Raw genomic sequence first — 54,437 nt, 5'->3', positions numbered from 1 at the left:
GGCCAGCCGGCCCCGCACCTATAATCGCCACCGTCGTTGTGTCCACATCAGACTCTATCCATATGGACGAGGCGCCGATCAATTGGACGAAAAGGCATATACATTGATCATGGCAATTGCGTTACTCGGGGATACTCGGCGCGCGAATCAGTCCGTACCGGCCATCATCGTGGCAAAGGCGGTTGCCGCCGTGGGTGACGTGAACAGACGGTCCAGCCGAGCCCGGGCCAGCTTTCGCCGGAACGGGCCCGTCACGCTGTCGTCGCCGGCGTCGTGCAGCATCTCCTGCATCCAGCGGGAGAACTCCTGGTAGTCCCAGGTGCGCCGCAGGCACGTCGCGGAGTACGCCCGCAGTTCTTCGCCGTCGTCGTCCTTCAACGCCGCCACCAGCGCTCTCGCCAGCACCTCGGCGTCGGCCAGGGCCAGGTTCATGCCCTTGCCGCCCATCGGCGTGATGATGTGGGCGGCGTCGCCCACGAGATACAGCCGGCCGTACGACATCGGGTCGACGACGAAGCTGCGCATGTCGACCAGGGCCTTCTCGGTGACGGGTCCGGCGGGCAGGTCGGGGTCACCGAGCCGCGCCCGCAGCTGCTCCCACACCCGGTCGTCCGGCCAGTTCGTCAATGGGTCGCCCGGCGGGCGCTGGAGGTAGTACCGGCTGGCGCGCGGTCCGCGCGGGAACTGTGCCGCGAACCCGTGCCCGCTCACCGCGAACAGCGGGTACCGGGGTGCGGGCGCGTCCGCCAGCACGGTGATCCAGCCGATGCCGTGGTCGTACGTGTACGTGGTGAGCGCCTCCTCCGGCACGCTGCGTCGCGTCACCCCGTGGTGCCCGTCGCAGCCGGCCACGTAGTCGCACTCGATCCGCTGCTCCTCGCCGGCCGCGTCCCGGTACGTGACCTGCGGGCGGTCGCCGTCGATGCCGTGCAGTGCCACGTCGCTCGCGTCGGTGCGCATGTCGCCGCCGCCATCCACGTACGCCTCGAGCAGCCGCTGGACGACGAACTGCTGCGGCAGCAGCCGGCTGTGACGCCCGCCCGCGAGGCTCGGCACGTCCAGGTGGCGCGGGGCCCCGTCGACCCGGATCTCGATACGGGTGTCGGGTGGCGCGCCGGAGAGGACCTGCTCCGCGAGGCCCCACTCCTCGAAGATCCGCGCCGAGCGGTAGTCCAGGATGCCAGCCCGCTGGCGGCGCTCCACATAGGATCGGCTCTGCTTCTCCAGAACCACGCAATTCACACCTGATCGCCGCAAAAGGTTTGCCAGCGTCAAACCGGCCGGGCCGGCACCGACGATGACCACCGACGTATCCAGGCCCACACCGGACTTTAACCCGTCTCTCTCGGTAACGGCATCGATGCGTGTTGGCGGACAGGGCCCGCTCGACGTAACGTGCCGGCATGGCACTTCGGACCTGGGGCAGGGTGCTGGTCACCGCGCTCGCCGTCGGGCTGCTGGCCAGCACGAGTCAACTCGGCGTCGCGTTCGGTCTCGGGATCGTGCGGCTCGACCGCACATTCACCGCCGCTGAGGAAAACCAGTGGATGGCGCAGCTCGCCTGGGTCACGTGGTTCCCCATCGTGGCCGCCGTCGTGGGCGCCGTCGCCGGCAACAGGCGCGCCGTCCGGCACGGGTACCACGGCGGGACGGGTTCGCGGATCCTGTACTCGATCGCCGCGAGCGTCGGCGCGGCGGCCGCCGTGCCGCTGGCGATGCTGCCGGCGCGCGGGGCCGACGTGCCCACCGGCGACCCCGTACTGATCATCGGCCTCTCCGCCGGCCTCGGCACGATCGCCGGCCTGTTCGCGGCCATCGCGGTGCTCAGCCAGGACGCCCTCTTCTGGAACGTCGTCGTGGTGACCTCCGGCGCCTGGCTCCTCGGGCTGATCTCCATGGGGCAGTCGCTGGGCGACCCCCAGCCGGCGGTGCGGCTCGGCGTCTACGACCCGACCACTCTATCGACCGGCACGGCCCAGCGCCTCGGGGTCATCACCATGCCGCTGCTGGCGCTGGCCGCTGGCGCAATCACGGCCGGCCTCGGCCGCTGGCTCGGCCGGCCGTCCCGGACGCTCGCCGCCGCCGGCGTGGTGGGCCCGGCGATGCTGTCGCTCGCGTACCTGGTCGCGGGGCCGGGCACCGACACCGACAAATACCAGGCCGCGCCGTACTGGGGCGCCCTGGTCGCTGTCGCCGCCGGCGCGCTCGGCTCGATGCTCGCGACCACCATCCGCCGGCCGGTCCCAGCCGACCCCGCTCCGACTCCCGACGCCGGTCCAGACCACGCCACCCCCGACTCCGCCCCGGACCGCCCGTCGACGGACCGCTCCGGCGGCGACCCCGCCGGATCCGACCGCGGCGCACAGGACCGCGCGCGGCCGGACCAGAGCACCCACGATCGCCCAGCGTCCGGCGCCCCGGATCCAGCGGCCCGTGGTGGCGCGCCCGACACCCGGGCTCGCGACTTCGGAGCGCTCGACCAAGGCGGCGACGAGCGCGGTGTCGCCACGCCGGACTCGCCCGACCAGCCCACGGACAAGGCCCCACTACGGAAGCGGGGCCGGCGCGGTTCCCGCGCCGAGGCATTCGCGGCCCCCGGCCCGCCCGCCGCCAACCCGCCCTACACGGGCCAGGAGTCCGGCGCCGCCCAGGGCGCCGACCGGCAACCTTCCGGGCCGCCGCTTGCGCCCGAGTGGGCGGCAGGTGTGGCAGCCCCGCTCGCGGGCTGGCAGCAGGGCGGCCCGGCCCGCAACCCCACCGCGTCCGAGGCGGCGGCTGCCTTTTCCGCCGGCCGCCAGGCCGCGGGCGGCAAGATGCCGGGGCCGGAGTTCACGCCAGCCCCGGCAGAGCCTGACCAAGCCACCCAGAAGCGCCCGCGACGCGGCCTGTTCGGCCGCCGCAAGTCCGCGCCGCCGGTGGAGGTGCCCGCCCAGCCGGCGGACGAGCCACGCACCGACACGCCCGCACCGGCCAGCGACGCCGCGCCGGCGCCCATCCCACGCCGCGACGAGGAGTACGTCGACTGGGTCAGTGGCCTTGCCGACCGCGACCCCACCTAGCCTTACGCCAGCGGGAGATATACGCGGGAGCCGGACTCCACGAATTCGTCAGACTTGGTTTGCATGCCCCTCTCGGCGTACTCCTTGAGCTCCTGGGTGATCTTCATGGAGCAGAACTTCGGGCCGCACATCGAGCAGAAGTGCGCGGTCTTCGCGGGCTCCGCCGGCAGCGTCGCGTCGTGGTACGCCCGCGCGGTCTCCGGGTCGAGCGCCAGGTTGAACTGATCCTGCCACCGGAACTCGAACCGCGCCTTCGACAGCGCGTCGTCCCACGCCTGCGCGCCCGGGTGCCCCTTCGCCAGGTCCGCGGCGTGTGCGGCGATCTTGTACGCGATAACGCCGGCCTTGACGTCGTCACGGTCCGGCAGGCCCAGGTGCTCCTTCGGCGTGACGTAGCAGAGCATCGCCGTCCCGAACATGCCGATGATCGCCGCGCCGATAGCGGACGTGATGTGGTCGTACGCGGGCGCGATGTCCGTGGTCAGTGGGCCGAGCGTGTAGAACGGCGCCTCGTGACACCACTCCTGCTGGAGGTCCACGTTCTCCTTGATCTTGTGCATCGGCACGTGACCGGGGCCCTCGATCATCACCTGGACGTCGTGCTCCCACGCCACCTTCGTCAGCTCACCAAGGGTGCGCAGCTCCGCCAGTTGAGCCTCGTCGTTGGCGTCCGCGATCGACCCCGGCCGCAGCCCATCACCCAGCGAGAACGTCACGTCGTACTTCGCGAGCAGTGCGCAAAGCTCAGCGAAGTTCGTGTAGAGGAAGTTCTCCTCGTGGTGGGCCAGGCACCACGCCGCCATGATGGACCCGCCGCGCGAAACGATGCCGGTGACCCGGTCGACGGCCAGCGGCACGTACCGCAACAGCACCCCGGCGTGCACCGTCATGTAGTCGACGCCTTGCTCACACTGTTCGATGATGGTGTCCCGGTACACGTCCCAGGACAGCTTCACCGGGTCGCCGCCCACCTTCTCCAGCGCCTGGTAGATCGGCACGGTGCCGATGGGCACGGCGGAGTTCCGGATGATCGCCTCGCGGGTCTCGTGGATGCGCTTGCCGGTGGACAGGTCCATCACGGTGTCGGCGCCCCACTTGGTGGCCCAGGTCAGCTTCTCGACCTCCTCCGCGATCGACGAGCTGACCGCGGACGTGCCGATGTTGGCGTTGACCTTCACCAGGAAGCGCTTGCCGATGATCATCGGCTCGCTCTCGGGGTGGTTGACGTTGACGGGCAGCACGGCACGGCCGGCGGCGATCTCATCGCGCACGAGTGAGGGTGACACGCCTTCCCGGATCGCCACGAACTCCATCTCCGGCGTGATCACACCGGCCCGCGCATAGGCCAACTGCGTCGGGCGGGTACCCGCCAATGGCGTACCCGCACCCCGCGCCGGCGCCACATCACCCCGGGAAGCGATCCAGGGTCCGCGGAGCGCCGGCAGCCCCACCGAAGGGTCGGAGCCGGGTCCCGAGGTGTCGTACAGCCGGACCGGCGGGTTGTCACCCGTCAGATCCACCTCCGCGAACGGCACCTGGATGTCCGGCCGGCTACCGGATACGTACACCTTGCGACGACTTGCCATCATGCCTCCAAGCCACAGCGATCATTTTCAAAACCAAAGTGGTCGAGCGGACCCGTACCGCTGCCCAACTTCCACTCCCGGGCGTCTGCGAGCGCCCGGGCGACGTACTGCTTCGCGAACGTCACGGCCTGCGGCACCGCGTCGCCGAGCGCGAGCCGCGCGGCGATCGCGGCGGAGAACGTGCAGCCGGTGCCGTGAGTGTTGCGGGTCGCGATGCGGGGGTACCGCAGGAAGCGCACGCCCGCGTCCGTCCACATCGCGTCGACCGCCTCGTCGCCGCTGGCCAGGTCACCGCCGGTCACCACCACGAACTTCGGCCCGCCCGAGGCGAGCTGCCCGGCCGCGCCGGCCATGTCGGCGGGCGTGGCGACCGGCCAGCCGACCAGCGCGGACGCCTCTTCGCAGTTGGGGGTCGCCACCAGCGCGTACGGCAGCAGCCGCTCGATGGCGCTCACCACGCCCAGCCGGCGCCCGCTCGACGACTCCAGCACCGGGTCGACGACCAGGTTGGGCAGGAGCCCGGCGCGCGCCTTCGCCGTTACCGCGGCTGCCACCTCCCCGCTCGCGAGCATCCCGGTCTTGGTCGCCAGCGGCGGCAGGTCATCGAGGACAGCGGTGAGCTGGGCACCCACCACGTTCCCGGGTAGCGGGTACACGTCGTGCACCCCGCGGGTGTTCTGCGCGGTCACCGCCGTGACCACGCACGTGCCATACACCCGCAGCGCGGCGAAGACCTTCAGGTCGGCCTGGATGCCCGCCCCGGCGCCCGAGTCGGAACCGGCGACCGTGAGGGCGATCGGTGGTGTCATGACCTCACCCCACCCCGGGCGGCGAAAGGTCCGACGGACTTCGTCGCACTCACCAGGCCCCGGACCACGTGTGCGGGGTCGTCCGCCCGCATGACCGTGCCCATGACCGCCACACCCGCCGCACCTGCGGCGATGCAGTCCCGCGCGGTCTGCGGCGTCACCCCGCCGAGCGCGAGCACCGGCACCGGGCTGCGCGCGACCAGACGCGCAAGGCCGCCGATGCCCAGCGGCGGGCCGTACCCGGGCTTCGATGCCGTCGGGAAGACCGGCGACACCATCGCGTAGTGCTCGGTGGTCAGCCGCTCCAACTCCGCCGCGTCGTGGCAGGAGCGGCCCACCAGCGCCAGCTCGGGCGGCGGGTACGGGCCGCCGGACGTCAGGTGCACGGCATCGCCGCCGAGCGGGTCCGGGCCCGCGACGACGAGCCGGCCTCCGATCGGCGCGAGCACAGACCGCAGCGCCGCCGCCAGCGCCGCACGCTCCTCACGCGGCAGATCTTTTTCCCTGAGTACGACGTACCGCGCACCGCCTTCCACTGCCGACTCGACAAGGGGCACCAGCGGCCGCGTCGCCTGCCGCCGATCTGTCAGGACGACAACGCCCCTCACAGGTCCGGCCGCCCTTCGTCGGGCGTGGACGCCAATGCGTGGAAGCGTCTCGGGATGCGGCCGGCGCCCGCCGCCAGCCAGCCCGCCTCGACCGCGTGCCGCATCGCCGCCGCCATGCGCCCCGGGTCGGCCGCGCGGGTGACCGCGCTGGCGAGCAGTACGCCGTCGCAGCCCAGCTCCATCGCCAGCGCGGCGTCGGAAGCCGTGCCGATCCCGGCGTCGAGGATCACCGGCACCTCGACGCTCTGCCTGATCAGCGTGATGTGGTGCGGGTTGGTGATGCCGAGCCCGGATCCGATCGGCGCGCCCGCCGGCATGACCGCGGCGCAGCCGACATCGGCCAGCCGGCGCGCCAGGATCGGGTCGTCCGTGGTGTACGGCAGCACGGTGAACCCATCCGAGACCAGCTCTTCGGCGGCGCGGATCAGCTCGACACCGTCTGGCAGGAGCGTCCGCTCGTCACCGATCACCTCGAGCTTGACCCAGGACGTCTCGAACGCGTCGCGCGCCAGGTGCGCCACCTTGACCGCCTCGGTGGCGGTGTAACAGCCGGCGGTGTTCGGCAGCAGCCGTACCCCGCAGCGGCCGAGCAGGTCGAGGAGGCCGCCGCCCATCGTGGCCGCCGTGTCGATCCGGCGCAGGGCCACCGTCACCAGTTCTGTCCCGCTCGCTGTGATCGCCTCTTCCAGCGCGGCGAGCGATGACGCCCCGCCGGTGCCGAGGATCAGGCGCGATCCGAACGACTCACCCGCGATCGTCAACGACATGGTCAACCTCCCTGGGCGGCGGTCAGGACCTCGATCTGGTCGCCGTCGCGCAGCACCGCGCCGGGCCAGCCGGTACGCGGTACCACCTCGCCGTTGACGGCGACGGCGACACCCCTCGTACGGTCGGTGGCGACGGCGACCGCCTCGGCCACGGTCGCCCCGTCGGGCAGGACGTGTGCGGTGCCGTTGAGCACAACGTTCATGTGAACCTCGCTGGGGTGAACGGCGCCAACATCGGGTCGGGCACGCCCTTTTCGACCAGGTCGGCGATCAGGTCAGCGGTGATCGGGGTCAGGACGATCCCGTGGCGGTGGTGACCGGTGGCCACCACGACGCCGGGCCGGCCGTCGAGCGGTCCGAGGATCGGCGCGTTGTCCGGGGTACCCGGCCGGTGCCCGGCGAGCGCCTCCACCAGGTGGTACTCGGCGATGTCCGGCACCAGGTCGGCCGCGGCGCGCAGCAGGTCGAGCACCGCACCAGCGGTCACCGCCGAGTCCGTGCGCTCCTCGACGGTCGCACCGACCACGACCTCCCCTTCGGCACGCGGCACGAGATAGACGTGGCGGCTGTCCGCGTACCCCCTGATCACGTGCCGGAAGCCCGGCGGACCGTGATCGGGCGCGCGGAGCCGGAGGATCTGGCCCTTGACCGCCCGGACCGGCACCCCAGCGAGCGCCGCGGACCCGCACCCTGCGGCGATGACCGTGACCCGAGCGAGCCCACGCTCGGCGGCGATGGTCACGCCCGCCGCGATAGCGGCGCGGCGTAGGGCGGGCACCAGCTTGCGCGGGTCGACCTGGTGATCGCCGGCGGCGAAGGCGCCGCCGCGGACCCGCGGCGAGAGGCGTGGCTCGCGATCCCGCAGCTCGCTGGGGCGCAGCCGGTCGATGGGCAGGCCGAGCCCCGCCTGGTATGCGCGCAGGCGCTCCGCCTCGGCCAGGTCGTCGCCGGTCAGCGCGACTACCAGGGTGCCGTCGTCGCGATACCCCACGTCGCCCAGCTCGGCGGCGAACGCGGGCCACCGTTTCGCCGACTCCACGAGCAGCCCGGTGAGCGCCTCTTCACCGAAGTACGCCTCGGCGACCGGCGAAAGCATCCCGGCGGCGGCGTGCGCGGCACCCGGCTGGCCGTCGTCGACGACCCGCACGGTCAGGCCGCGCTGCGTACACCGCCACGCGATGGCGAGGCCGATCGGGCCTGCGCCCACGACCTCCACATCGGGTGTCACGAGAGGGCTTTCAGCAGCTCGATCGTTGCGGCGGTGGGGTCGGGTGCGCGGCCGATCGCGCCGATCACCGCGACGCCGTACGCGCCGCTTTCGCGGAGTTCGGGTACCCGGGCGGCGGTGACTCCGGCGATCGCTATGACGGGTACGTCGACGGCGGCGGCCACGGCGGCGACTCCTGCCGGACCGATCGGCGGCGGCAGCCCGTCCTTTGTGGACGTCGCATACGCGGGCCCGACGCCCAGATACGTGGCCCCAGCGGCGACCGCCTGCCTCGCCGCGTCAGGATCGCGGGCCGTCGCGCCGAGCACGGCGCCCGGCCCGAGCACCCGGCGGGCCGCGTCGACCGGCAGGTCGAGCGCGCCCACGTGCCCGCCACCGGCCCCGACCGCGAGCCCGACATGCAACCGGTCATTGACCAGGCATAACGCTCCGGCACCGGCACACAGCTCGACGGCCTTTGCGGCCAGCTCGTACGCGGCCCGGTCGTCGACGTCGTCTTCGACCCGCACCTGTACGGCCAGCTCGGGCCCCGCGGCGTCGATGGCCGCCCGCGCGACCGCGAGCGAATCGGTGATGAGGTGGAGCCGAGGGAACGGCATGCGGCACTCCTCCCTGCGCCGGCATTACCCGGATCAGGTTCGACGGTCGGGGGCTGCATGCCCCCCTCTCAGCCCGGTGCACCGGGCTCCCGTGGGTCACTCCTGCCCTCACAGTAAGGGCCGCGTCACGCCCCCGTAAAGGGGATCTGCGCCACTCGATTCAGCGGACGATCGCGGGCACCGGGCCGAAGTGCTCCCGCCAGGACCGCGACAGGTCAGGGGACGGGGACTGTGGTCTTTACCGTGGCCTGGTCGATGTCGGATACGCGGATGGTCAAGGTGAGCTGCCATTCGCCGGGGAACGGAAACGTCACCGCACCGATCCCCTGGTTACCGCGGATCGTCGCGATCGGGTTGTCGAACGGTTCGACGCCCTTCTCGGGCAGGGCCGTGCTGACCTTCCACTCCGCCACGTCGACCGGCTTTCCCTCGGGCGTGTAGACGAACGCGTGCAGTGTGTTGTTCTCGCCGACCTGCACCGGAAAGATCTCGAACTGCACGGAGAAGACCTGGCTGCTCAGCGTCGTCGAGAAGCCGCGCGCCTCAGCCACCGCCGCCGCCTCCACGTTCGCCGAGCGGCCGGGCGTGGTCTGCACCAGGAGTGAGCTGGCCGCCAGCACGATCGCGGTCATGCCGAGCTCGGCGCCGACCAGCCGGCGCAGCCGTCCCGGCGCACCGCGCCGCAGCACGAGCCGGCGGGAGAAGTAGGCGACGCCGAGGATCACGCCGAGGAGGCCGACCTTGAGCAGTACGAGCCGGCCATAGTCGGTGTCGGTGAGCGCACCGAGCCCACCCAGCTCGATCAGGGCCTGTACGGCGCCGCCGCCGACGAGCCAGAGGATCGCGACCGCGGCCCACCGCGACCACACGGGCAGGATGACGTGCAGCTCGCGCGGGTCGGCGCGGCGCAGTAGGAAGCCGACGAGCACCACCAGGCCGCCGAGCCAGACAGACATCGCGGCGAGGTGCAGGACGTCGGCGAGCGCGGAGACGGGCGGGATTGGCGAGGCGGCCGGGTGGCCGGCGAGCGGCCAGGTCAGCAGGGCGCCGGCGCCGAGCGCGCCGAGAAGAAGACCACGACGTCGCCCGGGACGGGCACGGACCAGCAGCCACACCGCCGCGATCACCGCCAAGCGGACCACCAGAGCCAGCCCGACCGTGCTTGCCAGCACCTGGCGCAGCTCGACTCCGGACACCTCGAACGGGCCGGCGCCGGACAGGTACGGCACCTGGAGCCACAGCGACGCCAGCGTCGTCACCGCCAGCGTCGCCAGTCCGATCCGGACCAGCCGGAGCGGGCCTCGCGTGGACAGCCGGCGTGGCCACAGCACGGCCAGCATGAGGATCGGGCCGACCACCAACGTCAGGCCTACGTACCCGAGGTATTTCGCGACGCCGAGCAGCACCGTCACGGCCTTGTCGTCGCCGGGCGCTTCGGGCGCCGACTGCGAGGGCGCCCCCACGGAGAACATGAAGCCGCCGGCCAGCGGGTGCCCGTCCGCCGAGATCACCCGATAGCTCACCAGATACGTGCCGAGCGGCCGGTCCGCCTTGCGGATGGCGATCGTGAGGGTGCCGTTGGACGCCACCGGGTCGCCCTCGTTGATCCGCTTGCCGTTGGGGGCGATCACCTGGGTCTTGCCGGGGATGATGCCGACCGGTTCGTTGAAGGTGAGCCGCACCTCGGTGGGCGAGGAGCCGATCACCGCGCCCTGGGTGGGAGTGGTCGTGACCAGCGCGGCGTGGGCGTTGGCCGGGGTCGCGGGCATGACGAGGGCGAGAAACACCCCTACGAGCAGGGCCCGCACCCAGCGACGCATACCTGTAGTTCGGATGCGCGTCCGGAAAGGTTCAATCCCAGGCGGGCTCGGCGCTCTCCTTGACCTCGCCGTCGTTCTGAAACACCACGTACCGGTCGAAGGAGCGACAGAACCACCGGTCGTGCGTGACCGCGATGACGGTGCCCTCGAACGCCTTCAGCCCCTCCTCCAGCGCCTCGGCGGACGCCAGGTCGAGGTTGTCGGTCGGCTCGTCGAGCAGCAGCAGCGTCGCGCCGGAGAGCTCCAGCAGGAGCACCAGGAAGCGCGCCTGCTGCCCGCCCGACAGCGTGCCGAACTTCTGGTCGCCCTGTCCCGCCAGGTCATACCGGTTGAGCGACTTCATCGCGCCGTGCCGATCCATGCCGGCGCGGTGGTCGTCGCCGCGCCACAGCACCTCCACGAGCGTCTTGTCGAGCAGCTCAGGATGATCGTGCGTTTGCGAGAAGTGGCCGGGACGGACTCTCGCACCGAGCCGGGCCACCCCGGAGTGGACCACAGAGGACGGTGCTTCGATGAGCCGGAGGAAGTGCGACTTTCCGGTGCCGTTCGCGCCGAGGACCGCCACCCGGTCGCCGTACCAGATCTCCAGGTCGAAGGGGTAGGTGAGGCCGTCGAGCTCGAGCTGCTCGCACATCACGGCCCGCTTACCGGTACGCCCACCGCGCAGTTTCATGCGGATGTCCTGCTCGCGGGGCGGCAACGGCGGCGGCCCGGCCTCCTCGAACTTGCGGAGCCGGGTCTGCGCCGCCTGGTACCGCGACGCCATGCCGTCGTTGTAGGCGGCCTTCTGCTTGTACATCAGCATGAGTTCGCGCAGCTTCTGGTGCTCCTCGTCCCAGCGGCGGCGCGACTGCTCCAGCCGCTCGTGCCGGGCGACCCGGGCCTCATGCCACGACGCGAACCCTCCCGGGTGCACCCACGCGCTGCCGCCCTCGACGGTGACCACCCGGTCGGCGGTCTGGGCGAGCAGCTCGCGGTCGTGCGAGACGTACAGCACGGATTTCGCCGACTCGCGCAGCCGCTCCTCCAGCCAGCGCTTGCCGGGCACGTCGAGGAAGTTGTCGGGCTCGTCGAGCAGCAGTACCTCGTCGGGGCCGCGGAGCAGCAGTTCGAGCGCGAACCGCTTCTGCTGGCCGCCGGACAGCGTGCGTACCGGCCGGTCACGGGTGGCGTCCCACGGTTTCGCGAGCACGAGGGTGGACACGGTGTCGAAGAGGATCTCCGCGTCGTATCCGCCGGCTTCACCCCAGGCGGCCAGCGCGTTGGCATATCCGATCTGGACGCGCTCGGAATCGGGGCTCTGGTGCAGCGCCGCCTCGGCGGCGGTGAGCCGCCCGCCCACCTCTCGCAGCCGCGGCGGCGCAAGCGACATGGCCAGCTGCTGGAGCGTGGTCTGGTCGCCGATCATGCCGATGAACTGCCGCATCACGCCCAGCCCGCCGGCCCGCGCGATGCCGCCGACGGGCACGGGCAGGTCGCCAGCCACCATCCGCAGCAGCGTCGTCTTACCGGCGCCATTGGGTCCGATCAGGGCCACCTTCGCGCCCTCGCCGACGCGGAACGACACGTCGGCGAACAGCTGCCTGCCGTCCGGCAGCGCATGCCCGACATTCGCGACGTCCACGTACCCCACGGGGGCATCCTGCCCGACGCGGCGCCCGCGGTCATCCGACTTTCAGTACGCGGTAGCCCTTCTGGCTGGCCTGCCGGGCGACCGGCCAGCCACGTTCGGTGATCCACTTCTGGAGGGAGTCGCCGCCGAGGTGCCGGGCCACCACCAGCCAGGCGATGCCGCCGGGCGCGAGCCGGGGCAGCCACCGGTCGAGCATGGCGTGCAGCTCGGTCTTGCCGACCCGGATGGGTGGGTTGCTCCAGATCTGCGCGAACCGCACCTCGTCCGGTACCTCGTCGGGCGCCGCGACCCGGATGCGGCCGGCGGCGCCGGTGCGCGCGGCGTTCTCCGCGGCGAGTTCGCGGGCGCGAGCGTTGACGTCGACCGCGTACACCGTGGCGCGGGGGGCGACCGTCGCGAGAACCGACGCGATCGGGCCGTAGCCACATCCCAGGTCGAGGAAGGGACCGGCGGCGTCGGCCCCGGGCAGGTCGGCCTTGCGCAGCAGTACCGCGGTACCCGGGTCGAGCCGGTCGGCGGAGAACACGCCCCCGGTGGTCACCAGCGAGAACTCGCGTCCGGCGATCGTGAACGCGATGTCGCGGCGCTGTGTGCTGGCCTCCGGCTCGGCGCTGAAGTAGTGGCTCACGGTTGCTCACATTCTCTCTTCGGCGTACAGCGGATTCTGCTGGGAGCCGTGGCCACCTCCGACGGCGCCCGACCTGAATTCCGGTTTCGCATTCTCACACGTGAGCCGCCTTCAGTATTTGTCCGTCTTTTAGGGTTCTGTTGTAAAAGAAGTTATCTAGGGTATTTAGTCCAGTTACCCTGAGTTCCATGGTGTTCGGGTCCAGCGCTGGTCCCGGCGGGTGGCCACCCCCGCCGCGGCACGCCCGCACCCTGTCCCGAACGCGCGCGCGGGGCCGGCACGGCAGCGCCATCGTTGCTCGCGGCCGGCGTCCACGACAGTGCTCGACGCCCACGCCGCCCCCCGACTGGAAACCGCGCCGGCGCGCCCGCCGACCGCCCCGCCAGGTGTGGCAGGCCGTCATCAGCTGCCTCGGCGTGGTCGCCCTGCTGTCGGTGTGCGGCCTGAGCTCGTTCTTCATCGTGGCCGACGAGCGTCAAGGCCACGACGCGATCGCCTCCGACGCGGCACCACCCACGGCGGTGCCGCGCGACATCGGCTCGCGGGACGCCGACCCGGAGCCGCTCTCCGCCGCCGAGGTCTTTCCCAGCGAGGAACTGGCCATCGACCCCACCCAGCCGCCGTACCGGGTACTGCGCACCAGCGCCAGCAAGGACTGCCGCGGCGCCGCGGCAGGGCGCGTCGCCCGATTGCTGCACGAACTCGGCTGTACCCAGGTGGTACGCGGCACGCTGCGCTCGTCGGACGACCGGTACCTGGTCACGGCGGGCGTCTTCAACCTCTCCGATGTCGAAGGCGCGGAGTGGGCGCGGGAGACGATCAAGCCGATGGTCGAAGCCGGGCAGGGACGCTTCAACGGCCTGCTCGCCGGTCGCGGCACCGAGGCCATCGCGCTCTCCTCGGCACAGGTCGGCTGGCACGTACGCGGGCACTACCTGGTGTACTGCGTGATCGCTCGCGCCGACCGCAAGCCGATCGCGGACGGCGACCAGCGCGTCGGGCCGATCCTCACGGACATGCTGGAGACCCACCTACGCGGCACCGTGATCGAGAGGCGCGCCACCGCACCCCTGTCAGGCTCGTAGCCGCCGTGTCAGGTCGGCGCGCTCGGCGTACTCCGTCGCCGTGTCCGGGTATCCGACCTCGACCAGGGTCAGGCCGTGTGCGGGTACGACCATGACCTCGTTGGCGCGCTCCCGGCGGTCGAGCAGCCCGGCAGGCCAGTCCACCGGCCGGCGCCCGTCGCCCACAGCCAGCAGCCCGCCCATCAGGCTGCGCACCATCGCCTGGCAGAACGCGTCGGCCTGCACGGTCGCGACCAGTACGCCGTCCGGCTCACGCCGCCAGTCGAGCCGGCTGATCGCCCGGATCGTCGTGGCGTGTTCCTTGCGTTTGCAGTACGCCGCGAAGTCATGCTCACCCAGCAGGCCGGCGGCCGCCCTGTCGAGCGCGTCCAGGTCGAGCGGGCGCGGCCAGGCGAGCGTGTCGTGCCGGCGCAGCGGGTCGGCGCCGTACGGGGCGTCGGTGACCCGGTACTCGTACCGGCGAAACGTCGCCGAGAACCGGGCGTCGAACTCCGGCGGCACCTCGGTCACGGCCCGCGCTCGGACGTCGGGGGGCAGCAGCGCGGCCAGCCGGCGTACCAGACCCAGCTCCAGCGCGTGCGATGGCAGGTCGACGTGGCACACCTGGCCGGTGGCGTGCACGCCCGCGTCAGTGCGCCCGGCGACGGTCAGGCCGATCACCTGCTCCGGGCCGACGAGCACGCCCAGCGCCTCGGCGAGCACACCGGCGACAGTGCGGCGCCCCGGCTGCGCCGCCCAGCCGGAAAAGTCCGTGCCGTCGTACGCGACGTCCAGCCGTACCCGAGTCACTCGCCCTCCCTCACAAGCAAGGCGCCCCTCGTCACGAGGACGAGGGGCGCCTTGATGTCGGACCGTCTTACGCGCCCTCGGCCTTGGTGCCAGGGCCGTCGGCGTCCTTGTCACCGGACGCCGACACCGGCGGCTCGGCGTCCTGGTCGTCGGCGTCGGCCTCGACGGACGTCGGCTTCGGCTCATCCTCGTCGGGAGCGAGCGCCTCGACCTTGTCCTGCTGCGCGGCCTTCTTGGCGGCCTTCTTCGCGGCAGTCTTCTTGGCCGGCGGCGCGGCGACGACCAGCTCCTCGACCAGCTCGATGATCGCCATCGGCGCGGCGTCACCCTTGCGCGGACCGGTCTTCACGATCCGGGTGTAGCCGCCGTTGCGGTTGGCGTACCGCGGCGCGATCTGGTCGAACAGCTCGTAGACCACGTCCTTGTCCTTGACCACGGTCAGGACCCGGCGCCGGGCGTGCAGGTCACCGCGCTTGGCCTTGGTGATGAGCTGCTCGGCGAGCGGGCGGAGCCGCTTGGCCTTGGTCTCGGTGGTAGTGATCTTGCCGTGCCGGAACAGCGAGGTGGCCAGGTTGGCCAGCATCAGCCGCTCGTGCGCGGGGCTGCCGCCGAGGCGGGGGCCCTTGGTGGGCGTGGGCATCGTTGGTGCTCCTCGTTATTTCAGGGACCCGCTAGAGCTGCTCGGTCTCGCGGTAGTCGTCGGAGTCGTAGTCCACCTCGCCGAAGGAGTCCACGACGTGCGCCGGGTCGAAGTTGGGAGCCGAGTCCTTCAGACCCAGACCCATCCCGGCGAGCTTCATCTTGACCTCGTCGATGGACTTCTGACCGAAGTTCCTTATATCGAGGAGGTCGGCCTCGGTGCGCCCGATGAGCTCACCGACAGTGTTGATGCCCTCGCGCTTGAGGCAGTTGTATGACCGGACGGTGAGGTCCAGCTCCTCGATCGGCAGCGCCAGGTCGGCAGCGAGCTGCGCGTCCTGCGGCGACGGGCCGATGTCGATGCCCTCGGCGGTCTCGTCGAGCTCGCGGGCCAGGCCGAAGAGCTCGACCAGGGTAGAGCCGGCCGAGGCCAGGGCGGTACGCGGGCCGATCGACGCCTTGGTCTCGACATCGATGATCAGCCGGTCGAAGTCGGTGCGCTGCTCCACACGGGTCGCCTCGACGCGGTAGGTCACCTTGAGCACCGGCGAGTAGATCGAGTCGACCGGGATGCGGCCGATCTCGGCGCCGGCCTGCTTGTTCTGGGCGGCGGTGACGTAGCCGCGGCCCCGCTCGACGGTCAGCTCCATGTCGAGCCGGCCCTTGCCGTTGAGGGTCGCGAGCTTGAGGTCGGCGTTTTGCACGGACACGCCGGCCGGGGGCTGGATGTCACCGGCGGTCACGTCGCCCGGGCCCTGCTTGCGCAGGTACATGCTGACCGGCTCGTCGTGCTCGGAGCTGACGCACAGCTCCTTGACGTTCATGACCAGCTCGACGACGTCTTCCTTGACCCCGGGGATCGTGGTGAACTCGTGCAGCACACCATCGATCTTGATGCTGGTGACAGCCGCGCCGGGGATTGAGCTGAGCAGGGTACGCCGGAGCGAGTTGCCAAGCGTGTAACCGAAACCCGGCTCGAGCGGCTCGATGGTGAACCGCGAACGGGTCTCGCTGATCGACTCCTCGGAGAGGCTCGGCCGTTGGGTGATGAGCACTGTGTTTTCTCTTTCTGCCGGGGCCGCCCACTATTTGACGGCCACCTTCTCAGTTTTGGCGCCCTGTAGTGGCTCCTGGCTAGGCGCACGGCGCCGCCGGGGCCACTACAGGGCGATCAAAACCTACTTGGAGTAGAGCTCGACGATTAGCTGCTCCTGGACCTGCGTGTCGATGACCTGCCGGGCCGGGAGGGTGTGCACGAGGATCTTCATCTGGCTGGGGATCGCCTCCAGCCACGCCGGCACCGTCTTCGAGCCGGCCTCGGCCTGCGCCACGATGAACGGGGTCATCTCCTTCGACTTCGGGCGCACGTCGACGATGTCGTGCTCGGTGACCCGGAACGAGGGGATGTCGACCTTCTTGCCGTTAACCAGGAAGTGGCCGTGCTTGACGAGCTGGCGAGCCATGTCGCGAGACTTGGCGAAGCCGGCGCGGTAGACCACGTTGTCGAGCCGCGACTCGAGGATCTGCAGCAGCACCTCACCGGTCTTGCCCGGCTTGGAAACGGCCTCCTCGTAGTACCCGCGGAACTGCTTCTCCAGCACGCCGTACACGCGGCGGGCCTTCTGCTTCTCACGGAGCTGGAGCAGGTACTCCGACTCCTTCGTGCGGCCGCGGCCGTGCTGCCCGGGCGGGAACGGCCGGGACTCGAACGGGCACTTCGGACCGTCGCACTTGCTGCCCTTGAGGAACAGCTTCATCTTCTCCCGCCGGCAACGGCGGCAGTCAGCACCTGTGTAGCGAGCCATCTCTCGTTCTCCCTCAGACCCGGCGCCGCTTCGGCGGACGGCACCCGTTGTGCGGCTGCGGCGTGACGTCGGCGATCTGCCCGACCTCCAGGCCGACGGCCTGCAACGAACGGATCGCGGTCTCCCGGCCGGAGCCGGGGCCCTTGACGAACACGTCGACCTTGCGCATGCCGTGCTCCATGGCGCGGCGGGCAGCTGCCTCGGCGGCCAGCTGCGCGGCGAACGGCGTCGACTTGCGGGAGCCCTTGAAGCCCACCTGACCGGCGGACGCCCAGGAGATCACCGCACCGGTCGGGTCCGTGATCGAGACGATGGTGTTGTTGAAGGTGCTCTTGATGTGCGCCTGACCGTGCGCGACATTCTTGCGTTCCTTGCGCCGGACCTTCTTGGCGGCCCCGGCACGAGCCTTCGGTGGCATAAGTTAACTGCGCTCCTATGTAACTCTCCGGACCGGTTAGGAGCCGTGGATGACCACGACGGCACCCGACCCGAATTCCGGTTTGTCTTACTTCTTGCCGGGCTTCTTCTTGCCGGCGACGGTCCGCTTCGGGCCCTTGCGGGTGCGGGCGTTGGTGCGCGTCCGCTGGCCGCGCACGGGCAGGCCCCGGCGGTGCCGAATGCCCTCGTAGCAGCCGATTTCGACCTTGCGGCGGATGTCCGCGGCGACCTCGCGGCGCAGGTCGCCTTCGACCTTGTAGTTGGCGTCGATGTAGTCACGGAGCTGAACGATCTCGTCGTCCGTGAGGTCCTTGGCGCGCTTGTCGGGGCTGATGCCGGTGGCGGCCAGCGTCTCGCTGGCGCGGGTGCGACCGACCCCGAAGATGTAGGTGAGCGCGATCTCCATCCGCTTTTCGCGGGGGAGGTCGACGCCGACTAGACGTGCCATGTGCGGGCGTACTCCTCAGGTATCTCACGGAGGTCTGGACCCGCCCCACCCTCACCTGCCCTGGTGAGGCCCCGGCCTCCGACCGGGGGTGGACCGCTGAAGCGGCTGGGGCGAGCATTTGCAGTTAGGTGCGTCAGCCCTGGCGCTGCTTGTGGCGCGGGTCAACGCAAATGACCATGACCCGGCCGTGCCGGCGGATAACCCGGCACTTGTTGCAGATCTTCTTGACGCTCGGCTTGACCTTCACGGTTTGCCTTTACTTCGTCCACGCCCGTGACCGCGACGCGTCGCGGCGCCGGACTGAAGTGGTTGAACCCGACTACTTGTAGCGGTAGACGATCCGCCCACGAGTCAGGTCGTACGGCGAGAGCTCGACGACGACCCTGTCCTCGGGCAGGATGCGGATGTAGTGCTGCCGCATCTTGCCGCTGATGTGAGCCAGTACCTTGTGGCCGTTGGCGAGCTCCACCCGGAACATGGCGTTCGGGAGTGGCTCGATCACTCGGCCCTCGATCTCGATGGCCCCGTCTTTTTTGGGCATGTCCTCCGCTGTCCTGACGTCGGGTTCTTCGGACAGGCTCGCAACGTCTTTTCACGGGTTTGAGAGACCCGCGCCAGCCGCGGCTCCGGCTACCCACAAGAGCGCAGGTGGGCACGCCGGAGTGGACGCTGCGCGCCGATCAGCCAGTGTACGCCCGTTCACGTATTGACAGCAAACCGAGACCTCAGTCGGCGTCCTCGGTCGCCTCACGCCGGCGTTCGCCCTGCTTACGGGCCCTCTTCTCGATCTTCGCCGTCTTCTTGCGGGCCTGCTTGGCGGCCCACTTGCGGGGCTCCCCGTTGGCCAGCCCGGCCACCGTGGTGACGAGGAGCACGGCCCCCCACGGCCCGGCCACCCAACCGGGCCAGAAATACACCACGTCGCCGGCCATGGCGCTGATGACCGCCCAGATCACAACGCACACCGCCACGACGCCGAAGTACCCATCCCAGGTCTCGGCGAGCCACCGCCGGGTGGCCCCCGCGTACACCTCGGGCGGCTGCACCGGCACCACCTGGGCCCGCTCCCCCGGCACCGGCCCGGGCAGGTCAGCGAGCAGGCGATCCAGCTCGCCGTACGTCTTGGCCGCGTACGCCTGCTGGAGGCGCTCGTCGTACTCGTGCAGATCGAGCCGGCCCTCGTCGAGCGCGCCGCGCAGCTTGTCCGCCACCGCCTGCCGATCGGCGTCCCCCGCGCGCATCCCGTCCGGCACTCCCATACATACGAGAATGCCTCACTCGTCAACCGACGGCAGCCAGCGAGCTGACCAGGTTGCCGAGACGGTTGCGGCCACCGTCTTCGGCGGTCAACACCCACACGCCGTCTTCGAGGATCGCCATCGAGTGCTCGACATGCACGGCCACGGAGCCGTCGCGGGTAACCACGGTCCAGCCGTCGTCCAGCTCGACCGTGCGCGGCGAGCCGATCGTGATCATCGGCTCGATCGCCAGCGCCAGCCCGGGCACCAGGCGCGGCCCCCGCCCCGGGCGGCCGTGGTTGAGCACGTGCGGATCCTGGTGCATCTCGGTGCCGATACCGTGGCCGCCGTACCCGTCGACGATCCCGTACCGGCCACCGCGCCGCACCGCGGACTCCACGGCGTACGAGATGTCGGTCAGGCGGCCGCGCCCGGAGGCCGCACCTCGTGCCGCGGCGGCGATGCCCGCCCACATCGCATCCTCCGCCACCTGCGCCATGCGCAGCAGCTCGGGCCGCACTTCACCGACCGGAACCGTGACCGCGGCGTCGCCGTGCCAGCCGTCCAGTACGGCCCCGCAGTCGATCGAGATGATGTCTCCGTCGCGCAGGACCTGCTTCGTCGACGGGATCGCGTGCACGATCTGCTCGTTGACGGACGAGCAGATCGAGGCGGGAAAGCCGTGGTACCCCTTGAACGAGGGCACCGCCCCCGCCTCCCGGATCACCGACTCGGCGATCGCGTCAAGCTCCGCCGTCGACACGCCGGGCGCCACCGCGTCGCGCATCCTGGCCAGCGCGGCCGCGACGACGAGGCCGGCGGCGCGCATCTTTTCGATCTGAGCCGGCGTCTTGAGCTGAATGGCGAGTTGGTGGCGACGCATAGCAGTGAGGCTAGCCGCCGTAGGAGCGCAGGGCGTCGATCGCTCGCACCGTGACGTCTTCGACCGGACCGGTCGCGTCGATGCCGACCAGCTTGCCCTGCGCGCCGTAGTAGTCGACCAGCGGCGAGGTCTTCTGCGTGTACTCGACGAGCCGGTTCGCGATCGTCTCCGGCTTGTCGTCGTCGCGCTGGAAGAGCTGCCCGCCGCACCTGTCGCAGACGTCTTCGTGCGTGGTGGCGTCGAACTCGACGTGCCAGATCTTGCCGCAGCCACGACAGGTGCGCCGGCCCGACAGCCGCCGGATCACCTCGTCGTCGTCGACGACCAACTCCATTACCAGGTCGAGCGCGGTGCCGAGGTCAGCCAGCAGCTTGTCGAGCGCTACCGCCTGCGGTGTGGTGCGCGGAAAGCCGTCGAGCAGGAAGCCGTCGGCGGCGTCCGGCTCGGCCAGGCGGTCGCGCACCATGTTGATCGTCACCTCGTCCGGGACGAGCTGACCGGCGTCCATGTATCGCCGTGCCTCCACACCCAGCGGCGTGCCCTGTGAGACGTTCGATCGGAAGATGTCTCCCGTCGAAATCTTGGGCACGGCCAGGTGTGCGGCGATGAACTCGGCCTGGGTTCCCTTGCCCGCCCCGGGAGGACCGACCAATACCAACCTCATCTACCGCAAGAACCCTTCGTAGTTCCGCTGCATGAGCTGGCTCTCGATCTGCTTCACGGTCTCCAGGCCGACGCCCACCATGATCAGCACGGCGGTGCCACCGAACGGGAAGTTCACGTAGGCGCTGCTGTCGAGCCAGATGAAGAAGAAGTTCGGCAGGACGGAGATCAGGCCCAGATACAGGGAGCCAGGAAGGGTGATGCGGCTCAGGATGAAGTCGAGGTACTCGGCGGTCGGCTTACCAGGGCGGATGCCCGGCACGAAGCCGCCGTACTTCTTCATGTTCTCCGCGACCTCGGTCGGGTTGAACGTGATCGAGACGTAGAAGTACGTGAAGAAGATGATCAGGAAGAAGTAGACGACGATGTAGACCCAGTCGGCCGGGTTGGCCAGGTGGTTCTGCACCCACGCCTCGAAGTTGTTGAGGTCGTTCGGGTCGCCGAACTGGAGCGCGAGCTGCGGCAGGTACAGCAGTGACGACGCGAAGATGACCGGGATGACACCCGCCTGGTTGACCTTGAGCGGGATGTACGTCGAGGTGCCGCCGTACATGCGCCGGCCGATCATGCGCTTCGCATACTGCACGGGGATGCGCCGCTGCGCCTGCTCGATGAAGACGACCGCGGTGATGACCACGAGCACGAGCGCGATGACCAGGAAGAAGGCGCCCCAACCCTGGCTCTCCTTGATCGACCAACCCTCGGAAGGAAGCCGGGCGGCGATCGAGGTGAAGATGAGGACGGACATGCCGTTGCCGACGCCGCGGTCGGTGATCAGCTCGCCCAGCCACATCACGACACCGGTGCCGGCGGTCATCGTGATGACCAGCGTCACGAGCGTGATCCACATGGGCAGCCCGGTGCCCTCGGGGATGAGCGGCCACTCCTGGCACCGGTTGTTGAAGAGCTGACCGGAGCGCGCCAGCGCCACGAAGGCGGACGACTGGAGGATCGCAAGACCCAGCGTCAGGTACCGGGTGTACTGGGTGATCTTCGCCTGGCCGGACTGGCCCTCCTTGCGGAGCTGCTCCAGTCGCGGAATCACGACGGTGAGCAGCTGAAGGATGATCGACGCGGTGATGTAGGGCATGATGCCCAGCGCGAAGACCGACAGCGACAGCAGCGCGCCGCCGGAGAAGAGGTTGAGGAGGGTGAAGACGCCGGGAGTGCCGGTCTCCATGGCCTCGATGCACTTCTGCGCGTTGCCGTACGAGACACCCGGACTCGGCAATGTCGCGCCAAGCCGATAGATGGCCACGATGCCTATCGTGAACAGCAGCTTCTTGCGCAGGTCAGGCGTGCGGAACGCACTGAGAAACGCGGAGAGCAACTTCTTCCTCCTGCGCGAGGCGGCCGCCTCAGGTGGCGGGGCGGGTTTGGAACCGGGCGGACGCCCGACATCCATACTGGGAACGGACTCTAACAGTACGGTGTGAGTTCGGGCAGATGCGCCCGGGGACATACACCGATCACTATATTAACGGGACGAAACACCAGATAGTAGGGCGCGGCGCCCGTCAGTCGCCAGGCAACTGATCGGGCGCCACGTCCGCACTCTCTCGCTACAGCTCGGTGACCGCGCCACCTGCGGCAGTGATCTTCTCCTTGGCCGACGCGCTGAACGCGTGCGCCGACACCTGGAGCGTGACGCCACCCAGGTCGCCCGTGCCGAGTACCTTGACCGGCTGGCCCTTGCGGACCGCGCCCGCCTGCACCAGCTCGATCGGTCCGACCTCGCCGCCCTGCGGGAACAGCTCGGCCAGCCGGTCCAGGTTCACTACCTGGAACACGACCTTGTTCTTGTTCTTGAAGCCCTTCAGCTTCGGCAGGCGCATGTGGATCGGCATCTGCCCACCCTCGAACGCCGCCGAGATGTTCTTCCGGGCCTTCGAGCCCTTCGTACCGCGACCGGCCGTCTTGCCCTTGGAGCCCTCACCGCGACCCACACGGGTCTTGTCGGTCTTGGAGCCCGGGGCGGGCCGGAGGTGGTGGACCTTGATGATCGTCATTACTCGACCTCCTCGACCTTCACGAGGTGGTTCACCGCGAAGATCATGCCCCGGATTTCGGGACGGTCCTCCTTGACCACCACGTCGTTGATCCGCTTCAGCCCGAGCGACCGCAGCGAGTCCCGCTGGTTGCGCTTGGAGCCGATGTTGGACCGGACCTGGGTGACCTTAAGGCGTGCCATTACGCCCCCACCCCCGCACGCGCCGCCAGCATCGCTGCGGGCGCGACGTCTTCGACCGGCAGGCCACGACGGGCGGCGACCGCCTCGGGCGCCTCCAGGCTCTTCAGGGCCCGGACCGTGGCGTGCACGATGTTGATCGGGTTGGACGAGCCGAGGCTCTTGGAGAGCACGTCGTGGATGCCCGCGCACTCCAGCACGGCACGCACCGGCCCACCGGCGATGACACCGGTACCGGCGGAGGCCGGCTTGAGCAGGACCACACCGGCGGCGTCTTCGCCCTGCACGGGGTGCGGAATCGTGGCGGCGATGCGGGGCACCTTGAAGAAGTGCTTCTTGGCCTCCTCGACGCCCTTGGCGATCGCGGCCGGCACCTCCTTGGCCTTGCCGTAGCCGACGCCGACCGTGCCGTCGCCGTCGCCCACCACGACAAGCGCGGTGAAGCTGAACCGGCGGCCACCCTTGACGACCTTGGCAACCCGGTTGATGGTGACTACACGCTCGAGGTGCGGGGTCTTCTCGACGGGAGAGTTACCCCCGTCACGACCCCGACCGCGACCTTCGCGACGGCCGCCACCTTCGGTGTTACCGGACCCGCCGCCGCGGCGCTGTTGACCTGGCATTGGTTTTCCTTCCTAAAACTCGAGTCCGGCTTCGCGGGCGGCGTCCGCGAGAGCGGCGATGCGCCCCGCGTACTTGTTGCCACCGCGGTCGAAGACGACCTGGGAGATGCCCGCGGCCTTGGCCCGCTCGGCGAGCAACGCACCCACCTTGCCGGCGAGCGCGCTCTTGTCGCCATCGGCGCTACGGATGGACGCGTCCAGAGTCGAGGCGGACGCCAGGGTGTGCCCCTTGGTGTCGTCGACGACCTGAGCAGTGATGTGCCGCAACGAACGCGTGACCACGAGACGCGGCCGCTCGGGCGAGCCGAGCACGTTCTTGCGGACGCGGAAGTGCCGACGCGCCCGCCCGATGGCGCGCTGCGCGGCGACACCGCGGCGGCGCTTGAGCAGAGTCGCGCTCACTTCTTACCTGCCTTTCCGGCCTTGCGGCGGATGACCTCGCCCTGGTACTTGACGCCCTTGCCCTTGTAGGGCTCCGGCGGGCGGATCTTCCGGATGTTGGCGGCGACCTCGCCGACCTGCTGCTTGTCGATGCCGGCCACGTGGAAGAGGGTCGGCCGCTCCACCGTAAAGGTGATGCCGTCCGGCGCCTCGACCAGCACCGGGTGCGAGAAGCCGAGGGCGAACTCGAGGTCCTTGCCCTTGGCGGTCACCCGGTAACCGGTGCCAGCGATCTCCAGGCTCTTCCGGTATCCCTCGGTCACGCCAAGGATCATGTTGGCGACCAGGGTGCGGGAGAGGCCGTGCAGTTCCTTGGCCTTGCGCTCGTCGTTCGGCCGGATGACGTTCAGCTGGCCGTCGTCGCCGCGCTCGACCGAGATCGGCTCGGCGACGGTGTGCGAGAGCTCGCCCTTGGGGCCCTTGACCTTGACGGTCTGGCCGTCAATGGTGACGTCGACGCCCGCAGGGACCGGGATCGACTTACGTCCGATTCGCGACATGGTAGATCTTCCTCACCAGACGTAGGCGAGGACTTCCCCGCCCACCCCTCGCTTGCGGGCCTGCCGGTCGGTGAGCAGTCCCTGAGACGTCGAGATGATCGCCACGCCCAGGCCGCCGAGAACACGCGGCAGCTCCGGCGACTTCGCGTACACGCGCAGGCCGGGCTTGGACACGCGGCGGATGCCGGCGAGGCTGCGCTCGCGGCTCTGGCCGTACTTCAACTCGACGTTCAGTCGCTTGCCGACGACACCCTCCTCGGGCTCCTCGACGGACCAGGCGGCGATGTAACCCTCGGCCTTGAGGACCTCGGCGATGTTCGCCTTGATCTTCGAGTAGGGCATCGTCACCCGGTCGTGGTACGCCTGGTTGGCGTTGCGCAGACGCGTGAGCATGTCTGCGATCGGGTCAGTCATCGTCATGGGTGTGAATCAGCCTTTCTCGCCGCGGTTCCCAGCCCCGCCGGGCCTACGGCGAAGAGAAGTTCTACCAAGATGCCTTGGAAACGCCTGGCAGCTCACCGCGGTGAGCCATCTCCCGGATGCAGACCCGGCAGAGACCGAACTTGCGGTAAACCGCCTTCGGACGCCCGCAACGCTGGCACCGGGTGTATGCGCGCACCGAGAACTTCGGCTTCGCGGCCGCTTTCAGGATCAGCGCCTTCTTCGCCATTAACTCAGTTCTCCTTGAACGGGAAGCCCAGGAGCTTGAGCAGCGCCCGGCCCTCGTCATCAGTCGTGGCCGTGGTGACCACCGTGATGTCCATGCCCCGGACACGATCGATCCGGTCCTGGTCGATCTCGTGGAACACCGACTGCTCGGTCAGACCGAACGTGTAGTTGCCGTTGCCGTCGAGCTTGCGGGCGTCGAGGCCGCGGAAGTCGCGGATACGCGGGAGCGCGATCGACAGCAGCCGGTCCAGGAACTCCCACATCCGGTCGCCGCGCAGGGTCACCTTGGCACCGATCGGCATGCCCTCGCGCAGCTTGAACTGCGCGATCGACTTCTTGGCCCGACGCACCAGCGGCTTCTGGCCGGTGATCGTGGCGAGGTCGCGGACCGCGCCGTCGATCAGCTTGGCGTCACGAGCGGCCTCGCCGACACCCATGTTGACGACGATCTTGACCAGGCCGGGAACCTGCATCGGGTTGGCGTAGTTGTACTGCTCCTTCAACTGCGCCACGATCTCGCTGCGGTACCGCTCCTTGAGCCGCGGGATGGCTTTCGTTGCCGAAGTTGTGGAATCGGTCGCGGAGGTCATCACAGGTCCTTACCGGTACGACGCGAGATGCGGACCTTCTGGCCGTTCTCGTCAACCCGGAAGCCGATGCGGGTCGGCTTGCCGTCGGAGTCCACGACCGCCACGTTCGAGACGTGGATGGCGGCCTCCTGGGTGACGATGCCACCGGTCTTCGCACCGCGCTGGGTGGTGCGGATGCGGGTGTGCTTCTTGACGCGGTTCACGCCCTCGACGATGACCTTGTCCTGCCGCGGGTAGGCCGCGATGACCTTGCCCCGGGCACCCTTGTCCTTGCCGGCGATGACCTCGACCGTGTCGCCCTTCTTAACCTTCACGGTTAGAGCACCTCCGGTGCCAACGAGATGATCTTCATGAACCGCTTGTCCCGCAGCTCGCGCCCGACCGGGCCGAAGATACGGGTACCGCGGGGGTCGCCGCCGTCCTTGATGATCACGGCAGCGTTCTCGTCGAAGCGGATGTACGACCCGTCGGGCCGCCGCTTCTCCTTGGCGGTGCGCACGACGACGGCTTTGACAACGTCGCCCTTCTTGACACCCGCGCCGGGGATCGCGTCCTTGACCGTGGCCACGATGACGTCACCGATGCCGGCGTAGCGCCGACCCGAGCCACCGAGAACCCGGATGCACAGGATTTCCCGAGCACCCGTGTTGTCGGCGACGCGCAGTCGCGACTCCTGTTGAATCACGTCAAACTCCTATGTCTGCCAGTTCTCCCAGGGAGCTTGGCGGAACGTGAGGTCCGGCTCTCCGCCGGACGACCGGTGGCCTTCGCTACTTTGCCTTCTCGAGGATCTCCACGACCCGCCACCGCTTCGTAGCGGACAGCGGACGGGTCTCCATCAGCAGCACGCGGTCGCCGATGCCGCACGCGTTCTGCTCATCGTGCACCTTCAGCTTGCTGGTACGACGGATGACCTTGCCGTACAGCGGGTGCTTGACCCGGTCTTCGACCTCGACGACCACGGTCTTGTCCATCTTGTCGCTCACGACGAGGCCCTCACGGACCTTGCGCTGGTTGCGCTGCACAGTGTTTTCGCTCATGACGCAGTCACCTCAGTCGGCGCGACCGAGAGCCCCAGCTCACGCTCACGCATGATCGTGTAAATCCGGGCGATCTCCCGACGGATGACCTGCAGCCGGCGGTTGTTGTCGAGCTGACCGGTCGCGTTCTGCACCCGGAGGTTGAACAGCTCCGCCTTGGCCTCCCGCAGCTGTGCCACGAGCTCCTCGTCTGGGAGCTCGCGCAGCTCGGCGGCCTTGGTGCCCGCTGCCATCAGACTTCACCCACTTCGCGCGTCACGATGCGGCACTTCATCGGAAGCTTGTGGATCGCGCGGCGCATCGCCTCTCGCGCGATCGCCTCGTTCGGGAAGGACATCTCGAAGAGCACCCGCCCCGGCTTGACGTTGGCGACCCACCACTCGGGCGAACCCTTACCGGAACCCATCCGGGTTTCGGCCGGCTTCTTGGTCAGGGCCTGGTCCGGGAAGACCGTGATCCAGACCTTGCCACCACGCTTGATGTGACGGGTCATCGCGATACGCGCCGACTCGATCTGCCGGTTCGTCACGTAGGCGGGCTCCAGAGCCTGGATACCAAACTCGCCGAAGACCACCCGGTTGCCGCCCTTGCTCGCACCCGAACGCGACGGGTGGTGCGGCTTGCGGAAGCCCTTCGGGGGCTTACGCGGCATCAGCATGTGTCAGCCCTCCTGCTGCTCACTCGGCGCCGCGCTCGGCGCGGCCTCCGCGGCGGGCGCGGTCTGCTCGGCGGCTGCCGCGGTGGCGGCAGCCGCGGCACGACCCGCCTCGGTGCCACCAGCGGTCGTACCCGACGAACCGGAACGGCCACGGCGCGGACGCTCGGGACGGTCGCCACGGTCACGGCGCGGACGCGGCGGACCCGCCTCGGCGGGAGCCTCGCGGCCCGGCACGGCGTCGCCCTTGTAGATCCAGACCTTCACGCCGATCCGGCCGAAGGTGGTGCGTGCCTCGAAGAAGCCGTACTCGATGTTGGCCCGCAGGGTGTGCAGCGGGACCCGACCCTCGCGGTAGAACTCCGTGCGGCTCATCTCCGCGCCGCCGAGGCGGCCGGAGACCTGCACGCGGATGCCCTTGCAGATCGGGTTCTTCATCGCCGACTGCATCGCCTTGCGCATCGCCCGGCGGAAGCTGACCCGGCTGGACAACTGCTCCGCCACGCCCTGCGCGACGAGCTGCGCGTCCGACTCTGGGCTCTTCACCTCGAGGATGTTGAGCTGCACCTGCTTGCCGGTGAGCTTCTCCAGCTCGCCGCGGATCCGGTCGGCCTCCGCACCCTTACGGCCGATGACGATGCCCGGCCGGGCGGTGTGAATGTCGACGCGGACCCGATCACGGGTGCGCTCGATGTCTACCTTGGAGATGCCGGCGCGCTCCAGGCCCTTGGACATCATCCGGCGGATCTTGACATCCTCGCCGATGTAGTCCTTGTAGAGCTTGTCCGCGAACCAGCGGGACTTCCAGTCGGTCGAGATGCCGAGCCGGAACCCGTGCGGGTGAACCTTCTGACCCATTACTCGGTCCCTTCCTCGGCGCTCTCGGCCTTCGTCGTCTCGGCCGGCTTCGTCTCCTCGACCGCCGTGTCGCTCTCCGCCGGCTTCGCCGCCTTTTTGGTTGCCTTGCGCGCCGGCGCCGCCACCGCGACCGCTTCGACCGCGATCGTGATGTGGCAGGTGCGCTTGCGGATCCGGTACGCGCGACCCTGCGCCCGCGGCTGGAACCGCTTGAGCGTCGGACCCTCGTCCACGTACGCCTCGCTGACGAGCAGCGCGTCGGGGTCCAGCCGCTCGTTGTTCTCGGCGTTCGCGATCGCGCTGGCAAGCACCTTGTAGACCTGCTCGCTCGCGGCCTGCGGCGCGAACTTCAGCACGGTGAGCGCCTCCTGCGCGGGCAGACCGCGGACGAGGTTGACCACACGGCGCGCCTTGGTCGGCGAAATACGCACGTGGCGTGCTACCGCCCGCGCGCCCGGGAGCACCGGAGCGTCGCCCTTAACTGGCATCGCTGTAAACCCCTTGATCCTTAATCCGTTTGCCCGCTCAGCGCCTGCGGCTCTTGCGGTCGTCCTTCTCGTGACCCTTGAACGTGCGGGTCAGCGCGAACTCGCCGAGCTTGTGCCCGACCATCGACTCGGTGACGAACACCGGGACGTGCTTGCGGCCGTCGTGGACGGCGATCGTGTGCCCGAGCATCTCGGGGATGATCGTCGAACGCCGAGACCAGGTCTTGATGACGTTCTTGGAGCCCTTCTCGTTCTGGACTTCCACCTTCTTGAGCAGGTGGTCGTCGATGAACGGGCCCTTCTTGAGACTGCGCGGCATGGGTTAACCCCGCTTCCGGTTGGCGTAACGACGGCGGACGATCAGCCGGTCGCTCGGCTGGCCCTTGCGGCGGGTGCGGCCCTCGGGCTTGCCCTGCGGGTTCACCGGATGGCGACCACCGGAGGTCTTGCCCTCACCGCCACCGTGCGGGTGGTCGACCGGGTTCATGGCGACACCGCGGACGGTCGGGCGCTTGCCCTTCCACCGCATCCGGCCGGCCTTGCCCCAGTTGATGTTTGACTGGTCGGCGTTGCCGATCTCGCCGACGGTCGCGCGGCAGCGCACGTCGACACGGCGGATCTCGCCCGAGGGCATCCGCAGCGTGGCGTACGCGCCCTCGCGGCCGAGCAACTGGATGCCGACGCCAGCCGAGCGGGCCATCTTGGCGCCGCCACCGGGACGCAGCTCCACGCAGTGGATCTGGGTACCTACCGGGATGTTGCGCAGCGGCAGGTTGTTACCCGGCTTGATGTCGGCGCCCGGGCCGGACTCGATCCGGTCGCCCTGCTTGATGTCCTTCGGCGCGATGATGTAGCGCTTCTCGCCGTCGGCGTAGTGCAGCAGTGCGATGCGGGCGGTGCGGTTGGGGTCGTACTCGATGTGCGCGACCTTCGCCGGCACGCCGTCCTTGTCGACCCGCTTGAAGTCGATCAGGCGGTACTGCCGCTTGTGACCGCCGCCCTGGTGCCGCGTAGTGATCTTGCCGTGGGCGTTGCGGCCGCCCTTCTTCGGCAACGGAGCCAGGAGCGACTTCTCCGGCGTGGACCGGGTGATCTCGGCGAAGTCGGCGACGCTGGAGCCACGGCGGCCCGGCGTCGTCGGCTTGTACTTACGAATCGGCATTTTTAGACAACCCCTTAGCTGACCGGGCCGCCGAAGGCCTCGATGCGGTCACCGTCAGCCAGCTTTACCAGCGCCCGCTTGGTGTCCTTACGCTTGCCCCACCCGGTGCGGGTGCGCTTGCGCTTGCCCTCGCGATTGGCGGTGTTGACCGTCAGGACCCGGACGTTGAAGATCTGCTGGATAGCGATCTTGATCTGGGTCTTGTTCGCGTCCGGGTGAACCAGGAACGTGTACCAGTTCTGGTCGAGAACGCTGTAGCTCTTCTCCGACACGATCGGCGCGACGATGATGTCGCGCGGATCCGCGATGGTGGTCACTTGTCCGCCTCCTCGCTGGCCGTGCCGCGGTCGCCCAGGAACTCGTCCAGCGCGTCCTTGGTGAAGACCACGTCGTCGGCGACCAGCACGTCGTACGTGTTGAGCTGGCCGGCTTCGATCAGGTGCACGCCGTCGCCGGCGAGGTTGCGCAGCGAGAGCCAGTTCAGCTCGTCCTGCGCACTCAGCACGACCAGGACGCGCTTGCGCTCGGTGGCGGTGCGCAGGGTCTTCAGCGCCTCCTTGGTCGACGGCTTCTCACCGCCGACGAAGGCCTGGACCACGTGCACCCGCCCCTCGCGGGCCCGGTCGGACAGCGCGCCACGCAGGGCGGCCACCTTCATCTTCTTGGGGGTCCGCTGGCTGTAGTCGCGCGGCACGGGACCGTGCACGACGCCACCGCCGGCGAACTGCGGCGCCCGGATCGAGCCCTGACGAGCCCGGCCGGTGCCCTTCTGCTTGTACGGCTTCTTGCCGCCACCGGCGACCTCACCGCGGGTCTTGACCTTGTGCGTGCCCTGGCGCGCGGCCGCGAGCTGGGCGACGACGACCTGGTGCATCAGCGGGATGTTCGCCTGCACGTCGAAGATGTCGCCCGGCAGCTCGACGGAGCCGGCCGTGGTGCCCTCGGGGGTCAGAACGCCAACCGTGGTCACTTCGCCGCACCACCCTTCGTGGGCGCCTTGGCCGAGGTGCGCACGAACACGAGCGCGCCCTTCGGGCCCGGGATCGCGCCCTTGATCAGCAGCAGGTTGTCGTCAGCCTCGACCCGCTGCACGGTCAGGTTCTGCACCGTGTACCGGACGCCGCCCATGCGGCCAGCCATCCGGACACCCTTGAAGACGCGGCCAGGGGTCGCGCAGGCGCCGATCGAGCCGGGCGAGCGGTGCTTGCGCTCGACACCGTGGCTCGCGCGCAGGCCGTGGAAGCCGTGCCGCTTCATCACACCCGCGAAGCCCTTGCCCTTGGTCTTGCCGGTGACGTCGATCAGCGCGCCGGGCTCGAACGTCTCGACGGTGACCTCCTGCCCCAGCTCGTACTCGCTCGCGTCGGTCGTGCGCAGCTCGACGAGGTGCCGGCGCGGCGCGGCGCCCGACTTGGCGAAGTGGCCGGTCTCCGGCTTGTTCACCTTGCGGGGGTCGATCGTGCCGAACGCGAGCTGGACCGCCGAGTAGCCGTCCTTGTCGGGGGTACGGACCTGGGTCACGACACACGGGCCGGCCTGAACCACGGTCACGGGGACGACGCGGCCGTTGTCCCAGACCTGGGTCATGCCGAGCTTGGCGCCCAGGATGCCCTTCACTTGCCTGTCCATGAGTTCGCAGTCCCTACAGCTTGATCTCGATGTCGACGCCAGCCGGCAGGTCGAGACGCATGAGCGAGTCGACCGTCTTGGGGGTCGGGTCGATGATGTCGATCAGACGCTTGTGCGTGCGCATCTCGAAGTGCTCGCGCGAGTCCTTGTACTTGTGCGGCGAACGGATCACGCAGAAACGGTTGATCTCCGTTGGCAGCGGCACCGGGCCCGCGACCTGAGCACCGGTACGAGTCACCGTCTCCACGATCTTGCGCGCCGAAGAGTCGACGACCTCGTGGTCGTAGGCCTTGAGCCGGATGCGGATCTTCTGTCCCGCCATGGTGGCTTCTGTTTCCTTCTCTCGATGCCGCTGTGGTGCGGGGTTTCGCAACCCCTTGTCCGACCCCCGCGGTCGGGCGTGTCGCGCCCCTTGGCCAGGCTCCGCCCCTGCGAACGGGGCGATCTGGTTGGTGCGGGGTTCGAGGTACCGGGCGTATCAACACACCCCCGGCCACCCGCGAAGGTGGTCGGCTGCTACGGGCAGCCGACCACCCCGCGCAAAGCGCAACCTGACTAGTATGCCGTACTCGCGTACAGCAGGTCCAATCGGGTTACCCAGCTCACTTGATGATCTTGGTTACCTGACCGGCGCCGACGGTGCGGCCACCCTCGCGGATCGCGAACTTCAGACCCAGGTCCATAGCGATGGGCTGGATCAGCTTCACGGTCATCGAGGTGTTGTCGCCAGGCATGACCATCTCGGTGCCCTCGGGCAGCGTGACGACACCGGTGACGTCGGTGGTGCGGAAGTAGAACTGCGGCCGGTAGTTCTGGAAGAACGGGGTGTGCCGGCCACCCTCCTCCTTGGAGAGGATGTAGACCGTCGCCTCGAACTCCGTGTGCGGGGTCGTGGTGCCCGGCTTGACGACCACCATGCCGCGCTCGACGTCCTCGCGCTTGACGCCACGCAGGAGCAGACCGACGTTCTCGCCAGCGCGAGCCTCGTCGAGCAGCTTGCGGAACATCTCGATACCGGTGCAGGTGGTCTTGATCGACTTCTCGCGAATACCGACGATCTCGACCTCCTCGTTCGGCTTGAGGATGCCGCGCTCGGCGCGACCGGTCACCACAGTGCCACGACCGGTGATCGTGAAGACGTCCTCGATCGGCATGAGGAACGGCTTCTCGGTCTCACGCTCGGGCTGCGGGATCGCCGTGTCGACCGCGCTCATCAGCTCCATGAGCTTCTCGGTCCACTCGGCGTCACCCTCGAGGGCCCTCAGCGCCGAAACGCGCACGACCGGGACGTCGTCGCCCGGGAACTCGTACGTGCTCAGCAGCTCGCGGACCTCCAGCTCGACCAGCTCGAGCAGCTCCTCGTCCTCGACCATGTCGCTCTTGTTGAGCGCCACGACGATGTAAGGAACGCCGACCTGGCGGGCCAGGAGCACGTGCTCCTTGGTCTGCGGCATCGGGCCGTCGGTCGCCGCGACCACCAGGATCGCGCCGTCCATCTGCGCGGCACCGGTGATCATGTTCTTGATGTAGTCGGCGTGCCCAGGACAGTCGACGTGCGCGTAGTGGCGCGCCTCGGTCTGGTACTCGACGTGAGCGATCGAGATCGTGATGCCGCGAGCCTTCTCCTCCGGCGCCTTGTCGATCTCGTCGAACGGCGTGTAGGGGTTCAGGTCGGGCATCTTGTCGTGCAGGACCTTGGTGATGGCCGCGGTCAGCGTCGTCTTACCGTGGTCGATGTGACCAATGGTGCCGATGTTGACGTGCGGCTTAGTCCGCTCGAACTTCGCCTTCGCCACTGGTGTCCTCCTGTGGACTTCTTGGTTCGTACGCTTGGTCTTGCAACTTTGCGGCCATCAGGCCCGGTCTAGCGCAGTTCCTACTCGCCTGTTGCCTTCGCGATGATTTCCTTCGCGACGTTCTGAGGAACCTCGGCGTAGGAGTCGAACTGCATGCTGTAGCTCGCCCGGCCCTGGGTCTTCGACCGCAGGTCGCCGACGTAGCCGAACATCTCCGACAGGGGGACCAGGGCGCGGACGACGCGGGCACCCCCGCGCTCCTCCATCGCCTGGATAATGCCCCGGCGGGAGTTGAGGTCGCCGATGACGTCACCCATGTTCTCCTCAGGAGTGGTGACCTCAACGGCCATCATCGGCTCGAGAAGTGCCGGGTCGGCCCTGCGGGCCGCTTCCTTGAGCACCATCGAACCGGCGATCTTGAACGCCATCTCGGACGAGTCAACCTCGTGGTACTTGCCGTCCACCAAGGTCAGCTTCACGCCGACCAGCGGGTAACCGGCGAGGATGCCGTACTGCATGGCGTCCTGGGCACCGGCGTCCACCGACGGGATGAACTCCTTGGGGATGCGACCACCGGTGACCGAGTTCTGGAACTCGTACGTGGGGGCGTCGTTGTCGAGCGGCAGCGGCTCGAGGCTGATGATGACGCTCGCGTACTGGCCGGAACCGCCGGTCTGCTTCTTGTGCGTGTACTCGACCTTCTCCACCTTGCGGCGGATGGTCTCGCGGTACGCGACCTGCGGCTTGCCGATGTTGGCCTCGACGTTGAACTCGCGACGCATGCGGTCGACGAGGATGTCGAGGTGCAGCTCGCCCATGCCGGAGATCACGGTCTGGCCGGTCTCTTCGTCATTGGCGACGCGGAACGTCGGGTCTTCCTCGGCGAGACGCTGAATCGCGGTGCCCAGCTTCTCCTGGTCGGCCTTGGTCTTCGGCTCGATCGCCACCTGGATGACCGGCTCGGGGAAGGTCATCGACTCCAGGATCACCGCGTTGGCCGGGTCGCACAGCGTGTCACCGGTGGTGGTCTGCTTCAGACCCTGCACGGCGATGATGTCACCAGCCTGCGCCGTCGAGCGCTCCTCGCGCTTGTTGGCGTGCATCTGGTAGATCTTGCCGATGCGCTCCTTGCGGTCCTTGGTGGAGTTGATCACCTGGGAACCGGACTCCAGCGTGCCGGAGTACACCCGGACGTAGGTCAGCTTGCCGAGGTGCTTGTCCGTCTGGATCTTGAAGGCCAGCGCGGCGAACGGCTCGCTCACCGACGGCTTCCGCTGCAGCGGTGTCTCGCCGTCCGTCGCGGTGCCCTCGATCGCCGGGATGTCGAGCGGCGAAGGCAGGAAGTCGACCACCGCGTCGAGCATGGGCTGCACGCCCTTGTTCTTGAACGCGGAGCCACACAGGACCGGGTTGGCCTTGCTGGCGATGGTCGCCCGCCGGATGCCCGCCTTGATGTCCTCGGCAGAGAGATCCACACCGTCGAGGTACTTCTCCATCACGGTGTCGTCGACGTCCGCGAGCGTCTCGATCAGCTTCTCGCGCCACTCGGCGGCCTGGTCGGCGAGGTCTGCCGGGACCTCTTCGATCGCGTAGTCCTCGCCCTTCATCGTCTCACCACGCCAGGTGAGCGCGCGCATGCCGATCAGGTCGACGACGCCGATGTGGTCGCCCTCGAGCCCGATCGGGATCTGGAGCACCAGCGGCGTGGCGTTGAGCCGGTCGATCATCATCTGCACGCAACGGAAGAAGTCCGCGCCCGTGCGGTCGAGCTTGTTGACGAAACACATCCGCGGGACGTGGTACTTGTCGGCCTGGCGCCAGACGTTTTCGGTCTGCGGCTCCACGCCGGCGACACCGTCGTACACCGCCACCGCGCCGTCCAGGACACGCAGCGAACGCTCGACCTCAACGGTGAAGTCGACGTGCCCCGGCGTGTCGATGATCTGGATGGTGTGGTCCTTCCACTCGCACTTGGTGGCGGCGGAAGTGATGGTGATGCCCCGCTCCTGCTCCTGCTCCATCCAGTCCATGACGGCCGCGCCCTCGTGGACTTCACCGATCTTGTACGTGATGCCGGTGTAGAACAGGATCCGTTCGGTCGTGGTCGTCTTACCGGCGTCGATGTGCGCCATGATGCCGATGTTGCGAACCTTGGCAAGCGCGTTGTCGGCGGCAGCCACGATAATCCCTACTTCGTCGTCTCGTCGGTGACCGCTGCGATTACCAGCGGTAGTGAGCGAAGGCCTTGTTGGACTCCGCCATCTTGTGGGTGTCTTCGCGCCGCTTGACGGCGGCACCGAGGCCGTTGCTCGCGTCGAGCAGCTCGTTCTGCAGGCGCTCGACCATGGTCTTCTCGCGACGCGCCTTGGAGTACGTCACCAGCCAACGCAGGCCCAGCGTGGTCGCCCGGGGGGGACGCACCTCGACCGGCACCTGGTAGGTCGCGCCACCGACACGGCGGCTGCGTACCTCAAGGGTGGGCTTGACGTTGTCCATCGCACGCTTCAGCGTCACGACCGGGTCGGTGCCGGTCTTCTCACGGCAGCCCTCGAGCGCGCCGTAGACGATGCGCTCGGCGAGCTGGCGCTTGCCACGCATCAGGATCTTGTTGATCAGCTGCGTGACCAGCGGGGAGTTGAACACCGGGTCCGCAACCAGCGGCCGGCGCGGAGCGGGGCCTTTACGCGGCATGTCAGCTCTTCTCCTTCTTCGCGCCGTAGCGACTGCGGGCCTGCTTGCGGTTGCGGACACCCTGTGTGTCCAGCGAACCACGAACGATCTTGTACCGCACGCCGGGGAGGTCCTTCACCCGGCCACCGCGGACGAGCACGATCGAGTGCTCCTGGAGGTTGTGGCCGACGCCCGGAATGTACGCCGTCACCTCGATCTGGCTGCTGAGCTTCACACGAGCGACCTTGCGCAGCGCGGAGTTCGGCTTCTTCGGGGTGGTGGTGTACACGCGCGTGCACACGCCGCGCCGCTGAGGGCTCCCCTTCAGCGCTGGCGTCTTGGTCTTGCTCGTCTTCGCCTGTCGGCCCTTGCGGACCAGCTGCTGGATCGTGGGCACCGGGTTCTCTCCGCTCCCTTGCTTCTTTTTGTGTGCCTTCTGTTTTGCTCCGGGGCCCGCCCTCGCGGGCTTCTCCGGCACCCGCGGTCGGGCGTGTCGTCCGGCACACGGTTCCGGCGCACGCTGACGCGTGAACCGGGCTGTCTCGTTGTCGTGCGGCGACCCTGTCTAAGGGCGCACGCACGGATTGCCCGGGCAAGCCCGGGCACGAGGGGAAAGAGTACCCACCGTGAGCGCACAGGTCAAAACGGAGGACTCCCTCTTCCCCATCCCACCCGTCGGCGGACGACTCCAGTTGATAAGTGTACCCCGCCCCCATTCGCACCCGCCGGGCCGGGCCCGCCTACGCGGTCACCTGGATCAGCGAGGCCAACGCCAGGCCCACGACGGTCAGGCCGAGGCCGGTGGCGCCGCACGCGATTCCGGAGATAGCGATGCCACGGCCGGTGAAGCGGATGGCCGGCGGAGAGACGGCTCGCCGGATCTGGCGCATCCCCAGCCAGCCGAGCAGGACACCCGCGCCGCCCGTCACGCCGGCCACCAGAGCGAACGCTCCCCCGACCCAGACGCCCCAGCCGTCCTGAGCGCCGAGCAGGCCGAAGCAGCCCACGATGAACGAGACCAGGACGGACGCGATGCCGGCCACCAGCGCGCCGACCGCCAGGCCGGACGTGACCGGCGGCACGTCGAGATGTACCAGAGCGAAGCTGGTGCCCGGCATGGCCTCGACCCGGCGGGGCCTGGACCATGCCTCGCGCGGAGGCGGCGGAACGGCACGGGGCGGCGCCCCCACCGGCGCCGGAGCAACCGCCTGAGGCCCGGACCAGCCCGCGGTCGGGGCAGCATGCGGCGCGGGGGACGGGACCGCCCCCACCGACCAGGGCGAGTCCGTCGACCAAGCCGGCACGGGCGACGACCCCGGCGACGACGGCGGCGCGGGCATGGGTGAGGACGCTGGTGGCGGGTCCGTGGGGGTTGGAGCCCCGTCCGGCGGCGGTGCTCCGTCGGTACTCATCAGTCCCCCTAGTCGACCGTCGGGCTGAAGTCGCGCCCGGTCGGGCTGCCGGCGAAGTCAACCACGCCGATGATCAGCGCGACCACCACGGTGGTCGCGGCCAACGCGATGCCGATCCAGGCCAGCCGCTCACCGCGGCGCAGCCACACGCTGCCGGTCAGATAACCCCCCGACGCGTACGCCTCACGGCGCGCCTGGGCGGACAGGACGAGCGCGATGCTGGCGGGCACCACACCGCCGACCATCGGGCCCGTGAGCAACGCGATCAGGCCGAGCGCGAACACGGTGCCGGCTTTGGTGGAGCGCACCGGCTCCGGATCCATCGGATGGCGCAGTGCCGGCGACGTAACCACGCCTCCAGCCTACAAAGGGCGAGGCGCCCCGCACTGTCCAGTGCGGGGCGCCTCTTCGACCAACAGACTTACCGGTACGACCCGAAGTCGAAGTCGTCCAGCGGCACAGCCTGGCCACTGGCCGGCCCGAAACCGTAGTCGGTCTCCGGGTACCCGGTCATCGAGTACACCTTGGCCTTGGCCTCCTCGGTGGGCTCGACCCGGATGTTGCGGTACTTGCTGATGCCCGTACCGGCCGGGATGAGCTTGCCGATGATGACGTTCTCCTTGAGACCGATCAGCGAGTCGCTGCGCGCGTTGATCGCCGCGTCGGTCAGCACCCGGGTGGTCTCCTGGAAGGAGGCCGCCGAGAGCCAGGAGTCGGTCGCCAGCGACGCCTTGGTGATACCCATGAGCACCGGACGACCGGCGGCGGGCTCGCCGCCCTCGGCCACGAGCCGGCGGTTTTCCGACTCGAAGACCGCCCGGTCGACCAGGACGCCCGGCAGGAACTCGGTGGAGCCCGAGTCGATCACCGTGACGCGCTTCAGCATCTGCCGAATGATGATCTCGATGTGCTTGTCGTGGATCAGTACGCCCTGCGAGCGGTAGACCTCCTGGACCTCCTGGGTAAGGTGGACCTGGACCGCGCGCGGACCGAGGATGCGCAGCAGCTCGTGAGGGTCGATGGTGCCCTCGGTGAGCTTCTCGCCGACCTCGACGTGGTCGCCGTCGTGCACCCGCAGCCGGACCCGCTTCGAGATCTTGTCGTGCACGATCTCGTCGCTGCCGTCGTCGGGCACCACGATGATCTTCCGCGAGCGCTCGCCGTCTTCGATCCGGACGCGCCCCGGGGTGTCGGCGATCGGCGCCTTGCCCTTGGGAACCCGAGCCTCGAAGATCTCCTGCACACGCGGCAGACCCTGCGTGATGTCCTCACCGGCGACACCACCGGTGTGGAACGTACGCATCGTCAGCTGCGTACCGGGCTCGCCGATGGACTGGGCGGCGATGATGCCGACCGCCTCACCGACGTCGACCGTCTTGCCGGTCGGCAGCGACCGGCCGTAGCAGGCCGCGCAGACGCCCAGCTTCGACTCGCAGGTGAGCACGCTGCGTACCCGGACGTTCTCGACACCCGCGGCGACCAACCGGTCGACGAGGATCGAGTTGAGGTCGTTGCCGCGCTCGGCCACGACGGCGCCGTCGGCGCCCTTGATGTCGTCGGCCAGGGTGCGGGCGTGCACGCCGGTCTCGGCGTGCTCGTGCACCGTGAGATCACCGTTGATGACCTGGCCGACCGCCATGGTGATGGCGCGGTCGGTGCCGCAGTCTTCCTCGCGGATGATCACGTCCTGCGACACGTCGACCAGACGCCGGGTCAGGTAACCCGAGTCGGCGGTACGCAGGGCGGTGTCGGCTAGACCCTTGCGGGCACCGTGCGTGGAGATGAAGTACTCCACCACCGACAGGCCCTCGCGGTAGCTCGACTTGATCGGCCGCGGGATGATCTCACCCTTGGGGTTGGCCACCAGGCCACGGATAGCCGCGATCTGGCGGAGCTGGAGCAGGTTACCGCGCGCGCCGGAGTTGATCATGACCCACAGTGGGTTCTCCTGCGGCAGCGAGGTCTCCATCTCCTTGGATACCTCGTTGGTCGCCTTGGTCCAGATCTCGATGAGCTCGCCGCGGCGCTCCTCGGCGGTCATCAGACCCCGCTGGTACTGCTTGTCGATCCGCTCGGCTTCCTTCTCGTACCGCTCCATGATCTCGGGCTTGCGCGCCGGAGCGATGACGTCTTCCATGCCGATGGTCACGCCGGACCAGGTCGCCCAGTGGAAGCCGGCCTCCTTGAGCGCGTCGAGCGTCGCCGCCAGCGCCACCTTCGGGAACCGCTCCGCGAGGTCGTTGACGATCGCCGAGAGCTGGCTCTTGCGGATCTCGTAGTTCACGTAGCGGTAGCCCTGGGGCAGGGTCTCGTTGAAGAGCACCCGTCCCATCGTGGTCTCGACGATCAGCGGCTCCCCGGGGGTCCAGCCCTCCGGCGCGGTCCACTGGGCACCGCCAACGCCGTTGTCGACATCGACCACACCCCGCAGCCGGATCCGGATAGGCGTTCCCAGCTGCAACTCGCCGTTGTCGAACGCCATCCGCGCCTCGGCGTCGGAGCTGAACTCCCGGCCCTTGCCCTTGCCTTCCGGCATGAGGTGGGTCAGGTAGTACAGCCCGATGACCATGTCCTGCGTGGGCATGGTGACCGGCTTGCCGTCGGCCGGCTTGAGGATGTTGTTCGACGACAACATCAGGATCCGCGCCTCGGCCTGCGCCTCAGCGGACAGCGGCACGTGCACCGCCATCTGGTCACCGTCGAAGTCGGCGTTGAAGGCGGTGCAGACCAGCGGGTGGATCTGGATCGCCTTGCCCTCGACCAGCTGCGGCTCGAACGCCTGGATGCCGAGTCGGTGCAGGGTCGGCGCCCGGTTGAGCAGCACCGGGTGCTCCCCGATGACCTCTTCCAGGACGTCCCACACGACCGGCCGCTGGCGCTCGACCATGCGCTTCGCCGACTTGATGTTCTGCGCGTGGTTGAGATCGACCAGGCGCTTCATCACGAACGGCTTGAACAACTCCAGCGCCATCTGCTTGGGCAGGCCGCACTGGTGCAGCTTGAGCTGCGGGCCGACCACGATGACCGAACGGCCGGAGTAATCGACGCGCTTGCCCAGCAGGTTCTGGCGGAACCGGCCCTGCTTGCCCTTGAGCATGTCGGACAGCGACTTGAGCGGGCGGTTACCCGGACCGGTGACCGGACGGCCGCGGCGACCGTTGTCGAACAGCGCGTCGACGGCCTCCTGCAGCATCCGCTTCTCGTTGTTGACGATGATCTCGGGCGCGCCGAGGTCGATCAGCCGCTTGAGGCGGTTGTTCCGGTTGATCACGCGGCGGTACAGGTCGTTGAGGTCGGAGGTCGCGAAGCGGCCACCGTCGAGCTGCACCATCGGACGCAGGTCCGGCGGGATCACCGGTACGCAGTCGAGCACCATGCCGAGCGGCGAGTTGCGGGTGTTCAGGAACGCCGCGACGACCTTGAGCCGCTTGAGCGCCCGGATCTTCCGCTGGCCCTTGCCGGACCGGATGATCTCGCGAAGGTTGTCGGCCTCGGCGTCCAGGTCCATGTTTTCCAGCAGGGCCTTGATCGCCTCGGCACCCATGGCGCCCTTGAAGTACTCGCCGAACCGGTCACGCAGCTCGCGGTACAGCAGCTCGTCGGTGACCAGCTGCTTCGCATCGAGCTTGCGGAACGTGTCAAGCACCTCGTCGAGCCGGTCGATCTCGCGCTGCGCCCGGTCACGGATCTGGCGCATCTCGCGCTCGCCAGCCTCCTTGACCTTGCGCCGCACGTCGGCCTTGGCGCCCTCTGCCTCCAGCTCGGCCAGGTCGGCCTCGAGCTTGGCGGCCCGCTTCTCGATCTCCGAGTCGCGGCTGTTTTCCGACTGCCGCTTCTCGGCCAGGAGCTCGTTTTCGATCGTCGACATGTCGCGGTGCCGGGCCTCGGTGTCCACACCGGTGACCACGTACGACGCGAAGTAGATGATCTTTTCGAGGTCCTTCGGAGCCAGGTCGAGCAGGTAGCCGAGCCGGCTGGGGACGCCCTTGAAGTACCAGATATGGGTGACCGGGGCGGCCAGCTCGATGTGGCCCATCCGCTCACGCCGCACCTTGGAGCGGGTCACCTCGACGCCGCAGCGCTCACAGATGATGCCCTTGAAGCGGACCCGCTTGTACTTACCGCAGTAGCACTCCCAGTCCCGTTGAGGACCGAAGATCTTCTCGCAGAAGAGCCCGTCCTTTTCCGGCTTGAGCGTGCGGTAGTTGATCGTCTCGGGCTTCTTGACCTCGCCGTGCGACCACTGGCGGATATCGTCAGCGGTGGCCAGGCCGATGCGCAACTCGTCGAAGAAGTTGACGTCGAGCACTTGGTCCTATCCCTCGTATTTCGTGTTGCAGGGTGGGTTCTAGGCCTTGTCGAGGTGCCGGAGCGGTTGCCCGCCCCGGCACCACGGTTCAGACTTCCTCGACGCTGCTCGGCTCACGCCGGGACAGGTCGATGCCGAGTTCCTCCGCGGCCCGGAAGACCTCGTCGTCGGTCTCGCGCATCTCCAGGGCAACGCCGTCGCTAGACAGCACCTCTACGTTGAGGCACAGCGACTGCAGCTCCTTGAGCAGCACCTTGAACGACTCCGGGATGCCCGGTTCAGGGATGTTTTCGCCCTTGACGATCGCCTCGTACACCTTCACCCGGCCGAGGACGTCGTCGGACTTGATCGTCAGCAGCTCCTGGAGGGCGTACGCGGCGCCGTAGGCCTGCATGGCCCAGCACTCCATCTCACCGAACCGCTGGCCACCGAACTGCGCCTTACCACCCAGCGGCTGCTGCGTGATCATCGAGTACGGGCCGGTCGACCGAGCGTGGATCTTGTCGTCGACCAGGTGGTTCAGTTTGAGGATGTACAGGTAGCCGACCGCGATCGGGTCGGGCAACGGCTCGCCGGAGCGCCCGTCGAACAGCCGGGCCTTGCCCGAACCTCCGACGAGCTGCACGCCGTCCCGGTTGGGCAGCGAGCTGGCGAGCAGACCCGAGATCTCGGCTTCCTTCACACCGTCGAACACCGGCGTCGCGACGTTGGTGCCCGGCTCGGACTCGCTGGCACCGATGGAGGCCAGAGCGCGCTTCCAGTCGGTGTCGTCGCCGTCGACCTTCCAACCGGTCTGGGCGATCCAGCCGAGGTGGGTCTCGAGGACCTGGCCGATGTTCATCCGGCTCGGCACACCGAGCGGGTTGAGCACGATGTCGACCGGCGTGCCGTCCTCCAGGAACGGCATGTCCTCGACCGGCAGGATCTTGGAGATGACGCCCTTGTTGCCGTGGCGGCCCGCGAGCTTGTCACCGTCCTGGATCTTGCGCTTCTGGGCCACGTAGACCCGGACCAGCTCGTTGACGCCCGGGGGCAGCTCGTCGCCGTCCTCGCGGGAGAAGGTGCGGACGCCGATGACCGTGCCGGTCTCGCCGTGCGGCACCTTCAGCGAGGTGTCACGCACCTCGCGCGCCTTCTCACCGAAGATCGCCCGCAGCAGCCGCTCCTCCGGGGTCAGCTCCGTCTCGCCCTTGGGCGTGACCTTGCCGACCAGGATGTCGCCGGGGACGACCTCGGCGCCGATCCGGATGATGCCGCGCTCGTCGAGGTCAGCGAGCATTTCCTCGCTGACGTTCGGGATGTCACGGGTGATCTCTTCCGGGCCCAGCTTGGTGTCGCGGGCGTCGACCTCGTGCTCCTCGATGTGGATCGAGGTGAGCACGTCCTGCTGCACCAGGCGCTGCGACAGGATGATCGCGTCCTCGTAGTTGTGCCCCTCCCAGGACATGAACGCCACGAGCAGGTTGCGCCCGAGCGCCATCTCGCCCTCGTCGGTGCACGGACCGTCGGCGATCACCTGGCCTGCCTCGACGCGGTCGCCCTCGAAGACCACCGGTTTCTGGTTGACGCACGAGCCCGCGTTGGAGCGGCGGAACTTGTGCAGCAGGTAGGTGCGGCGGTGACCGTCATCCTGGTGCACCGTCACGTAGTCGGCGCACAGGTCTTCGACCACGCCACCGACCTCGGCGACCACCACGTCACCGGCGTCGACCGCTGCCCGGTACTCCATGCCCGTGCCGACCAGCGGCGCCTCGGCCTTGACCAGCGGCACCGCCTGGCGCTGCATGTTGGCGCCCATCAGCGCCCGGTTGGCGTCGTCGTGCTCCAGGAACGGGATCATGGCGGTCGCGACCGACACCATCTGGCGCGGCGAGACGTCCATGTAGTCGACCGCGGACGGCACGACGTAGTCGACCTCGCCGCCCTTCCGGCGGACCAGCACCCGGTCTTCGGCGAAGGTGCCGTCGGACTTCAACGGCGCGTTGGCCTGGGCCTTGACGAACCGGTCCTCTTCGTCCGCCGTCAGGTAGTCGATCTGGTCGGTGACCCGGCCGTTCTCGACCTTCCGGTACGGCGTTTCGATGAAACCGAACGGGTTGACGCGCCCGAAGGTGGAGAGCGCGCCAATCAGGCCGATGTTGGGGCCTTCCGGCGTCTCGATCGGGCACATCCGGCCGTAGTGGGACGGGTGCACGTCACGGACCTCGAAGCCGGCCCGCTCACGGGACAGACCACCGGGGCCCAGCGCCGAGAGGCGCCGGCGGTGGGTCAGGCCCGCCAGGGGGTTGGTCTGGTCCATGAACTGCGACAGCTGCGAGGTGCCGAAGAACTCCTTGATCGCCGCCACCACCGGGCGGATGTTGATCAGGGTCTGCGGCGTGATCGCCTCGACGTCCTGGGTGGTCATCCGCTCGCGGACGACCCGCTCCATACGGGAGAGACCGACCCGAACCTGGTTCTGGATCAGCTCGCCGACGGTGCGCAGGCGGCGGTTGCCGAAGTGGTCGATGTCGTCGGCCTCGTACCCCTCCTCGCCGGCGTGCAGCCGGCAGAGGTACTCGACCGTCGCCACGATGTCTTCGACGGTGAGGACGCCCTTGGTGATCGGTACATCGACCTCGAGCTTCTTGTTGAACTTGTACCGACCGACCTTGGCGACGTCATACCGCTTCGGGTTGAAGAAGAGGTTGTCGAGCAGGGTCTGGGCGTTCTCCCGCGTCGGCGGCTCACCCGGCCGCAGCTTGCGGTAGATGTCCAACAACGCCTCGTCGACGCCGGCGATGTGGTCCTTCTCCAGGGTGGTCATCATGAGCTCGGACCAGCCGAACCGCTCGCGGATCTGCTCGGCGGTCCAACCGATGGCCTTGAGTAGGACCGTGACGGCCTGGCGGCGCTTACGGTCGATGCGGACGCCGACAGTGTCGCGCTTGTCGATGTCGAACTCCAGCCAGGCACCCCGGCTCGGGATGACCTTGACGCTGGAGAGGTCGCGGTCGGACGTCTTGTCCGGCTGCTTGTCGAAGTAGACGCCCGGAGACCGGACGAGTTGGCTGACCACGACGCGCTCGGTGCCGTTGATGATGAAGGTGCCCTTGGGCGTCATCATCGGGAAGTCACCCATGAACACCGTCTGGCTCTTGATCTCGCCAGTGGTGTTGTTGGTGAACTCCGCGGTCACGAACAGCGGCGCGCAGTAGGTCAGATCCTTCTCTTTACACTCCTCGATCGAGGCCTTGACCTCGTCGAAGCGGGGGGCGGAGAAGGAAAGGGACATAGTGCCCGAGAAGTCCTCAATGGGACTAATCTCTTCGAGAATTTCCGCGAGACCAGAACGGGCGTGCGGGTCGTCAGCCGACCGGCCCTGCCAGGCCTCGTTGCCGACCAGCCAGTCAAACGACTCGGTCTGGATGGCGAGGAGGTTGGGGACCTCGAGATGTTCAGTGATCCTGCCGAATGAAACTCGGCGGGGCGCGAAAGCGCTCGACGTACGACTGGTCTTCGCAGGGCGGGAAGCTGCCAAGATGCGTCCTTCCGAGGACCGGTGCTGCAAAACGGCCGTTGCGCGCGCACCCCGACTGGACCCGATCCAGAAGGCCAGTTTCGGACATTCCGGGCAGGGCTGAAGTCGGAAGGCAGCGCAAACTAGCAGTGTAGCCGAGCGGCTAACCGCTGTCCACCCACCCAGCCCACCTTACGGCAGCGCGTCGCGGAACGCGCCCATCAACACCTCTGCGGTGCCTCCGGGCCGCTCAGAACGCGGCGCTAACCGCGTGTGCCGGCCAGACGCCGACCGCGTTGCGATCTTGCGATCTCAAGCGCTGCCGTCCGACCGGTGGCTGCAAGTGCGGAAAGACTTGCTGATGTCAGCGTGCCTGCCAGCAAACGCTGCGTCAAGAGTTCTGCCGCGGGTCGGACTGCCGTGATCGGCGCCACGTCACCATCCTTGCGGCTGATCAGGCATTTTGCCCGGCGTGTCCCCGGCGTGTCGCCATACGAAAAAGGCGCCGTCCTGTCCGGACGGCGCCTTTCGCGTTGTTCTGACCCATCGGAACTACTAGGAGCCGTGGCGACCAACGACGGCGCCCGACCTGTGTTCCGGTTTCGGGTTACTTGAGGGTGACCTTGGCGCCTTCGCCCTCGAGCTTGGCCTTCGCCTTTTCGGCGTTCTCCTTGTTGACCTTCTCCAGGATGGCCTTCGGCGCGGCCTCGACCACGTCCTTGGCCTCCTTCAGGCCCAGGCCGGTCAGCTCGCGCACGACCTTGATGACCTGGATCTTCTTGCCACCGTCGGCCTCGAGGATGACGTCGAACTCGTCCTTCTCCTCCTCGACCGGCGCGGCAGCGGCACCCGGCGCAGCGGCGGCCACGGCCACCGGCGCGGCGGCCTTGACGTCGAAGGTGTCCTCGAACTGCTTCACGAACTCCGAGAGCTCGATCAGCGTCATCCCCTTGAACGCGTCGAGCAGCTCTTCGGTGCTGAGCTTCGCCATGATGTCTGGCGTCCTTTCCTAGTTGTCTTGATCGAAGAGCCGCGTCAGGCGGCCGCTTCTTCCTGTTCGCGCTTTTCCTGCAGGGCAGCCGCCAGACGAGCGGTCTTGGTCAGCGGAGCCTGGAACAGGGCCGCGGCCTTGCTCAGGTTCGCCTTCATGGCGCCGGCCAGCTTGGCCAGCAGCACCTCACGGGACTCGAGGTCGGCGAGCTTGTTGACCTCGGCGGCCGAGATCGCCTTGCCCTCGAAAACGCCGCCCTTGATGACCAGATGCGGGTTGGCCTTCGCGAATTCGCGCAGGCCCTTCGCCGCTTCCACGACATCGCCGGAGACGAAGGTGAGCGCGGTAGGACCGGTGAACAGCTCGTCGAGTCCGCTGATCCCCGCCTCTACCGCAGCCCGCTTGGCCAGGGTGTTCTTCGCCACCGAGTACGTCGCGGTCTGACCCAGGGTCCGCCGCAGCTTGGTGAGCTGCGCGACCGTGAGGCCGCGGTACTCGGTCAGCACGGTCGCGTCCGCGTTGCGGAAGCGGTCGGTGAGCTCGGCGACGGCCGTGGCCTTGTCGGCCCGAACCGGCTTGTCCGCCATGTCCCTCCTCTCGTTGCTCCTTGCTGGTACGCACAAGGCCCTGCAACGAGAAACGCCCCGGCGCAGGGGCGCACGGGGCGAGACATAGTCACGCTGATCCTGTACTTCCCTGCGCGGGTCGCCCGTCGAGGCGGGACCTTCGACCGTGCCGGGGCACGGTGACCAGCGGTCTTCGGGTGTATCTGGGTGGCCAAGTCTAGCTTGGCCACCCAGGGCGATCCAAATTAGCTCTCGGCCTCGGTGAGGTTGCGGGTCACGTTGGGGTCGATCGGCACACCGGGCCCCATCGTCGTGGCGACCGTGACCTTCCGCAGGTACTTGCCCTTGGCCGCGGACGGCTTGACCCGCAGCACCTCGTCGAGCGCCGCGGCGTAGTTCTCGAGGAGCTTCTCCTCCGCGAACGACGCCTTGCCGATGATCAGGTGCAGGTTGGAGTGCTTGTCCACTCGGAAGGTGATCTTGCCGCCCTTGATCTCGGTCACCGCCTTGGTGACGTCCATCGTGACCGTGCCGGTCTTCGGGTTCGGCATGAGACCGCGCGGGCCCAGGATCCGCGCGATCCGACCGATCTTGGCCATCTGGTCCGGCGTGGCGATCGCCGCGTCGAACTCCAGCCAGCCCTCTTGAATGCGGGCGACCAACTCGTCGGTGCCGACCTCGTCGGCTCCGGCGGCCGCGGCCTCCTCGGCCTTCGCACCCGCCGCGAAGACGATCACGCGGGCGGTCTTACCGGTGCCGTGCGGCAGGTTGACCGTGCCGCGGACCATCTGGTCAGCCTTGCGAGGGTCGACGCCGAGGCGCATCGCGACCTCGACCGTGGCGTCGAACTTGACAGGCGACGTCTCCTTGGCGAGCTTGATCGCCTCAACCGGGGTGTAGAGCTTGGTGCGGTCGATCTGCTCGAGAGCCTTGCGATAGCTCTTGCTGCGCTGCATTGCTTGTTTCTCCTGTGGTCATTGGCGGGCCGGTGCGCGGCCCTCCCACGTACGGGCTATTCAGTCCTTGACGGTGATGCCCATCGACCGGGCGGTGCCGGCGATGATCTTCTCGGCCTGGTCGAGGTCGTTGGCGTTGAGGTCCGCCATCTTCTTCTCGGCGATCTCGCGCAGCTGGGCGCGGGTGACCGAGCCGACCTTGTCGGTGTGCGGGACGCCGGAGCCCTTCGGCACGCCGGCAGCCTTGATCAGCAGGCGGGCGGCCGGGGGCGTCTTCAGCACGAACGTGAACGAGCGGTCCTCGTACACGCTGATCTCGGCCGGGACGATGTCGCCGCGCTGTGACTCGGTCTGGGCGTTGTACGCCTTGCAGAACTCCATGATGTTGACGCCGTGCTGACCCAGCGCCGGGCCGACCGGCGGCGCCGGGGTGGCCTGGCCCGCCGGGAGCTGAAGCGTGAACGTCTTGACGAGCTTCTTCTTCGGAGGCATGTCTCTTCCTGGGCGGTGGTGGTGACGTGCCGGCCGCACGGCCAGCACACAAACGGGCGGCCGCGGGCGCGCACGGTCAAGCGCGGCCGCAGGCCGACGTTCAAGCGTAGCGCAGACCGATTAGATCTTCGCGACCTGGTTGAAGTTGAGCTCGACCGGCGTCTCGCGACCGAAGATCGACACCAGCACCTTGAGCTTCTGCTGGTCGGCGTTGATCTCGCTGATCGTCGCGGGCAGCGACGCGAACGCGCCGTCGGTGACGGTCACCGAGTCGCCCACCTCGAAGTCGAGGACCTTGATCTCCGGCTTGGCCTTCTTCTGCTCGGTCTCGACCGCGGGCGCCAGCCACTTCAGCACCTCGTCGAGCGACAGCGGCGCCGGGCGGTCGGCCCGGTCGGTCGCACCGACGAACCCGGTGACGCCCGGAGTGTTCCGCACACAGGAGTACGACTCCGGCGTCAGCTCCATGCGGACCAGGATGTAGCCCGGGAAGACCTTGTTTTGCACCTGGAGGCGCTTGCCGTTCTTGACCTCGACCTCTTCGCGGGTCGGCACCTCGACCTGGAAGATGTAGTCCTCCATGTCAAGGCTCGTGATACGGGTCTCGAGGTTGGTCTTGACCTTGTTCTCGTAGCCGGCGTACGAGTGCACCACGTACCAGTCGCCCGGTGCGTAACGCAGCTTCTGCCGCAGCTCAGCGACCGGGTCGAAGTCGCCCTCCGGCTCGGCGACCGGCGCGTACTCCGGCTCGCTGTCGGCGACGACGCGGTCATCGGCGGCGGTCGCCACCGAGGACTGCTCGTCGGCGGTTCCAGCGGTCTCGTCGTACTCAGGCACGCTCGCTCACTTCCGTGTTGTTATTCCTGGTTACCGAAGACGAACAGCACGCCCTTGGCGAACCCGTAATCCAGCCCGGCCACGATCGCCAGCATGAAAGCGACGAACACGACCACGACCGCGGTGTAGGTCAGCAGCTCCTTGCGGGTCGGCCAGATGACCTTACGCAGCTCTGCCACGACCTCGCGGATGAACCGCACCAGCCGCCCGAAAATTCCGACCCGGGCGACGTCTTTCTTGGCCTTCGGCTTGTCGGTCGGCTCCGCCTTGGGGCGCGCCCGAGTGGCGGTGCCGCCACGCGATACCGGCTCGTCGGCGTCATCGTCGTCGTCGGCGTCATCGTCAACGGCGTCGTCGAAGGACTCGTCGAGGTCGTCGACGGCATCGTCGTCGTCGCGCCGATTTCTGTCGGCCACTTCGCCCTCCGTGGGTCGTTTGGAACTGCGGCGTCGACCCACCGGCTAAGGAAGGACCACGACCAGCTACAGCCGGCGGGACCAACCCCGGGGCCGGTCAGGCCTTAGGCGCAGGGGCGACAGGACTCGAACCTGCAACCTGCGGTTTTGGAGACCGCTGCGCTGCCAATTGCGCCACACCCCTGTGGGGGCAGTTGCCCGCCCGAGGCACGCTCGGGCAGGGGTTACTACCCCACGGCGGACCAGTGTACGGGTAGACGCCTGAGTTTCCCAACCTGGGTTAGGCGGGTCGACGCACCAACGCTCTGGCCTGGGACAGCACTTTTTCGCCGCGGCAGGTCGCGGTGACATCGATCTGCGTCAGCCCCGCCCCGGTCTCGCCTTTGACCACGCCGCGGACCTCCAGCTCGGTGCCCTCGTCGTCGTCCGGCACGGGTACCGGCCGGCTGAACCGCACGTTGAAGTCGACAACCGCGTCTGCGGACCCCGCCCAAGCGGTCACGGCACGGCCGACCAGGGCCATCGTGTACATCCCGTGCGCGATCACGCCCGGAAGGCCCACCTTGGTGGCGAACCGCTCGCTCCAGTGGATCGGGTTGAAGTCGCCCGAGGCGCCGGCGTACCGGACCAGGTCGGCGCGGGTCACCCGGAATGTCTGTACCGGCAGCTCCATGTCAGCCCTCCCCGCGTACGACGATCTTGGACCAGGCGGTGACCACCGGCTCGCCGGAGGCCGACGCCACGTCGGTGCGCATGGTCAGGAAGTCGTGCCCGCCCCGCGACCGGATCTCCTCGATCGTGTTGGTGGAGATCAGCTCGTCACCGGCGACGATCGGCCGGGTGTACTGGAAGCGCTGGTCGCCGTGCACCACGCGGCTGTAGTCGACGCCAAGGTCCGGGTCTTCGACGATCTGGCGGTTTGCCGCCATCGTGATCACGACAGCGAAGGTAGGCGGCGCGACGACGTCGGCATAGCCCGCCGTGCGCGCGGCCTCGGGATCGTGGTGCAAGGCGTCGTCGGCACCGATGGCCGTCGCGAACTCACGGATCTTCTCGCGGCCGACCTGATAGGAAGCGGTCGGCGGATAGCTGCGACCGATGAAGGACGGGTCCAAGGGCATGCCGCCGAACTTACCGGCAGCAGGCCCTTTCAACCTATCGAGTCTCGCGGTGGGCGGTGTGCTTGCCGCAACGCGGGCAGAACTTCTTCAGCTCGATGCGGTCCGGGTCGTTGCGACGGTTCTTACGCGTGATGTAGTTGCGCTCCTTGCACTCCACACACGCCATAGTGATCTTGGGACGGACGTCGGTCGCCTTGGCCACGGCGGAGTGCCTTCCTCGCTAACGGACTACTACCGGCGTACGAGAGTACCCGGACACGCAAAGTGGGCGCCAACCGGCGCCCGTCTCGTGCGTAGCGGTGGCCGGACTTGAACCGGCGACACAGCGATTATGAGCCGCTTGCTCTGCCATCTGAGCTACACCGCCGCGTTGGGTCCAAGATGACCCGCAGAGCCCCCTTACGGAATCGAACCGTAGACCTTCTCCTTACCATGGAGACGCTCTGCCGACTGAGCTAAGGGGGCGCGTGCGCAGGGGTAAGAGTACACGGCGGCCTCCGCGACACGAAATCGGATAGAGCGTGTCGAGCCTTACGTCACGGCCCGCAGGCGACGTACCTCACCGAGGGGTGTGGGCTCCGATTCGGTACGCGCACCGAACCACGCCTCGAGTCGCTCGTACGGCAGCGGGCGGCTGAAAAGGAAGCCCTGCCCGACCTCGCAACCCATCTCCTTGAGCAGCTCCAGCGTGAGCTCGCTCTCGACGCCCTCGGCCACCACGGTCAGCCCGAACTGAAGCGACAGCGCCACCACAGCACGCACGATCGCAAGGTCGCCGGGGTCGGTCGCCATCCCCTGTACGAAGGTCCGGTCGATCTTCACCTCGTGCACCGGCAGGCGGCGCAGGTAGGACAGCGACGAGTACCCGGTGCCGAAGTCGTCGACGGACAGCCGTACACCCAGGTCGCGCAGCCGGCGCAGGGTCGGCATCGGGCGGTCGGTCGGCCCGACCACACTGTCTTCCTTGATCTCGAAGGTGACCTGCTCGGGTGCCACCCCGTACTCGCCCAGGAGGGCCTCCACCCTCGCTGGGAAGCCCGGGTCGATGAGGGTACGAGGGGAAAGGTTGACCGCGACGGAGAGCGGGCGGTCGGCGTCGGCCCAGTCTCGGCAGCGCCGCAGCCCCTCCTTGAGCACCGCCTCGGTGAGCCGGCCGAGCTGTCCGGTGTGCTCCGCGACCGCGACGAAGTCTTCCGGCGCCACCGCGCCGTGCGCCGGGTGCTCCCACCGGGCGAGGCACTCGACACCCACCAGGCGGCGGTCGGTCAGCAGCACCTTCGGCTGGAAGTACACCTCCAGCTCGTCGTTGTCGAGCGCCCGGCGCAGGTCGCCGGCCAGCTCCAGGCGGCGCACCGACCGCGACTCCAGGCCCGCGCTGAAAAGCTGGACACCGCCGGGCATGGATTTGGCGGACGTCGCGGCGACGTCCGCACGCTGCAGCAGCGTCGCGGGGTCGCTTCCATGATCAGGATGTACGGCGACACCGATGGCCATGTCGACGTCGAGCGTCAGCGCGCCGAACACCATGGGATCGCGGATCTGCTCGCGAAGCTGGATGGCCAGCTCGGTGGCCGCCTCGCCGCTCTCCGCCCGCAGGTTGACCACGAACTCGTCGCCACCGACGCGGCCCACCAGCGCCGCCGCCGGCGCGTGCCGCCGCAGCCGGCTGGCCACCTCGGCGAGCAGCTTGTCACCGGCGGCGTGCCCCAGCGACTCGTTGACGTCGCGCAGCCGGTCGATGTCGAAGAGCAGCACCGCGACCACTTCGCCGGGAGCCCGCACCGCGACCGACTCTTCCAGCGCCTCGGTGATGCGGCGACGGTTGGCGAGGGTAGTGAGGCCGTCGTGGTAGGCGTCATAACGCAACCGGTCGACGAGCCGCGAGTTTTCCACCGCGACGCCCGTATGAGCTGCGATCGTCTCCAGAATCCGGACGTCGCCCTCCGTGAAGTGGCCGAGGTCGCCCATCCGGTTGACCACCTCGAGAGTGCCCACGACCGCCCGGCCGGAGCGCAGCGGCGTGACGATGACATCTTTGACCCGGGCCTCGCGGAGCGCCTGCCGTAGCGCCTCGTCACCACCGAGCCGGGCACCGAGCGCGACCGTCTGGCCGCCATCCTCCCGTACCCGGGCGCGCACCTCGACGGGCGTCGGCGCGATGTCCAGGAGACCGGAGTCATCCACGCGCGCGGAAAGCAGCACCTCCGGGTGCCGGCCCTGCGCCGGCAGCCACAGCGTCGCGTACTCGGCCTGCATCATGGCCCGCACGCGGCCGAGCAGCGCATCGGCGAGCGATCCGCCGCGCGGCGCCTCGCTGATCGCACGAGTGAGGTCGTACAGGTCGGACAGCATCCGGTGCTGGCGCAGGAACTGCGCGTACGACCGGTACACCAGCACCAGCACGGCGGCGAGCGCGAACAGCAGCAGCACGCCCCACGGCGTCACCGACAGGACGATCACGATGGTGAGGCCGATAACGACGTTGATCGCCGCAGTGATCAAGCCGATCCCCGCGGTGCGGAGAACCTCGATACCCGCCTGCGGTCCCTGCACCAGGGTGTGCACACCAGCCACCGCGGCCAGCGTGACCAGCGTGCTGGTGCTGACCGCCGCGAACAGGATGCCCCATGTGCCGGGCCCGACGCCCTCCATAGGTGGGAACGCCAGCAGCACCAACCCCGCAAGCGACGTCGCGGCTGCGGTCTTCGCGATGTTGAACGACGCCTTCACCGGCGAACTACGCCGCCGCAACTGCGTGATGATCGCACCGACCGTGAAGACCAGCACCACCATGAACGTGGGCAGGAAGAACAGCGCCAGCGTCAGGGGAATCTCGTTGATCGTGATCGTGTAGCCCTGGCGGCGAACCACGAAGTGGAAGACCGCGACCTCAGCCGCCACGAAGACGCCGAGGATCAGGACCGCGTCGATCCACGCACCCAACCGCTGCTCATCGCCAAGCCCGATGGCCGTAGCCCAGATGACCGCGAGCAAGATCAGCGGCCCGGTGATCAGCCAGGCCTGGCTCGCCGAACGGCGCCCGACGCGCTGCCGTTTGGCCATGCGTCAGAGTCCAAAGATGCTGCCGGCTCCCGCTCCGGAACCACCATCAACGCCCGGCACTGTCCACACAGCAGACCAGTCCCAGTCCATGGTCGTGAACCCGCCGGAGGAGCCCACGGTGGAGACGACGACCACCGCGGCCAGAGCCAGGACCAAGCCGGCAAGACGGCCCAGTCTGCCTGTACGCATCGAACGCTCCTGTCGGGGGTAACCACATGTGACATCAGTGATGAGGGTTCCCCTGATCGTGCCACATCTGGGCTGCTAGACACACACTCATCCCCCGCTTGGCACCACAGTACGCAAAATCCTGGCTGAACGGCTGACCACGCCCTTAGTTTCGAATTAAGTCACGGCTCACTTCTGACACCCCGAAGAACGCCCTGACCAGGGACAACACTTGAGAAAAGTTCGGTTTTCCGGTTTTGTGAGGAGACCGCAGAGGAGATAGGAAACGCTTTATGCGGTAGTGGCGAAGTTTGCCGTTCGTCTGTTTTGTCTCCGGCTTTTCTTGCGTCTCCATGATCGACGCCCGTCCACATTGGCGGGTCCCGTCACCCACCCCCGGCCACACGACTTGCGGCGTCGCCCGTCGGCGCACGACCCGCCGAGTGCGCACCACTTCGCGCGCTTTCGCTCCCCTTCGCGTCCATTCACGCCCCTTCGCGACATCCCGCGTCGACGCTTCTATAGGGGTGGTGATCGGGCCCGGGGGTTCGTGATCCGCTAGGTTCGATGCCG

General features: G+C 68.4%; 66 protein-coding genes, 3 tRNA genes and 1 riboswitch (1 of these 70 running past the window's edge). Of the genes, 2 read left to right on the top strand and 67 right to left on the bottom strand.

What is annotated here, in order from left to right:
• Positions 1-31: the 5' end (the start) of a 4-hydroxybenzoate 3-monooxygenase gene (locus V6V89_RS02575; RefSeq protein ID WP_334617261.1), read on the bottom strand. 1,127 nt of this gene lie to the left of the window's left edge; only the first 31 of its 1,158 coding nucleotides appear in the window; the start codon lies at positions 29-31; its stop codon lies off the left edge, out of view.
• 116 nt (positions 32-147) lie between these two features.
• Positions 148-1,305, bottom strand: coding sequence for a 4-hydroxybenzoate 3-monooxygenase (locus V6V89_RS02570; RefSeq protein WP_334617408.1), 1,158 nt, complete (start codon positions 1,303-1,305; stop codon positions 148-150).
• Between the two features lie 98 nt (positions 1,306-1,403).
• Here V6V89_RS02570 and V6V89_RS02565 point away from each other — a divergent pair, with 98 nt between their 5' ends.
• The gene (locus V6V89_RS02565) at positions 1,404-3,059 is read left to right on the top strand and encodes a hypothetical protein (RefSeq protein WP_334617259.1); all 1,656 of its coding nucleotides are present in this window, start codon (positions 1,404-1,406) and stop codon (positions 3,057-3,059) included.
• A gap of 2 nt (positions 3,060-3,061) precedes the next feature.
• On the opposite strand, the gene thiC is transcribed toward V6V89_RS02565, so the two are convergent.
• The 10 genes from thiC to V6V89_RS02515 form a co-directional block, all read right to left on the bottom strand.
• Positions 3,062-4,645, bottom strand: coding sequence for a phosphomethylpyrimidine synthase ThiC (gene thiC / locus V6V89_RS02560; protein ID WP_334617257.1), 1,584 nt, complete (start codon positions 4,643-4,645; stop codon positions 3,062-3,064).
• The gene (gene thiD / locus V6V89_RS02555) at positions 4,645-5,454 is read right to left on the bottom strand and encodes a bifunctional hydroxymethylpyrimidine kinase/phosphomethylpyrimidine kinase (protein ID WP_334617255.1); all 810 of its coding nucleotides are present in this window, start codon (positions 5,452-5,454) and stop codon (positions 4,645-4,647) included. Before thiD ends, thiC begins: the two co-directional genes overlap by 1 nt.
• On the bottom strand, positions 5,451-6,062 hold the full coding sequence (locus tag V6V89_RS02550; RefSeq protein ID WP_442935051.1) for a thiamine phosphate synthase: 612 nt from the start codon (positions 6,060-6,062) through the stop codon (positions 5,451-5,453). Before V6V89_RS02550 ends, thiD begins: the two co-directional genes overlap by 4 nt.
• Positions 6,059-6,829, bottom strand: a complete 771-nt coding sequence (locus tag V6V89_RS02545) for a thiazole synthase (protein WP_334617253.1) — start codon at positions 6,827-6,829, stop codon at positions 6,059-6,061. The genes V6V89_RS02550 and V6V89_RS02545 overlap by 4 nt, the downstream gene beginning before the upstream one ends.
• A 2-nt stretch (positions 6,830-6,831) precedes the next feature.
• On the bottom strand, positions 6,832-7,032 hold the full coding sequence (gene thiS, locus V6V89_RS02540; protein WP_334617251.1) for a sulfur carrier protein ThiS: 201 nt from the start codon (positions 7,030-7,032) through the stop codon (positions 6,832-6,834).
• On the bottom strand, positions 7,029-8,057 hold the full coding sequence (gene thiO / locus V6V89_RS02535; protein ID WP_334617250.1) for a glycine oxidase ThiO: 1,029 nt from the start codon (positions 8,055-8,057) through the stop codon (positions 7,029-7,031). The genes thiS and thiO overlap by 4 nt, the downstream gene beginning before the upstream one ends.
• Positions 8,054-8,656, bottom strand: coding sequence for a thiamine phosphate synthase (locus V6V89_RS02530; RefSeq protein ID WP_334617249.1), 603 nt, complete (start codon positions 8,654-8,656; stop codon positions 8,054-8,056). Before V6V89_RS02530 ends, thiO begins: the two co-directional genes overlap by 4 nt.
• A riboswitch (TPP riboswitch) is annotated at positions 8,650-8,758 on the bottom strand. It overlaps the preceding gene by 7 nt.
• A 113-nt stretch (positions 8,759-8,871) precedes the next feature.
• Positions 8,872-10,476 (bottom strand): copper resistance protein CopC, encoded by a 1,605-nt coding sequence (locus tag V6V89_RS02525; protein ID WP_334617248.1) that lies wholly within the window; start codon positions 10,474-10,476, stop codon positions 8,872-8,874.
• A 31-nt stretch (positions 10,477-10,507) separates the two neighbouring features.
• A complete protein-coding gene (locus V6V89_RS02520) occupies positions 10,508-12,109 on the bottom strand; it encodes an ABC-F family ATP-binding cassette domain-containing protein (RefSeq protein ID WP_334617247.1) in 1,602 nt (533 codons plus the stop codon).
• A 31-nt stretch (positions 12,110-12,140) separates the two neighbouring features.
• Entirely contained in the window at positions 12,141-12,737 is a 597-nt protein-coding gene (locus tag V6V89_RS02515; RefSeq protein WP_334617246.1) for a class I SAM-dependent methyltransferase, read from the bottom strand.
• 188 nt (positions 12,738-12,925) lie between these two features.
• On the opposite strand from V6V89_RS02515, the gene V6V89_RS02510 reads away from it, so the two are divergent.
• A complete protein-coding gene (locus tag V6V89_RS02510; protein WP_334617245.1) occupies positions 12,926-13,822 on the top strand; it encodes a hypothetical protein in 897 nt (298 codons plus the stop codon).
• Here the strand turns inward: V6V89_RS02510 and truA are convergent.
• The 55 genes from truA to V6V89_RS02235 form a co-directional block, all read right to left on the bottom strand.
• Positions 13,811-14,611 (bottom strand): tRNA pseudouridine(38-40) synthase TruA, encoded by an 801-nt coding sequence (truA, locus tag V6V89_RS02505; protein ID WP_334617244.1) that lies wholly within the window; start codon positions 14,609-14,611, stop codon positions 13,811-13,813. The two genes, V6V89_RS02510 and truA, sit on opposite strands and share 12 nt — an antisense overlap.
• A gap of 67 nt (positions 14,612-14,678) precedes the next feature.
• Positions 14,679-15,251, bottom strand: a complete 573-nt coding sequence (gene rplQ / locus V6V89_RS02500; protein ID WP_334617243.1) for a 50S ribosomal protein L17 — start codon at positions 15,249-15,251, stop codon at positions 14,679-14,681.
• 31 nt (positions 15,252-15,282) lie between these two features.
• Complete coding sequence (locus V6V89_RS02495) at positions 15,283-16,305, bottom strand: DNA-directed RNA polymerase subunit alpha (RefSeq protein ID WP_334617242.1); 1,023 nt, start codon at positions 16,303-16,305, stop codon at positions 15,283-15,285.
• Positions 16,306-16,428: 123 nt separating this feature from the next.
• On the bottom strand, positions 16,429-17,055 hold the full coding sequence (gene rpsD, locus V6V89_RS02490; protein ID WP_334617241.1) for a 30S ribosomal protein S4: 627 nt from the start codon (positions 17,053-17,055) through the stop codon (positions 16,429-16,431).
• 13 nt (positions 17,056-17,068) lie between these two features.
• Positions 17,069-17,473 carry a 30S ribosomal protein S11 gene (rpsK, locus tag V6V89_RS02485; protein ID WP_334617240.1) on the bottom strand — a complete coding sequence of 135 codons (405 nt, stop codon included), beginning with the start codon at positions 17,471-17,473 and terminating at the stop codon, positions 17,069-17,071.
• A gap of 87 nt (positions 17,474-17,560) precedes the next feature.
• Complete coding sequence (gene rpsM / locus V6V89_RS02480) at positions 17,561-17,941, bottom strand: 30S ribosomal protein S13 (RefSeq protein WP_265248406.1); 381 nt, start codon at positions 17,939-17,941, stop codon at positions 17,561-17,563.
• Positions 17,942-18,074: 133 nt separating this feature from the next.
• Complete coding sequence (gene rpmJ, locus V6V89_RS02475) at positions 18,075-18,188, bottom strand: 50S ribosomal protein L36 (protein ID WP_265248440.1); 114 nt, start codon at positions 18,186-18,188, stop codon at positions 18,075-18,077.
• Between the two features lie 72 nt (positions 18,189-18,260).
• Positions 18,261-18,482 carry a translation initiation factor IF-1 gene (gene infA, locus V6V89_RS02470; protein ID WP_007073013.1) on the bottom strand — a complete coding sequence of 74 codons (222 nt, stop codon included), beginning with the start codon at positions 18,480-18,482 and terminating at the stop codon, positions 18,261-18,263.
• Between the two features lie 184 nt (positions 18,483-18,666).
• Positions 18,667-19,182, bottom strand: coding sequence for a DUF1707 SHOCT-like domain-containing protein (locus V6V89_RS02465; protein ID WP_334617406.1), 516 nt, complete (start codon positions 19,180-19,182; stop codon positions 18,667-18,669).
• A gap of 40 nt (positions 19,183-19,222) precedes the next feature.
• The gene (gene map, locus V6V89_RS02460) at positions 19,223-20,062 is read right to left on the bottom strand and encodes a type I methionyl aminopeptidase (protein ID WP_334617239.1); all 840 of its coding nucleotides are present in this window, start codon (positions 20,060-20,062) and stop codon (positions 19,223-19,225) included.
• Positions 20,063-20,072: 10 nt separating this feature from the next.
• Positions 20,073-20,726 carry an adenylate kinase gene (locus tag V6V89_RS02455; protein ID WP_334617238.1) on the bottom strand — a complete coding sequence of 218 codons (654 nt, stop codon included), beginning with the start codon at positions 20,724-20,726 and terminating at the stop codon, positions 20,073-20,075.
• On the bottom strand, positions 20,727-22,055 hold the full coding sequence (gene secY / locus V6V89_RS02450) for a preprotein translocase subunit SecY (protein ID WP_334617237.1): 1,329 nt from the start codon (positions 22,053-22,055) through the stop codon (positions 20,727-20,729). It lies immediately after the preceding gene.
• A 232-nt stretch (positions 22,056-22,287) separates the two neighbouring features.
• Positions 22,288-22,734 (bottom strand): 50S ribosomal protein L15, encoded by a 447-nt coding sequence (rplO, locus tag V6V89_RS02445; RefSeq protein WP_334617236.1) that lies wholly within the window; start codon positions 22,732-22,734, stop codon positions 22,288-22,290.
• The gene (gene rpmD, locus V6V89_RS02440) at positions 22,734-22,916 is read right to left on the bottom strand and encodes a 50S ribosomal protein L30 (protein WP_334617234.1); all 183 of its coding nucleotides are present in this window, start codon (positions 22,914-22,916) and stop codon (positions 22,734-22,736) included. Before rpmD ends, rplO begins: the two co-directional genes overlap by 1 nt.
• Positions 22,916-23,536: a 30S ribosomal protein S5 gene (gene rpsE / locus V6V89_RS02435; RefSeq protein ID WP_334617233.1), complete on the bottom strand. Its 621-nt coding sequence runs from the start codon at positions 23,534-23,536 to the stop codon at positions 22,916-22,918. The genes rpmD and rpsE overlap by 1 nt, the downstream gene beginning before the upstream one ends.
• A 12-nt stretch (positions 23,537-23,548) precedes the next feature.
• Positions 23,549-23,938: a 50S ribosomal protein L18 gene (rplR, locus tag V6V89_RS02430; protein WP_334617232.1), complete on the bottom strand. Its 390-nt coding sequence runs from the start codon at positions 23,936-23,938 to the stop codon at positions 23,549-23,551.
• Entirely contained in the window at positions 23,935-24,477 is a 543-nt protein-coding gene (gene rplF, locus V6V89_RS02425) for a 50S ribosomal protein L6 (RefSeq protein WP_334617231.1), read from the bottom strand. The genes rplR and rplF overlap by 4 nt, the downstream gene beginning before the upstream one ends.
• A 12-nt stretch (positions 24,478-24,489) precedes the next feature.
• Positions 24,490-24,897, bottom strand: coding sequence for a 30S ribosomal protein S8 (rpsH, locus tag V6V89_RS02420; protein ID WP_281896240.1), 408 nt, complete (start codon positions 24,895-24,897; stop codon positions 24,490-24,492).
• 64 nt (positions 24,898-24,961) lie between these two features.
• Positions 24,962-25,147, bottom strand: a complete 186-nt coding sequence (locus V6V89_RS02415) for a type Z 30S ribosomal protein S14 (RefSeq protein WP_007073023.1) — start codon at positions 25,145-25,147, stop codon at positions 24,962-24,964.
• 4 nt (positions 25,148-25,151) lie between these two features.
• Positions 25,152-25,736 carry a 50S ribosomal protein L5 gene (gene rplE, locus V6V89_RS02410; RefSeq protein WP_334617230.1) on the bottom strand — a complete coding sequence of 195 codons (585 nt, stop codon included), beginning with the start codon at positions 25,734-25,736 and terminating at the stop codon, positions 25,152-25,154.
• Positions 25,736-26,050, bottom strand: a complete 315-nt coding sequence (rplX, locus tag V6V89_RS02405; protein ID WP_334617229.1) for a 50S ribosomal protein L24 — start codon at positions 26,048-26,050, stop codon at positions 25,736-25,738. The genes rplE and rplX overlap by 1 nt, the downstream gene beginning before the upstream one ends.
• Positions 26,051-26,052: 2 nt before the next feature.
• Positions 26,053-26,421 (bottom strand): 50S ribosomal protein L14, encoded by a 369-nt coding sequence (gene rplN / locus V6V89_RS02400; protein WP_089244879.1) that lies wholly within the window; start codon positions 26,419-26,421, stop codon positions 26,053-26,055.
• Between the two features lie 85 nt (positions 26,422-26,506).
• Positions 26,507-26,776, bottom strand: a complete 270-nt coding sequence (gene rpsQ, locus V6V89_RS02395) for a 30S ribosomal protein S17 (RefSeq protein WP_281896232.1) — start codon at positions 26,774-26,776, stop codon at positions 26,507-26,509.
• Positions 26,773-27,009 carry a 50S ribosomal protein L29 gene (gene rpmC, locus V6V89_RS02390; protein ID WP_334617228.1) on the bottom strand — a complete coding sequence of 79 codons (237 nt, stop codon included), beginning with the start codon at positions 27,007-27,009 and terminating at the stop codon, positions 26,773-26,775. Before rpmC ends, rpsQ begins: the two co-directional genes overlap by 4 nt.
• Positions 27,009-27,434: a 50S ribosomal protein L16 gene (gene rplP, locus V6V89_RS02385; RefSeq protein WP_265248391.1), complete on the bottom strand. Its 426-nt coding sequence runs from the start codon at positions 27,432-27,434 to the stop codon at positions 27,009-27,011. The genes rpmC and rplP overlap by 1 nt, the downstream gene beginning before the upstream one ends.
• A gap of 3 nt (positions 27,435-27,437) precedes the next feature.
• Positions 27,438-28,289: a 30S ribosomal protein S3 gene (rpsC, locus tag V6V89_RS02380; RefSeq protein WP_334617226.1), complete on the bottom strand. Its 852-nt coding sequence runs from the start codon at positions 28,287-28,289 to the stop codon at positions 27,438-27,440.
• Positions 28,289-28,777, bottom strand: a complete 489-nt coding sequence (gene rplV, locus V6V89_RS02375; protein WP_334617225.1) for a 50S ribosomal protein L22 — start codon at positions 28,775-28,777, stop codon at positions 28,289-28,291. Before rplV ends, rpsC begins: the two co-directional genes overlap by 1 nt.
• A 37-nt stretch (positions 28,778-28,814) precedes the next feature.
• A complete protein-coding gene (gene rpsS / locus V6V89_RS02370) occupies positions 28,815-29,096 on the bottom strand; it encodes a 30S ribosomal protein S19 (RefSeq protein ID WP_281896223.1) in 282 nt (93 codons plus the stop codon).
• 3 nt (positions 29,097-29,099) lie between these two features.
• Entirely contained in the window at positions 29,100-29,939 is an 840-nt protein-coding gene (gene rplB / locus V6V89_RS02365; RefSeq protein ID WP_265248388.1) for a 50S ribosomal protein L2, read from the bottom strand.
• Between the two features lie 14 nt (positions 29,940-29,953).
• Positions 29,954-30,256 (bottom strand): 50S ribosomal protein L23, encoded by a 303-nt coding sequence (rplW, locus tag V6V89_RS02360; protein WP_281896220.1) that lies wholly within the window; start codon positions 30,254-30,256, stop codon positions 29,954-29,956.
• Entirely contained in the window at positions 30,253-30,909 is a 657-nt protein-coding gene (gene rplD, locus V6V89_RS02355; RefSeq protein WP_334617224.1) for a 50S ribosomal protein L4, read from the bottom strand. The genes rplW and rplD overlap by 4 nt, the downstream gene beginning before the upstream one ends.
• Positions 30,906-31,568, bottom strand: coding sequence for a 50S ribosomal protein L3 (gene rplC, locus V6V89_RS02350; protein ID WP_334617223.1), 663 nt, complete (start codon positions 31,566-31,568; stop codon positions 30,906-30,908). Before rplC ends, rplD begins: the two co-directional genes overlap by 4 nt.
• 13 nt (positions 31,569-31,581) lie before the next feature.
• Positions 31,582-31,890, bottom strand: coding sequence for a 30S ribosomal protein S10 (gene rpsJ / locus V6V89_RS02345; protein WP_007073037.1), 309 nt, complete (start codon positions 31,888-31,890; stop codon positions 31,582-31,584).
• Positions 31,891-32,170: 280 nt separating this feature from the next.
• On the bottom strand, positions 32,171-33,364 hold the full coding sequence (gene tuf, locus V6V89_RS02340) for an elongation factor Tu (protein ID WP_334617222.1): 1,194 nt from the start codon (positions 33,362-33,364) through the stop codon (positions 32,171-32,173).
• Positions 33,365-33,444: 80 nt separating this feature from the next.
• Positions 33,445-35,550, bottom strand: a complete 2,106-nt coding sequence (gene fusA / locus V6V89_RS02335; protein WP_442935056.1) for an elongation factor G — start codon at positions 35,548-35,550, stop codon at positions 33,445-33,447.
• 34 nt (positions 35,551-35,584) lie between these two features.
• Positions 35,585-36,055 (bottom strand): 30S ribosomal protein S7, encoded by a 471-nt coding sequence (gene rpsG, locus V6V89_RS02330; protein ID WP_265248382.1) that lies wholly within the window; start codon positions 36,053-36,055, stop codon positions 35,585-35,587.
• 1 nt (position 36,056) lies between these two features.
• On the bottom strand, positions 36,057-36,431 hold the full coding sequence (rpsL, locus tag V6V89_RS02325) for a 30S ribosomal protein S12 (protein ID WP_014440718.1): 375 nt from the start codon (positions 36,429-36,431) through the stop codon (positions 36,057-36,059).
• Between the two features lie 343 nt (positions 36,432-36,774).
• The gene (locus tag V6V89_RS02320) at positions 36,775-37,152 is read right to left on the bottom strand and encodes a hypothetical protein (RefSeq protein ID WP_334617219.1); all 378 of its coding nucleotides are present in this window, start codon (positions 37,150-37,152) and stop codon (positions 36,775-36,777) included.
• A gap of 302 nt (positions 37,153-37,454) precedes the next feature.
• Positions 37,455-37,769, bottom strand: coding sequence for a hypothetical protein (locus tag V6V89_RS02315; RefSeq protein WP_334617405.1), 315 nt, complete (start codon positions 37,767-37,769; stop codon positions 37,455-37,457).
• 98 nt (positions 37,770-37,867) lie between these two features.
• Complete coding sequence (locus V6V89_RS02310; protein WP_334617218.1) at positions 37,868-41,755, bottom strand: DNA-directed RNA polymerase subunit beta'; 3,888 nt, start codon at positions 41,753-41,755, stop codon at positions 37,868-37,870.
• 88 nt (positions 41,756-41,843) lie between these two features.
• A complete protein-coding gene (rpoB, locus tag V6V89_RS02305) occupies positions 41,844-45,275 on the bottom strand; it encodes a DNA-directed RNA polymerase subunit beta (protein ID WP_334617217.1) in 3,432 nt (1,143 codons plus the stop codon).
• A 586-nt stretch (positions 45,276-45,861) separates the two neighbouring features.
• Complete coding sequence (gene rplL / locus V6V89_RS02300; protein WP_334617216.1) at positions 45,862-46,245, bottom strand: 50S ribosomal protein L7/L12; 384 nt, start codon at positions 46,243-46,245, stop codon at positions 45,862-45,864.
• Between the two features lie 44 nt (positions 46,246-46,289).
• The gene (gene rplJ / locus V6V89_RS02295; RefSeq protein WP_334617215.1) at positions 46,290-46,832 is read right to left on the bottom strand and encodes a 50S ribosomal protein L10; all 543 of its coding nucleotides are present in this window, start codon (positions 46,830-46,832) and stop codon (positions 46,290-46,292) included.
• Positions 46,833-47,056: 224 nt separating this feature from the next.
• Entirely contained in the window at positions 47,057-47,767 is a 711-nt protein-coding gene (gene rplA / locus V6V89_RS02290; protein ID WP_334617214.1) for a 50S ribosomal protein L1, read from the bottom strand.
• A 60-nt stretch (positions 47,768-47,827) separates the two neighbouring features.
• Positions 47,828-48,259 (bottom strand): 50S ribosomal protein L11, encoded by a 432-nt coding sequence (gene rplK / locus V6V89_RS02285; protein WP_265248375.1) that lies wholly within the window; start codon positions 48,257-48,259, stop codon positions 47,828-47,830.
• A 120-nt stretch (positions 48,260-48,379) separates the two neighbouring features.
• Positions 48,380-49,096 (bottom strand): transcription termination/antitermination protein NusG, encoded by a 717-nt coding sequence (gene nusG, locus V6V89_RS02280; protein WP_334617213.1) that lies wholly within the window; start codon positions 49,094-49,096, stop codon positions 48,380-48,382.
• A gap of 20 nt (positions 49,097-49,116) precedes the next feature.
• A complete protein-coding gene (secE, locus tag V6V89_RS02275) occupies positions 49,117-49,512 on the bottom strand; it encodes a preprotein translocase subunit SecE (RefSeq protein WP_334617212.1) in 396 nt (131 codons plus the stop codon).
• A gap of 111 nt (positions 49,513-49,623) precedes the next feature.
• Positions 49,624-49,696, bottom strand: a tRNA-Trp gene (locus V6V89_RS02270).
• Positions 49,697-49,792: 96 nt separating this feature from the next.
• Entirely contained in the window at positions 49,793-50,185 is a 393-nt protein-coding gene (locus V6V89_RS02265; RefSeq protein ID WP_334617211.1) for a MaoC family dehydratase, read from the bottom strand.
• 1 nt (position 50,186) lies between these two features.
• The gene (locus tag V6V89_RS02260; protein WP_334617210.1) at positions 50,187-50,633 is read right to left on the bottom strand and encodes a MaoC family dehydratase N-terminal domain-containing protein; all 447 of its coding nucleotides are present in this window, start codon (positions 50,631-50,633) and stop codon (positions 50,187-50,189) included.
• A gap of 34 nt (positions 50,634-50,667) precedes the next feature.
• Complete coding sequence (gene rpmG, locus V6V89_RS02255; RefSeq protein ID WP_167925014.1) at positions 50,668-50,835, bottom strand: 50S ribosomal protein L33; 168 nt, start codon at positions 50,833-50,835, stop codon at positions 50,668-50,670.
• Positions 50,836-50,927: 92 nt separating this feature from the next.
• Positions 50,928-51,000: transfer RNA gene (locus tag V6V89_RS02250), tRNA-Met, on the bottom strand.
• 25 nt (positions 51,001-51,025) lie between these two features.
• Positions 51,026-51,098 (bottom strand) — tRNA-Thr (locus V6V89_RS02245).
• A 66-nt stretch (positions 51,099-51,164) separates the two neighbouring features.
• A complete protein-coding gene (locus V6V89_RS02240) occupies positions 51,165-53,696 on the bottom strand; it encodes a putative bifunctional diguanylate cyclase/phosphodiesterase (RefSeq protein WP_334617207.1) in 2,532 nt (843 codons plus the stop codon).
• A 3-nt stretch (positions 53,697-53,699) separates the two neighbouring features.
• Entirely contained in the window at positions 53,700-53,885 is a 186-nt protein-coding gene (locus V6V89_RS02235; protein WP_334617206.1) for a hypothetical protein, read from the bottom strand.
• Positions 53,886-54,437 lie beyond the last annotated feature (552 nt).

This window comes from Micromonospora sp. CPCC 206061 (assembly GCF_036906915.1).
In the GTDB taxonomy this organism is placed as follows: domain Bacteria; phylum Actinomycetota; class Actinomycetes; order Mycobacteriales; family Micromonosporaceae; genus Phytohabitans.
Note: the sequence above shows the minus strand (reverse complement) of the source record. Positions and strands in the feature narration are given on the sequence as shown.

What these genes read in the sequence shown, in the direction of transcription:
- V6V89_RS02565 (WP_334617259.1), top strand. Translation starts at nt 1,404, where the DNA reads ATGGCACTTCGGACCTGGGGCAGGGTGCTGGTCACCGCGCTCGCCGTC.
- thiC (WP_334617257.1), bottom strand. Translation starts at nt 4,645, where the DNA reads ATGGCAAGTCGTCGCAAGGTGTACGTATCCGGTAGCCGGCCGGACATC.
- thiD (WP_334617255.1), bottom strand. Translation starts at nt 5,454, where the DNA reads ATGACACCACCGATCGCCCTCACGGTCGCCGGTTCCGACTCGGGCGCC.
- V6V89_RS02545 (WP_334617253.1), bottom strand. Translation starts at nt 6,829, where the DNA reads ATGTCGTTGACGATCGCGGGTGAGTCGTTCGGATCGCGCCTGATCCTC.
- thiS (WP_334617251.1), bottom strand. Translation starts at nt 7,032, where the DNA reads ATGAACGTTGTGCTCAACGGCACCGCACACGTCCTGCCCGACGGGGCG.
- V6V89_RS02530 (WP_334617249.1), bottom strand. Translation starts at nt 8,656, where the DNA reads ATGCCGTTCCCTCGGCTCCACCTCATCACCGATTCGCTCGCGGTCGCG.
- V6V89_RS02525 (WP_334617248.1), bottom strand. Translation starts at nt 10,476, where the DNA reads ATGCGTCGCTGGGTGCGGGCCCTGCTCGTAGGGGTGTTTCTCGCCCTC.
- V6V89_RS02510 (WP_334617245.1), top strand. Translation starts at nt 12,926, where the DNA reads ATGGTGTTCGGGTCCAGCGCTGGTCCCGGCGGGTGGCCACCCCCGCCG.
- rplQ (WP_334617243.1), bottom strand. Translation starts at nt 15,251, where the DNA reads ATGCCCACGCCCACCAAGGGCCCCCGCCTCGGCGGCAGCCCCGCGCAC.
- rpsD (WP_334617241.1), bottom strand. Translation starts at nt 17,055, where the DNA reads ATGGCTCGCTACACAGGTGCTGACTGCCGCCGTTGCCGGCGGGAGAAG.
- rpsK (WP_334617240.1), bottom strand. Translation starts at nt 17,473, where the DNA reads ATGCCACCGAAGGCTCGTGCCGGGGCCGCCAAGAAGGTCCGGCGCAAG.
- rpsM (WP_265248406.1), bottom strand. Translation starts at nt 17,941, where the DNA reads ATGGCACGTCTAGTCGGCGTCGACCTCCCCCGCGAAAAGCGGATGGAG.
- infA (WP_007073013.1), bottom strand. Translation starts at nt 18,482, where the DNA reads ATGCCCAAAAAAGACGGGGCCATCGAGATCGAGGGCCGAGTGATCGAG.
- V6V89_RS02465 (WP_334617406.1), bottom strand. Translation starts at nt 19,182, where the DNA reads ATGCGCGCGGGGGACGCCGATCGGCAGGCGGTGGCGGACAAGCTGCGC.
- map (WP_334617239.1), bottom strand. Translation starts at nt 20,062, where the DNA reads ATGCGTCGCCACCAACTCGCCATTCAGCTCAAGACGCCGGCTCAGATC.
- V6V89_RS02455 (WP_334617238.1), bottom strand. Translation starts at nt 20,726, where the DNA reads ATGAGGTTGGTATTGGTCGGTCCTCCCGGGGCGGGCAAGGGAACCCAG.
- rplO (WP_334617236.1), bottom strand. Translation starts at nt 22,734, where the DNA reads ATGACGATCATCAAGGTCCACCACCTCCGGCCCGCCCCGGGCTCCAAG.
- rpmD (WP_334617234.1), bottom strand. Translation starts at nt 22,916, where the DNA reads ATGGCACGCCTTAAGGTCACCCAGGTCCGGTCCAACATCGGCTCCAAG.
- rpsE (WP_334617233.1), bottom strand. Translation starts at nt 23,536, where the DNA reads ATGCCAGGTCAACAGCGCCGCGGCGGCGGGTCCGGTAACACCGAAGGT.
- rplF (WP_334617231.1), bottom strand. Translation starts at nt 24,477, where the DNA reads ATGTCGCGAATCGGACGTAAGTCGATCCCGGTCCCTGCGGGCGTCGAC.
- rpsH (WP_281896240.1), bottom strand. Translation starts at nt 24,897, where the DNA reads ATGACGATGACTGACCCGATCGCAGACATGCTCACGCGTCTGCGCAAC.
- V6V89_RS02415 (WP_007073023.1), bottom strand. Translation starts at nt 25,147, where the DNA reads ATGGCGAAGAAGGCGCTGATCCTGAAAGCGGCCGCGAAGCCGAAGTTC.
- rplE (WP_334617230.1), bottom strand. Translation starts at nt 25,736, where the DNA reads ATGACCTCCGCGACCGATTCCACAACTTCGGCAACGAAAGCCATCCCG.
- rpsQ (WP_281896232.1), bottom strand. Translation starts at nt 26,776, where the DNA reads ATGAGCGAAAACACTGTGCAGCGCAACCAGCGCAAGGTCCGTGAGGGC.
- rpmC (WP_334617228.1), bottom strand. Translation starts at nt 27,009, where the DNA reads ATGGCAGCGGGCACCAAGGCCGCCGAGCTGCGCGAGCTCCCAGACGAG.
- rplP (WP_265248391.1), bottom strand. Translation starts at nt 27,434, where the DNA reads ATGCTGATGCCGCGTAAGCCCCCGAAGGGCTTCCGCAAGCCGCACCAC.
- rpsC (WP_334617226.1), bottom strand. Translation starts at nt 28,289, where the DNA reads ATGGGTCAGAAGGTTCACCCGCACGGGTTCCGGCTCGGCATCTCGACC.
- rplV (WP_334617225.1), bottom strand. Translation starts at nt 28,777, where the DNA reads ATGCCAGTTAAGGGCGACGCTCCGGTGCTCCCGGGCGCGCGGGCGGTA.
- rpsS (WP_281896223.1), bottom strand. Translation starts at nt 29,096, where the DNA reads ATGCCGCGCAGTCTCAAGAAGGGCCCGTTCATCGACGACCACCTGCTC.
- rplB (WP_265248388.1), bottom strand. Translation starts at nt 29,939, where the DNA reads ATGCCGATTCGTAAGTACAAGCCGACGACGCCGGGCCGCCGTGGCTCC.
- rplC (WP_334617223.1), bottom strand. Translation starts at nt 31,568, where the DNA reads ATGGACAGGCAAGTGAAGGGCATCCTGGGCGCCAAGCTCGGCATGACC.
- rpsJ (WP_007073037.1), bottom strand. Translation starts at nt 31,890, where the DNA reads ATGGCGGGACAGAAGATCCGCATCCGGCTCAAGGCCTACGACCACGAG.
- rpsG (WP_265248382.1), bottom strand. Translation starts at nt 36,055, where the DNA reads ATGCCGCGTAAAGGCCCCGCTCCGCGCCGGCCGCTGGTTGCGGACCCG.
- V6V89_RS02320 (WP_334617219.1), bottom strand. Translation starts at nt 37,152, where the DNA reads ATGCCGGGCACCAGCTTCGCTCTGGTACATCTCGACGTGCCGCCGGTC.
- V6V89_RS02315 (WP_334617405.1), bottom strand. Translation starts at nt 37,769, where the DNA reads ATGGATCCGGAGCCGGTGCGCTCCACCAAAGCCGGCACCGTGTTCGCG.
- rplL (WP_334617216.1), bottom strand. Translation starts at nt 46,245, where the DNA reads ATGGCGAAGCTCAGCACCGAAGAGCTGCTCGACGCGTTCAAGGGGATG.
- rplJ (WP_334617215.1), bottom strand. Translation starts at nt 46,832, where the DNA reads ATGGCGGACAAGCCGGTTCGGGCCGACAAGGCCACGGCCGTCGCCGAG.
- rplA (WP_334617214.1), bottom strand. Translation starts at nt 47,767, where the DNA reads ATGCAGCGCAGCAAGAGCTATCGCAAGGCTCTCGAGCAGATCGACCGC.
- rplK (WP_265248375.1), bottom strand. Translation starts at nt 48,259, where the DNA reads ATGCCTCCGAAGAAGAAGCTCGTCAAGACGTTCACGCTTCAGCTCCCG.
- V6V89_RS02265 (WP_334617211.1), bottom strand. Translation starts at nt 50,185, where the DNA reads ATGGAGCTGCCGGTACAGACATTCCGGGTGACCCGCGCCGACCTGGTC.
- V6V89_RS02260 (WP_334617210.1), bottom strand. Translation starts at nt 50,633, where the DNA reads ATGCCCTTGGACCCGTCCTTCATCGGTCGCAGCTATCCGCCGACCGCT.
- V6V89_RS02240 (WP_334617207.1), bottom strand. Translation starts at nt 53,696, where the DNA reads ATGGCCAAACGGCAGCGCGTCGGGCGCCGTTCGGCGAGCCAGGCCTGG.
- V6V89_RS02235 (WP_334617206.1), bottom strand. Translation starts at nt 53,885, where the DNA reads ATGCGTACAGGCAGACTGGGCCGTCTTGCCGGCTTGGTCCTGGCTCTG.